The sequence below is a fragment of the Sporolactobacillus shoreicorticis genome (assembly GCF_024125445.1).
In the GTDB taxonomy this organism is placed as follows: domain Bacteria; phylum Bacillota; class Bacilli; order Bacillales; family Sporolactobacillaceae; genus Sporolactobacillus; species Sporolactobacillus shoreicorticis.
Map to the genome: position 1 here is coordinate 1 of NZ_JAMXWM010000019.1, position 57,671 is coordinate 57,671.

At 40.7% G+C, this 57,671-nt stretch carries 57 protein-coding genes and 1 riboswitch (1 of these 58 running past the window's edge); of the genes, 13 read left to right on the plus strand and 44 right to left on the minus strand.

The features are described from left to right. Window positions 1-63: 63 nt before the first annotated feature. Window positions 64-396 (minus strand): hypothetical protein, encoded by a 333-nt coding sequence (locus NIE88_RS14480; protein WP_253063176.1) that lies wholly within the window; start codon window positions 394-396, stop codon window positions 64-66. A 257-nt stretch (window positions 397-653) separates the two neighbouring features. On the opposite strand from NIE88_RS14480, the gene NIE88_RS14485 reads away from it, so the two are divergent. Further along, entirely contained in the window at window positions 654-929 is a 276-nt protein-coding gene (locus tag NIE88_RS14485) for a GNAT family N-acetyltransferase (protein WP_253063177.1), read from the plus strand. A 109-nt stretch (window positions 930-1,038) separates the two neighbouring features. On the opposite strand, the gene NIE88_RS14490 is transcribed toward NIE88_RS14485, so the two are convergent. Both NIE88_RS14490 and NIE88_RS14495 read right to left on the minus strand, forming a co-directional pair. After that, window positions 1,039-1,554 carry a MerR family transcriptional regulator gene (locus NIE88_RS14490; RefSeq protein ID WP_253063178.1) on the minus strand — a complete coding sequence of 172 codons (516 nt, stop codon included), beginning with the start codon at window positions 1,552-1,554 and terminating at the stop codon, window positions 1,039-1,041. A 115-nt stretch (window positions 1,555-1,669) separates the two neighbouring features. After that, window positions 1,670-2,653: a YeiH family protein gene (locus NIE88_RS14495; RefSeq protein ID WP_253063179.1), complete on the minus strand. Its 984-nt coding sequence runs from the start codon at window positions 2,651-2,653 to the stop codon at window positions 1,670-1,672. An 802-nt stretch (window positions 2,654-3,455) separates the two neighbouring features. Here NIE88_RS14495 and NIE88_RS14500 point away from each other — a divergent pair. Further along, the gene (locus NIE88_RS14500) at window positions 3,456-4,346 is read left to right on the plus strand and encodes an SDR family oxidoreductase (RefSeq protein ID WP_253063180.1); all 891 of its coding nucleotides are present in this window, start codon (window positions 3,456-3,458) and stop codon (window positions 4,344-4,346) included. Between the two features lie 68 nt (window positions 4,347-4,414). On the opposite strand, the gene NIE88_RS14505 is transcribed toward NIE88_RS14500, so the two are convergent. Together NIE88_RS14505 and NIE88_RS14515 are read right to left on the minus strand one after the other, a co-directional pair. Beyond that, entirely contained in the window at window positions 4,415-4,708 is a 294-nt protein-coding gene (locus NIE88_RS14505) for a GNAT family N-acetyltransferase (protein ID WP_309247043.1), read from the minus strand. Window positions 4,709-4,717: 9 nt separating this feature from the next. Further along, window positions 4,718-5,008 carry a hypothetical protein gene (locus tag NIE88_RS14515; RefSeq protein ID WP_253063184.1) on the minus strand — a complete coding sequence of 97 codons (291 nt, stop codon included), beginning with the start codon at window positions 5,006-5,008 and terminating at the stop codon, window positions 4,718-4,720. Between the two features lie 247 nt (window positions 5,009-5,255). On the opposite strand from NIE88_RS14515, the gene NIE88_RS14520 reads away from it, so the two are divergent. The 3 genes from NIE88_RS14520 (at window position 5,256) to NIE88_RS14530 (ending at window position 7,521) form a co-directional block, all read left to right on the plus strand. Then, on the plus strand, window positions 5,256-6,425 hold the full coding sequence (locus NIE88_RS14520; protein ID WP_253063186.1) for a glycosyltransferase family 4 protein: 1,170 nt from the start codon (window positions 5,256-5,258) through the stop codon (window positions 6,423-6,425). Between the two features lie 219 nt (window positions 6,426-6,644). Continuing rightward, window positions 6,645-7,082, plus strand: a complete 438-nt coding sequence (locus tag NIE88_RS14525; RefSeq protein WP_253063188.1) for a YrvL family regulatory protein — start codon at window positions 6,645-6,647, stop codon at window positions 7,080-7,082. A gap of 49 nt (window positions 7,083-7,131) precedes the next feature. After that, entirely contained in the window at window positions 7,132-7,521 is a 390-nt protein-coding gene (locus tag NIE88_RS14530) for a VOC family protein (RefSeq protein WP_253063190.1), read from the plus strand. Here NIE88_RS14530 and NIE88_RS14535 read toward each other — a convergent pair. Both NIE88_RS14535 and NIE88_RS14540 read right to left on the minus strand, forming a co-directional pair. Further along, window positions 7,518-8,462 carry an NlpC/P60 family protein gene (locus NIE88_RS14535; protein ID WP_253063192.1) on the minus strand — a complete coding sequence of 315 codons (945 nt, stop codon included), beginning with the start codon at window positions 8,460-8,462 and terminating at the stop codon, window positions 7,518-7,520. The two genes, NIE88_RS14530 and NIE88_RS14535, sit on opposite strands and share 4 nt — an antisense overlap. 225 nt (window positions 8,463-8,687) lie before the next feature. Beyond that, window positions 8,688-8,879, minus strand: a complete 192-nt coding sequence (locus tag NIE88_RS14540) for a YwbE family protein (protein ID WP_253063194.1) — start codon at window positions 8,877-8,879, stop codon at window positions 8,688-8,690. 254 nt (window positions 8,880-9,133) lie between these two features. On the opposite strand from NIE88_RS14540, the gene NIE88_RS14545 reads away from it, so the two are divergent. Continuing rightward, window positions 9,134-10,042 carry a methyl-accepting chemotaxis protein gene (locus NIE88_RS14545; protein ID WP_253063196.1) on the plus strand — a complete coding sequence of 303 codons (909 nt, stop codon included), beginning with the start codon at window positions 9,134-9,136 and terminating at the stop codon, window positions 10,040-10,042. A gap of 163 nt (window positions 10,043-10,205) precedes the next feature. On the opposite strand, the gene NIE88_RS22615 is transcribed toward NIE88_RS14545, so the two are convergent. From NIE88_RS22615 to NIE88_RS14555, 3 genes are all read right to left on the minus strand, one after another. Continuing rightward, window positions 10,206-10,364 (minus strand): hypothetical protein, encoded by a 159-nt coding sequence (locus NIE88_RS22615; protein WP_309247044.1) that lies wholly within the window; start codon window positions 10,362-10,364, stop codon window positions 10,206-10,208. Between the two features lie 55 nt (window positions 10,365-10,419). Beyond that, window positions 10,420-10,524, minus strand: coding sequence for a P1 family peptidase (locus NIE88_RS22620; RefSeq protein ID WP_309247045.1), 105 nt, complete (start codon window positions 10,522-10,524; stop codon window positions 10,420-10,422). 89 nt (window positions 10,525-10,613) lie between these two features. Then, on the minus strand, window positions 10,614-11,813 hold the full coding sequence (locus tag NIE88_RS14555) for a hypothetical protein (RefSeq protein ID WP_253063198.1): 1,200 nt from the start codon (window positions 11,811-11,813) through the stop codon (window positions 10,614-10,616). A gap of 140 nt (window positions 11,814-11,953) precedes the next feature. Between NIE88_RS14555 and NIE88_RS14560 the strand changes: the two genes are divergently transcribed. After that, window positions 11,954-12,427, plus strand: coding sequence for a glutathione peroxidase (locus NIE88_RS14560; protein WP_253063200.1), 474 nt, complete (start codon window positions 11,954-11,956; stop codon window positions 12,425-12,427). Between the two features lie 116 nt (window positions 12,428-12,543). On the opposite strand, the gene htpG is transcribed toward NIE88_RS14560, so the two are convergent. The 3 genes from htpG to NIE88_RS14575 all read right to left on the minus strand — a co-directional run bounded on the left by htpG (window position 12,544) and on the right by NIE88_RS14575 (window position 15,674). Then, window positions 12,544-14,427, minus strand: coding sequence for a molecular chaperone HtpG (gene htpG / locus NIE88_RS14565; protein WP_253063202.1), 1,884 nt, complete (start codon window positions 14,425-14,427; stop codon window positions 12,544-12,546). Window positions 14,428-14,628: 201 nt separating this feature from the next. After that, window positions 14,629-15,351: a VanZ family protein gene (locus tag NIE88_RS14570; protein WP_253063203.1), complete on the minus strand. Its 723-nt coding sequence runs from the start codon at window positions 15,349-15,351 to the stop codon at window positions 14,629-14,631. After that, on the minus strand, window positions 15,312-15,674 hold the full coding sequence (locus NIE88_RS14575; protein ID WP_253063204.1) for a PadR family transcriptional regulator: 363 nt from the start codon (window positions 15,672-15,674) through the stop codon (window positions 15,312-15,314). The genes NIE88_RS14570 and NIE88_RS14575 overlap by 40 nt, the downstream gene beginning before the upstream one ends. A 147-nt stretch (window positions 15,675-15,821) precedes the next feature. On the opposite strand from NIE88_RS14575, the gene NIE88_RS14580 reads away from it, so the two are divergent. Continuing rightward, window positions 15,822-16,475, plus strand: a complete 654-nt coding sequence (locus NIE88_RS14580) for a histidine phosphatase family protein (RefSeq protein WP_253063205.1) — start codon at window positions 15,822-15,824, stop codon at window positions 16,473-16,475. Window positions 16,476-16,561: 86 nt separating this feature from the next. Here the strand turns inward: NIE88_RS14580 and NIE88_RS14585 are convergent, their stop codons facing one another. Continuing rightward, window positions 16,562-17,728, minus strand: coding sequence for an aminotransferase (locus tag NIE88_RS14585; RefSeq protein WP_253063206.1), 1,167 nt, complete (start codon window positions 17,726-17,728; stop codon window positions 16,562-16,564). After that, entirely contained in the window at window positions 17,728-18,228 is a 501-nt protein-coding gene (locus NIE88_RS14590; RefSeq protein WP_253063207.1) for an Lrp/AsnC family transcriptional regulator, read from the minus strand. The genes NIE88_RS14585 and NIE88_RS14590 overlap by 1 nt, the downstream gene beginning before the upstream one ends. 251 nt (window positions 18,229-18,479) lie before the next feature. Here NIE88_RS14590 and gpmA point away from each other — a divergent pair, with 251 nt between their 5' ends. The 3 genes from gpmA to NIE88_RS14605 all read left to right on the plus strand — a co-directional run bounded on the left by gpmA (window position 18,480) and on the right by NIE88_RS14605 (window position 20,980). Beyond that, window positions 18,480-19,184 (plus strand): 2,3-diphosphoglycerate-dependent phosphoglycerate mutase, encoded by a 705-nt coding sequence (gpmA, locus tag NIE88_RS14595; protein WP_253063209.1) that lies wholly within the window; start codon window positions 18,480-18,482, stop codon window positions 19,182-19,184. A 43-nt stretch (window positions 19,185-19,227) separates the two neighbouring features. Next, window positions 19,228-20,577 carry an MATE family efflux transporter gene (locus NIE88_RS14600; protein WP_253063211.1) on the plus strand — a complete coding sequence of 450 codons (1,350 nt, stop codon included), beginning with the start codon at window positions 19,228-19,230 and terminating at the stop codon, window positions 20,575-20,577. A 112-nt stretch (window positions 20,578-20,689) separates the two neighbouring features. Next, a complete protein-coding gene (locus tag NIE88_RS14605) occupies window positions 20,690-20,980 on the plus strand; it encodes a hypothetical protein (RefSeq protein ID WP_253063213.1) in 291 nt (96 codons plus the stop codon). A gap of 75 nt (window positions 20,981-21,055) precedes the next feature. On the opposite strand, the gene NIE88_RS14610 is transcribed toward NIE88_RS14605, so the two are convergent. The 7 genes from NIE88_RS14610 to NIE88_RS14640 form a co-directional block, all read right to left on the minus strand. Then, a complete protein-coding gene (locus NIE88_RS14610; protein ID WP_253063215.1) occupies window positions 21,056-22,339 on the minus strand; it encodes a condensation domain-containing protein in 1,284 nt (427 codons plus the stop codon). A gap of 417 nt (window positions 22,340-22,756) precedes the next feature. Continuing rightward, the gene (locus tag NIE88_RS14615; protein WP_253063217.1) at window positions 22,757-23,275 is read right to left on the minus strand and encodes a YndA family protein; all 519 of its coding nucleotides are present in this window, start codon (window positions 23,273-23,275) and stop codon (window positions 22,757-22,759) included. Window positions 23,276-23,858: 583 nt separating this feature from the next. Then, window positions 23,859-24,584, minus strand: coding sequence for an ABC transporter ATP-binding protein (locus NIE88_RS14620; RefSeq protein ID WP_253063219.1), 726 nt, complete (start codon window positions 24,582-24,584; stop codon window positions 23,859-23,861). After that, window positions 24,577-25,353, minus strand: a complete 777-nt coding sequence (locus NIE88_RS14625; protein WP_253063221.1) for an ABC transporter ATP-binding protein — start codon at window positions 25,351-25,353, stop codon at window positions 24,577-24,579. Before NIE88_RS14625 ends, NIE88_RS14620 begins: the two co-directional genes overlap by 8 nt. Beyond that, window positions 25,350-26,636, minus strand: a complete 1,287-nt coding sequence (locus NIE88_RS14630) for a branched-chain amino acid ABC transporter permease (RefSeq protein WP_290446515.1) — start codon at window positions 26,634-26,636, stop codon at window positions 25,350-25,352. Before NIE88_RS14630 ends, NIE88_RS14625 begins: the two co-directional genes overlap by 4 nt. A gap of 9 nt (window positions 26,637-26,645) precedes the next feature. Then, window positions 26,646-27,638: a branched-chain amino acid ABC transporter permease gene (locus tag NIE88_RS14635; protein ID WP_253063224.1), complete on the minus strand. Its 993-nt coding sequence runs from the start codon at window positions 27,636-27,638 to the stop codon at window positions 26,646-26,648. Window positions 27,639-27,832: 194 nt separating this feature from the next. Further along, a complete protein-coding gene (locus NIE88_RS14640; RefSeq protein WP_253063225.1) occupies window positions 27,833-29,014 on the minus strand; it encodes a branched-chain amino acid ABC transporter substrate-binding protein in 1,182 nt (393 codons plus the stop codon). 638 nt (window positions 29,015-29,652) lie between these two features. Between NIE88_RS14640 and metA the strand changes: the two genes are divergently transcribed. Then, window positions 29,653-30,561 (plus strand): homoserine O-acetyltransferase MetA, encoded by a 909-nt coding sequence (gene metA / locus NIE88_RS14645; protein ID WP_253063226.1) that lies wholly within the window; start codon window positions 29,653-29,655, stop codon window positions 30,559-30,561. A 59-nt stretch (window positions 30,562-30,620) separates the two neighbouring features. Here the strand turns inward: metA and plsX are convergent, their stop codons facing one another. The 14 genes from plsX to NIE88_RS14715 all read right to left on the minus strand — a co-directional run bounded on the left by plsX (window position 30,621) and on the right by NIE88_RS14715 (window position 49,302). Continuing rightward, complete coding sequence (plsX, locus tag NIE88_RS14650) at window positions 30,621-31,634, minus strand: phosphate acyltransferase PlsX (protein WP_253063280.1); 1,014 nt, start codon at window positions 31,632-31,634, stop codon at window positions 30,621-30,623. Between the two features lie 148 nt (window positions 31,635-31,782). Next, window positions 31,783-32,565: a hypothetical protein gene (locus tag NIE88_RS14655; RefSeq protein WP_253063227.1), complete on the minus strand. Its 783-nt coding sequence runs from the start codon at window positions 32,563-32,565 to the stop codon at window positions 31,783-31,785. Continuing rightward, the gene (locus NIE88_RS14660; RefSeq protein WP_253063282.1) at window positions 32,562-32,984 is read right to left on the minus strand and encodes a permease prefix domain 1-containing protein; all 423 of its coding nucleotides are present in this window, start codon (window positions 32,982-32,984) and stop codon (window positions 32,562-32,564) included. The genes NIE88_RS14655 and NIE88_RS14660 overlap by 4 nt, the downstream gene beginning before the upstream one ends. A 3-nt stretch (window positions 32,985-32,987) precedes the next feature. Beyond that, the gene (locus tag NIE88_RS14665; RefSeq protein WP_253063228.1) at window positions 32,988-33,284 is read right to left on the minus strand and encodes a PadR family transcriptional regulator; all 297 of its coding nucleotides are present in this window, start codon (window positions 33,282-33,284) and stop codon (window positions 32,988-32,990) included. Window positions 33,285-33,472: 188 nt separating this feature from the next. Continuing rightward, on the minus strand, window positions 33,473-34,717 hold the full coding sequence (locus NIE88_RS14670; protein WP_253063229.1) for an ABC transporter permease: 1,245 nt from the start codon (window positions 34,715-34,717) through the stop codon (window positions 33,473-33,475). Further along, window positions 34,710-35,609 carry an ABC transporter ATP-binding protein gene (locus NIE88_RS14675; RefSeq protein ID WP_253063230.1) on the minus strand — a complete coding sequence of 300 codons (900 nt, stop codon included), beginning with the start codon at window positions 35,607-35,609 and terminating at the stop codon, window positions 34,710-34,712. The genes NIE88_RS14670 and NIE88_RS14675 overlap by 8 nt, the downstream gene beginning before the upstream one ends. A 556-nt stretch (window positions 35,610-36,165) precedes the next feature. Next, complete coding sequence (locus tag NIE88_RS14680; protein ID WP_253063231.1) at window positions 36,166-37,086, minus strand: branched-chain amino acid transaminase; 921 nt, start codon at window positions 37,084-37,086, stop codon at window positions 36,166-36,168. 203 nt (window positions 37,087-37,289) lie between these two features. Further along, on the minus strand, window positions 37,290-39,140 hold the full coding sequence (locus NIE88_RS14685; RefSeq protein ID WP_253063232.1) for a glycoside hydrolase family 13 protein: 1,851 nt from the start codon (window positions 39,138-39,140) through the stop codon (window positions 37,290-37,292). A 33-nt stretch (window positions 39,141-39,173) separates the two neighbouring features. Beyond that, entirely contained in the window at window positions 39,174-41,585 is a 2,412-nt protein-coding gene (locus tag NIE88_RS14690) for a glycogen/starch/alpha-glucan phosphorylase (RefSeq protein ID WP_253063233.1), read from the minus strand. Between the two features lie 312 nt (window positions 41,586-41,897). Further along, window positions 41,898-43,133, minus strand: a complete 1,236-nt coding sequence (glgD, locus tag NIE88_RS14695) for a glucose-1-phosphate adenylyltransferase subunit GlgD (protein WP_253063234.1) — start codon at window positions 43,131-43,133, stop codon at window positions 41,898-41,900. Next, the gene (locus tag NIE88_RS14700) at window positions 43,120-44,265 is read right to left on the minus strand and encodes a glucose-1-phosphate adenylyltransferase (protein WP_373689443.1); all 1,146 of its coding nucleotides are present in this window, start codon (window positions 44,263-44,265) and stop codon (window positions 43,120-43,122) included. The genes glgD and NIE88_RS14700 overlap by 14 nt, the downstream gene beginning before the upstream one ends. Window positions 44,266-44,642: 377 nt before the next feature. Further along, window positions 44,643-46,070 carry a glycogen synthase GlgA gene (gene glgA / locus NIE88_RS14705; protein WP_253063236.1) on the minus strand — a complete coding sequence of 476 codons (1,428 nt, stop codon included), beginning with the start codon at window positions 46,068-46,070 and terminating at the stop codon, window positions 44,643-44,645. Between the two features lie 41 nt (window positions 46,071-46,111). After that, a complete protein-coding gene (gene glgB, locus NIE88_RS14710) occupies window positions 46,112-48,058 on the minus strand; it encodes a 1,4-alpha-glucan branching protein GlgB (RefSeq protein WP_253063237.1) in 1,947 nt (648 codons plus the stop codon). Window positions 48,059-48,372: 314 nt separating this feature from the next. After that, window positions 48,373-49,302 (minus strand): 5'-3' exonuclease, encoded by a 930-nt coding sequence (locus tag NIE88_RS14715; RefSeq protein ID WP_290446513.1) that lies wholly within the window; start codon window positions 49,300-49,302, stop codon window positions 48,373-48,375. 146 nt (window positions 49,303-49,448) lie between these two features. On the opposite strand from NIE88_RS14715, the gene NIE88_RS14720 reads away from it, so the two are divergent. Further along, window positions 49,449-50,306 carry an alpha/beta fold hydrolase gene (locus NIE88_RS14720; protein WP_253063238.1) on the plus strand — a complete coding sequence of 286 codons (858 nt, stop codon included), beginning with the start codon at window positions 49,449-49,451 and terminating at the stop codon, window positions 50,304-50,306. A gap of 63 nt (window positions 50,307-50,369) precedes the next feature. On the opposite strand, the gene NIE88_RS14725 is transcribed toward NIE88_RS14720, so the two are convergent. From NIE88_RS14725 to NIE88_RS14760, 8 genes are all read right to left on the minus strand, one after another. Beyond that, a complete protein-coding gene (locus NIE88_RS14725; protein WP_253063240.1) occupies window positions 50,370-50,858 on the minus strand; it encodes a QueT transporter family protein in 489 nt (162 codons plus the stop codon). Window positions 50,859-50,866: 8 nt separating this feature from the next. Beyond that, a riboswitch (PreQ1 riboswitch) is annotated at window positions 50,867-50,915 on the minus strand. A gap of 364 nt (window positions 50,916-51,279) precedes the next feature. Further along, the gene (locus NIE88_RS14730; protein ID WP_253063242.1) at window positions 51,280-51,960 is read right to left on the minus strand and encodes a zinc metallopeptidase; all 681 of its coding nucleotides are present in this window, start codon (window positions 51,958-51,960) and stop codon (window positions 51,280-51,282) included. Between the two features lie 178 nt (window positions 51,961-52,138). Then, on the minus strand, window positions 52,139-52,927 hold the full coding sequence (locus NIE88_RS14735) for a sporulation protein YpjB (RefSeq protein WP_253063244.1): 789 nt from the start codon (window positions 52,925-52,927) through the stop codon (window positions 52,139-52,141). 109 nt (window positions 52,928-53,036) lie between these two features. Next, window positions 53,037-53,582 carry a YpiB family protein gene (locus tag NIE88_RS14740; RefSeq protein WP_253063246.1) on the minus strand — a complete coding sequence of 182 codons (546 nt, stop codon included), beginning with the start codon at window positions 53,580-53,582 and terminating at the stop codon, window positions 53,037-53,039. 63 nt (window positions 53,583-53,645) lie between these two features. After that, window positions 53,646-54,902: a tetratricopeptide repeat protein gene (locus tag NIE88_RS14745; RefSeq protein ID WP_253063248.1), complete on the minus strand. Its 1,257-nt coding sequence runs from the start codon at window positions 54,900-54,902 to the stop codon at window positions 53,646-53,648. 195 nt (window positions 54,903-55,097) lie between these two features. Further along, a complete protein-coding gene (gene trpA / locus NIE88_RS14750) occupies window positions 55,098-55,913 on the minus strand; it encodes a tryptophan synthase subunit alpha (protein ID WP_253063250.1) in 816 nt (271 codons plus the stop codon). Next, on the minus strand, window positions 55,910-57,142 hold the full coding sequence (gene trpB, locus NIE88_RS14755; protein ID WP_253063252.1) for a tryptophan synthase subunit beta: 1,233 nt from the start codon (window positions 57,140-57,142) through the stop codon (window positions 55,910-55,912). Before trpB ends, trpA begins: the two co-directional genes overlap by 4 nt. Then, on the minus strand, window positions 57,096-57,671 hold the 3' portion of the coding sequence (locus NIE88_RS14760; protein WP_253063254.1) for a phosphoribosylanthranilate isomerase. 114 nt of this gene lie beyond the right edge of the window; 576 of the gene's 690 nt are visible here — the last part of the coding sequence; its start codon lies off the right edge, out of view; its stop codon occupies window positions 57,096-57,098. The genes trpB and NIE88_RS14760 overlap by 47 nt, the downstream gene beginning before the upstream one ends.

Genomic DNA, 57,671 nt, shown 5'->3' on the forward strand with positions numbered 1-57,671 from the left:
TTTCAAAACACTGAAAAAAACGAACTTAAGGTTACCTTAAGTTCGCATTCAACAATTTAACTGTTATTTGCAGCCGCAATGATCGTCATGACGATCATCATCAAAATCAAAACGAGGTCCGAATGATTTAACAGCAACAACATCGTCCAGACAAATATCAATTGTGGAAATCTTATGTTTTCCGCATTCGAACAGTGTCAGCACATTTTTAGACACTCCTGCGAAGAAGCCTTCTACCGGACAGGAGCTCTTCAAAAACACCTTAATAAAATCATTTTTAGAGACACCCTCCAGCAAATCACTACCGTCGCATCCTTTATCGTATTGATTGCCATAGCTGTTGCCACCATAACCGCAACTGGACTGCTGTCCATATACAAAATTGTTCCAACCCATCAATAACTCCTCCTTGATTGTTTATTGAGCTTACATAAATAGCGTATGACATGTCGCTCTGTTGGCTATGGACAGAGTATCTGGTTCATCAGTACATTTTTCGAATCAATCGATTGTAAAAAATCAATTCCTTGTATCGGTTTCACTTGATAAAACGTTTACATTTGTGTTTAAATAAAAGTGAAGATTATTTTGATTAATTTGAAGTAAAATGGCTGGTGAGCGATCACAATAGAAATAGAATCGAGGTTTGACTTATGGAATTAAAAAAAGGAAGCAATCGCTTTTATATTATTGATGGCAATAATGAAATTGGTGAAGTAACCTTTACGGAAGATCAGCCCTCTGTTCTGAGTATTAACCATACTTATGTTGACCCCAAATATAGAGGTCAGCATATTGCACAGAAGCTGATTCAAGCCGTTGTTGACTTGGCGATCTCTGAGCAAAAACAAGTTTCGCCGATTTGCTCATATGCTAAAGTCTCGTTTGAACGAAATCAAGAGTATCAAAGAATTCAATACAGATCTTAACAAAGAGTAATAGTGAAAATCAATCCGGGCCTTGTACTCGTGTAAATTAAATCATGATTTGACAAAAGGACAGATATGCACGAAATAATTGCACATCTGTCCTTTTCAATTAATAACCGAATAACTTAGCTACCAGTCCTTTTTTATGTCTCTTTGTTTCACTAGCTTCCCTCAATCGCATCATCAGTTGTTTATCTCGAAGCTCTATCCTGCGCTCAAACTCCGTACCAAAATTTTCTATAACTCGATCAGCTGCTTGTTTTGCTGCAGATGCGGCAACTTCTTCAATCATTGCATGAATCTCATCAGACGCTAAGCTGACCTCATCACGTCCCGCAACCAGATCATGGGCAACATTAGCAGGAAGCTGTGACAAATCGGTTTTATTGCAAATCGTTTGAGCCGCATCATCAATCGTAAGCCCATTTTTCACCTGTTCAAGCAATTGCCTTATTTTATCGAGGTCTTCGCGAAAATAAATTCTTTGATTACTTTTATTTCTCGTGAACGTATAATCATATTTCTCCAGTGCCATCGTCAAATGTCTGAGTTTGTTTTTAGTAATTTCCAATTTCTCAGAGGCAAGCTTTGTAAAATACCCGATTGTGTCTTCGTCTGCACGCATCGAAATCCCTCCGAATTCTTGTAAGTATAAGCTGTTATACATACCTTACACATTCATCAGGAGTATTCCTACTTAATAAACAATTTTCACTCAAATACTTATCGACGGCTTCTGCTTATAGAAGCCAATATTGGACAAAAATCGAGACCGCAGCAAGTACAAACCAGCAAATCAGGCCGAGCAATATTGGGCGAATTCCATTTTTCAGCAGTTTCACCAAGTTTGTATTTAAACCAATACAGACCATGGCCATAACGATCATGTATTTACCTACATTGACAAGCACATGCAGTAATACCTGCGGAAGTGGAAGAAACGTGCTGATCACCGAAGCAATAGCAAACCAAATAACAAACCATGGGAAAATTTTCACAATTTGATAGGTAGCTGTTTGTCCTTTGCCATTCCGCGCAAAAATAAAGGCGAGTACCAGTGTTACGGGTATAATCATCAGTGTGCGTGTCAGTTTAACAATGACCGCAAGATTTCCAGCACCATGACTGAATGTGTAACCGGCGGCAACAACTGATGAAGTATCATTGATCGCCGTACCTGCCCAAAGACCGAATTGATGATCACTCATTCCAAACAAATGACCAAGAAATGGAAATAAGAACGCAGCCATTACATTAAATAAAAAGATCGTCGAAATCGACTGGGCTACCTCTTCATCCTTTGCGTGAATAACCGGCGCAGTTGCAGCAATCGCAGAACCGCCGCATATTGCTGTTCCGACGCCAATCAATGTCGTTGTTCTACTCTCCGTTTTTAATAATTTTCCGGCAAAATAGGCCGTTAAAAAGGCCGCTGTTAAAGTAAAAATCATTAAGAGCAGTGTTTGTCCGCCGGCCCTGATAATATTGAAGAGATTCAAACCAAAGCCCATCAAAATAATTGAATATTGAAGAACTTTTTTGCCTGTAAATGCAACCCCCGCGTTAAATAAGATCGGTTTTTTCCAAAATGAAAGAATGATTCCGATCAAAATACCCAGTACCGGACTCCCGATGATCGGCAGATAAAGTCCAGCCAGCCAAGCTGGGAGAGCAAGAATTGCTGCAAGAACAATCCCCGGTATTTTTGCCATAATTGAATTCAAAACAGTTCCTCCTCATATTTCTTTTTTACGGGATAGGGTTTATGTAGAAAACCGTCGTCTTACACAATGAGCAGACGTTCGGCCGCGTCATGTTATTAGTTTACATAATTATATTTCTGTTTTCACTCTGCGGCCCTTATCCATCTAAGTAAGAAAACAATTTATCATTGTACATTTTTCTATGTGATCTGTAAACTTTTTAAATCACGTTTCAATTACTTACTTTAGTTCACTAATTACAAAAATTACAAACGTCATTTTCAATTGTTCTGAATTACAGAAGAAGCTAGGAAACAAAACCGTTTATTAATTAACCGATTATTGGAGCTAGAATAATCAGTAAAGCTACACTAATAATCAAGACGCGTGTCAAATTCTCTGGTAGCCTGTGGCGCTGTCTCCCTCGAAAAAATCCATTGAATTGAAGTTTATTTCGATATAGGACAAAAAGAAACATTAAGGTTGCTAAGAATACGAGCAGATATGCTCTGCCGCCAACTGATAAATGCATGAAGTGGTAAATTGAGATAATACCGCATGAGATCAGTGAATCGAAAACAATAATGAGCAGAAAAACACGAAGTAACTCCAATGGACCTCTTATCATCTACCTCATCCTTTTATCACTTAATTATTTTCAATAAAAATTTATCTGCGATGTGTTTCATTTCAGATAATGATTTATGTTCGTCCAAAAGCTAAATTAAGTATACTTTGAATGACACAAAGATGCAGTTGTAAATAAAACGGATGATTTAGCACATCCTATGAATGAGAAAAACAAGCAAAAGAGGGATGATTTATGGTTCAAACAGTTGTTGAAGATCCCACGAAAGAATACACATCAAGCACTTATCCTAAACAGGAACAGCCTGCTCCAGGATTGCAGTCGCGGATGACTCCGGTGCCGGACTGCGGAGAGAAAACCTACAGGGGATCCGGAAGACTTCAAGGGAGAAAAGCTCTGATCACAGGTGGAGATTCCGGAATTGCCCGAGCTGCTGCAATTGCCTATGCGCGGGAAGGCGCAGATGTTGCAATCAATTATCTGCCCTATGAGCAATCAGATGCTGAGGACGTTAAAAGGCTGATTGAGGATGCTGGGAAAAAAGCCGTGCTGATTCCCGGTGACATAACCAGCGAAGCGTTCTGCAAGCAAATGGTTGAGAAAACAGTCCACGAACTTGGCGGCTTGGACACGCTCGCCCTTGTTGCCGGTATGCAGCAGGCGTATAAAAGTATTGCCGAAATCCCTACAGATATTTTACGCAAATCGTTCGAAACAAATGTCTTCTCACTTTATTGGATCGTTAAAGCCGCGTTACCCCATCTTCCAAAAGGCTCTTCAATTATCACCACAAGTTCTGTTCAGGCATACAATCCAAGTCCGGAGCTTCTGAGTTATTCGCCGACAAAAAGTGCGATTGCCGCATTTACCAAGGGTCTCGCGAAGCAATTGATTTCAAAAGGGATCCGCGTTAATTCAATCGCGCCAGGACCGATATGGACGCCGCTTCAAGTATGCGGGGGACAAATTCAAAGCGACATTCCAAAGTTCGGTCAATCTTCTTTATATAAACGTGCCGGACAGCCTGCAGAACTTGCCGGAGTCTATGTCCTGCTGGCATCCGATGAATCCAGCTATGTAACCGGACAAATTTACGGCGTTACAGGCGGATTGCCAATCGCTTAATTTTCTTTCAAGCCTGCAAAAAGCTTGACGGAGCAGCCTGCTTATATTAACCGGCTGCTTTTTATTTATCATTGTGGCTCAATTTGATAACGCATCATCCGTTTCCATTTTGAACGTCTCACCGTTTCGTGAAAACCTGCCTGTTCAAAAACCGATGGAATACCTTTCCAAAGAAAAGCGTCGGGAACTTTTTCATCATAAGGAACTTCAGGATAGGCTTCTATATGTGTCGCTCCTTTCTGACTGCAGTAGTGAATCACAGCTTGAATTAATTCTGAAGACAGCCCTTTTCTGCGATACGGCTTGGCAATGAAAAAGCAGCTGATCGACCATACCGGTTGATCGTCTACTCGTTTGAATATGCGAGACCGCTACAGTCTTTTATATTCTTCTCTGGGAGCCGCCGCACACCATCCAGCTGGCTGACTGTCAATGTAAAGCAAAACACCAACAGGTTGACCATTTTCAACAAGCTGGCGCATCGCCTGCTTGTTTTTCTCCCCTTTCTGCGCCTCAAACTGTGCTTTCTTCAAGCGCCAGTACATGCACCAGCATCCGCCGCATGCTCCCCGCTCGCCGAATAACAGAGCAAAATCATCCCAGTGTTCGCGATCCAGCATATAAGCTTCTATTTTTCTTGTCCTATTTTCATAGATAAGCATGGGGATTCAACCTCCCTAATGATTTTTAATAACGACTAGTTAAAATGATTTTCTTTTTACTATAGCTCAATAGGATAAAACCATTATGGATTCGTTGTATTTTTTACATTTCTTTTGAACCAGATTTACGACATACAGAACAAACTTAATGATCTCTTATTAAACTAGAAGGTGATCATAAACTTCTTCTCGTGAAGCCAAGAGATCCTTATTCATTGACTGACCGATTTAAGGGGGAGATTCATCGATGAAAATTGCTCTTTTTACAGATACCTTTACACCGCAGATTAACGGTGTTGCGAAAACCTTGAATCATCTGACAAAATATTTTGATCGTAAGCAGATAAGCTATACCGTATTTGCACCGTTGAATGTAAAAGACGAAAATAAAAGTAACCATGTACAGAAGCTAAAAAGTATCCCGTTTGCCGTTTATCCCGAATGCCGCCTCGCCGTACCAAATCTTCATCTTGTTAAGAAAACGCTGCTGCATTTCCAGCCGGATCTCATTCATGTAGCGACTCCGTTCACGATGGGATTGCTTGGAAAATATTATGCAAGAAAGCTTAAAATTCCACTTGTAGGCTCCTATCACACGGATTTCGATGCCTATTTAATCTACTACAAAATGGAATTTCTCTCTCCACTATTATGGAATTATCTCCGCTGGTTTCACAATTCACTGCAAAAAACGTTTGTTCCGTCTCATGAAACACTCCAACAGTTGCAGAAAAAACATTTTGAACACTTAAGTATCTGGAGCAGGGGTGTTGACTGTACCTTGTTTCGTCCTGATTGTTATTCAGGCACCATTCGAAACAAATACTCAATTACCGCAAAGCATTTGCTCTGCTTTGCAGGACGGCTGGCGCCCGAAAAAGATATTGATACGCTGCAATCAATTATAGACATCGTAAACACTAAAATCGGAAACCAAGTCCAATGGCTGATTGCCGGTGACGGTCCGCTCGCAAAGGACCTGAAATCTCGGGCAGCCAAGAATGTCCTATTTACCGGTTATTTAACACCTGATGAATTAGCGGCGGTTTATGCCGCTTCTGATTTAATGGTTTTTCCTTCATCAACTGAAACCTTCGGCAATGTTGTCTTGGAATCAATGGCATGCGGAACACCTGTGATCGGCGCAAATGCCGGCGGGGTGAAAAACATTATCACTGATGATCAGAACGGTAAACTGTGTACTCCTAAATCTGCTTGTGAATTTGCTGATGCGCTTATTCCTTTGCTTGAGGATCCGGTCACACGTCACAAAATGAGCCAATGCGCTATAGAACATGCCCGGTCACAAAGCTGGGATCACATTTTTGCTCAGCTTCTCAGCGAATACGCTGAGCTGTTTGAGCACAGATCTGCCAACCTGTTGCGAGTAGGCAAGTCAAACATGATGAACGATTGAGCAACGAACAAACCACGAGAACATCGGCTCATTCTTGATGCCTCACAAGGTTCAACATATTCCACTCCATTCTATCCATTTTTTTAGAAATTAGCCCTCCCTCCTGCTTAAACTTTAACAGCAAATGATTGAGTCAAGCACATTATGTTTTTTCTATGCTATACTTTTAAAATACATAAGCATTTTTCTGAGAAATGATCCAATAATGGAGTGACTTAAATGAAAGATGATGAAAAACGCCTGCCTATCGGCATTAAAATAGTGATTGGCATACTCATTGCATCAATTATCATTGGAGCGCTGCTGATTTCTTTTGGTGCGATCTTTTTCGGCTTTATCGGTATGTTTAACTTGCTGGGCATCTACTACGATAATTTTAATTCCCTTTTTGCCTTTACTATTTTTTATTGCGCATTAAGCCTGTTCAGCGATATACCTTTTAAAGGATCTATTTTCATGATCAATCACTATAAAGCGCATCTTAAGCAGACCAAATGGGTCATTCTTTTCCTTATTGCTCTGTCAATCAACTTCATTCTCATTTCATTTCTTGATGATCAGATGGCTGGTATTTTTATCAGTTCTCGGACAAAGATTGTTGTCTCAGCATTTCTGGCAGCACTTGACCTTGTTGTTGATTCTGAAAAGATTTGCTAGAACAAACTTAGCCGTTCCATGGGATTGTACAAATCAAAGGAGGCGAGTTATGAAGTTTAAAACACCGCAAATTAATCTTTACGTTGAGAACTTGGATGTATCGAAAGCTTTTTATGAAAAACTTGGATTCACTTTAACTTTTACTGCAACAATCGAAGATCAAGCAGTTCATCACGAATTACAGATGGACGGGTTTACCTTAGGTATTGCTACGAAAGACTCTGCCAGAGAAGTTCATGGACTGATTCCCGGTGCTAATTCCGGCTGTGAACTGGTCGTTTGGACGGAAAATACAGATTCAGCAATTCATTACTTATTAAAGAATGGGGCTCAGTTATTATCTGAACCACATGACTTTTTAGGCCATTTGCGATCTGGATGGATCAGAGATCCGGATGGCAATCCGATTCAGGTTGTGTGTAAAAAGAAGAAACTCTAATTATTGCCCATAGCTTCGTACTGAAGATACAGCTTTTGACCGGGAAAAATTCTGATGGTTTCCTTTTGATTTATTTTCTGAAATTTTGTTAAAAAAATCCCGTGACGAGCGAGTATCGACCAAAATGCATCAGCGTTTCTGCTTTTTATGCGTTCATCTGATTGATCTTCCATAGCCTTATTATTCATCGCTGAATCCTTCTCTGAAAAAGGAAATTTTGGCGTGTCATGCGGAGCCTTATACCGCAACTTTTGACCAGGTATGATCAAATCGCTTGATAATTGATTAAGTGCCTTCAATTCTGAAATCGGCACAGAAACATGCTGGCTGATTTCCGATAACGTATCTCCTGTTTTGACCGTATAGATGGTATCATTCATTGACTTGGCATGAGAACGTTCAAGCAGATTCCCAAGGGACTGTTCACTTTTTTTCGCTGATAAATCAAGACTTGTGTTATCAGCTTTTGCATGGACATAAGTCTTTACACTGCCAAACGCTTTGCGTTGCAGCCTGCGTCCAGTTACAAATCTTGGTTCCCAATAACTTGCCGGGCCTGCACCAAATATCTGAGTCTCTCGAACTCCTGTCTTCTTGTTCTCAGAGCTGATCATCCATCCTCCACCAACATAGATGCCTACGTGGGAAATTCCTTCGCCGGATGTATTGAAGAAAACTAAATCCCCCGGCTTCAGATTGCTTTTACTGACCCGTGTGCCAAATCTCGCTTGCTGTACCGAGCTGTGCGGTAAGTCAATCCCCAGCTTTCCAAACACCTTTTTCGTGAATCCCGAGCAATCATTTTGCCCCCATTGATATGGTCTATTCAATTCCTTCTTGGCAAGAACAACCGAATCCTCAGCAAAGGCGATCTGACTAGTCAACGTTCCGGACAGAACGACACCGCTGGCAAGCGCAATAGGTATGATCGGTTTTTTCATAAGCTGTACCTCCCAGATGATTGACATCCCAATTGCTATGGGACACGCACTCGTGCAAAATCTTACCGGTCTGAGAAATTGCTCTCTCTATAAATAAGATGACAAATCCGATCTTCTTATTACAAGAAGAGAGATATGTCGTGTGGAAGTAAACTTTCTAAATATAGGACAGGATTGTTTTTTTGCGGGGAACGAAACAACCATGCAGAAAGGTTTTCCAAGCACTTATCTGATCTCTTTAACCCGACCGACAATTCCATTTTCCAGCATAACCTTAATGCCGTGATGATGAACCGCCGAATTTGTCAAAATCCGTTTAACCACTCCTTTAGTCAGCTTACCCGTCCTTTGATCCTGCTTCTGCACAACCATCACCGTTGCCCCAATATGAATATCCGCGCGTTTTGTGCCATCCATTTAAATCATCCCTTAAAAACCTGATTTTCTGTGGTGTTTCTACTTACATTATAAATGATACCTGGACTATTTAAAAAAATTTCTACTTGGACATAAACGCACTGAAATAGCAAGTAATTTCGCTCAAGAATAAAACGAATGAGCCAAAAATAATATCATTTCTAAACATAGTGTGACAAATAGCACTAATTTGCGTCAATTAGTTAAAACAGTGCTATAATTCCTTCATCAGTTTAACAAGGGAGCATTTCATTATGTCACAGATACAAGAAAATTTTAATCTCAGTCTTCTGAGTACAGCAATTGATAAGAATTTGGCTTTAATCAGTTTCAATACAAAACATAAAGTAATTTATGTAAACTCTAATTTTGCACATACACTCAATTACAAACAGGATGAGATGATTGGTATGGATCACTCATCATTGTGTTTTCCTTCCTTTACTGACAGTCCGGAGTATATGATCTTTTGGAAAAGTTTATTGGACGGAAAAAGTTATCAAGATAAGATTGAGCGCAAGAATAAACAAGGTGAGTCTGTATGGCTTGAAGCCACCTATATGCCCATCTATGATGCAGCGAAGCAAAAGGTTATCGGCGTTTTGAAAGTCGCAACAGATATAACACAGCGAGAAAAACAGATAAGAAAATTCACGCAAGAGCTCAGTGAAATGGCGGCTGAATTAAATGCTCAGTCTACCGATGGAAACAGTAAAAATCATGATTTATTAAATGAGATTGACAGAATTGAAACGTATTCAAACGCAAATACCGAAAAATTGGCAGTACTTCAAACACAGGCAAAACAAATCCGCGGAATTGTCGATGTTATTAAGCAGATATCCGATCAAACGAACATTTTAGCAATTAACGCCGCTATTGAAGGTTCGCATGCCGGTGATACCGGACGGGGATTTGTCGTTGTCGCAAAGGAATTGCAGAAACTTTCAGACCAAGTAAAACAATCGATTAAACAAGTTGAAGAACAGGCTTCTTCGATTATTTCCAGTGTTGATGAAATGACACAAGGAACAGAAATGGTGCAAAAGAATGTTCATGAGAGCCGTGAAAATGTTGCGTCGGCAGTTCAATCCTTTAAAGATATTGCCAATGCTGCTAATGCATTAGATAAGCATTCCAATCAATACCAGCAGATTCTCTAAATGAGTGCCTGTTTTGATCTGTAATGAATAAACAAATATACTGGAGGCTGGCGTTGCATTGGTGCCAGCCATTTTTTTTACTGCTTTGATAACGAATTCACTCATGATACCAATTTAACAATATTTTCCAATATTGTATACTTACAACTTTTGACTGAATGCGCTAGTCGGTTCCTGCACCGACTGCTCCCTCTGTAAAGCCAGTTTCGGCCGCGTTGATTGCCTTACAAACATGTTTTTCTTTGACCGCCGTCCCGACACTAAAGGTATTCGTAAATACAATCGGCGTTTCGAATGATCCAAGCTCGTTTACTTGGATCAGCCCTACACTCTTTTTCCAAAACCATTGATCACGTGTGCCGCCGCCAGAAGCTTGTTCAAAAACAGATTGTCCTGCTGAGGCAAATTGCGGTCATTCCTGTCTTGACTTTGTCCGAACTAATCGTTGTATGGCCGACCGTGACACCGAAAACATCGGTGATTAAGCCTCACTCATTTCATCATAAAGCGGTTTGCTTAGTCCCATGGCCTACATCTCCTTGTCAAGAATCCATTCACTGGCACTGTGCATTTATTCAAAGTCGGGCATGTTGACTAAAAAAATGTAATTGCCTCGAACGGCAATGTCTCCTTTATAGCATCGAAACCGGCCGCTGTTCGCGTCAATGATGCGCACAAATTCTTGGTAGTTTGCACCGTCCTCATTCTCAGACCAATACCGTGTATAAATTGCTGATCCGATTTGGATGATGAAAGATTCATGAGCGACTGCGGCAAATTGACAGCTCTGCCTGCTTGGAAAAAGTTGAACAATTTCAGCATTTTCTTCTGTTTCATCAAATTTTTCTTGGTAAACTAAGCAGTTTTCCACATCCCCATTTAACCGGTCCCAATCTTTTCTTAAAGTAAAAGTCCGTATTTGTGCTGGTTCAAAATCCCTTTTGTCTGCTGAAAAAATCGACACCGTATCGTCACCAAAATTGTGAACACGATAAAAAATATGTGTCTCATTCATTCCGACATATCTTGTATTTCCCGACCATTCGGATTGATGCAGTATTTTAAATGGAAGCTGTTGGCCCGTTTTTACTGCTTCAACAAATTTTTCCAAAGTAATGATGTTGATGCTTTCACGATACCCATGATTGAAAAAATCCTCTTTTTTAATTCCCTTATTGAATGCATCTTCGAGTTCATAGTCATCCATATAGGCTTCCTCAAAAAGAAGATGGATTTTATTTTCTACATGAAACGGAACCAGATAATCGCGAAACCCGAGTCGCAGCTTAGCATCATTCACCGGATATTCTCTTTGATATTTAAGATCAAGCAAAGAACAGCTTTGATAGTCACCACAAATCTCTTTATGTACATCAAAATTTTCATCATCCGGTTCAAGATCCTCAGTGAGCAACGCATAGTGCCCATCAAGAATCGTCACATTTACTTCTCTTTGCATGCAGATTAATTGTTTTACAGCACCGTTCGTTACATTAAGCGAATAAATCGACGTCTTATTTGGTTCGGAAACATCCGTTAATAACCGATCGCCATCAAGCAGGTATGAATAGCCGTACGTACCAACATTGCACGGAACACCAACTGTATTCAGTGGTCTTTCGAATTCTGTCCTTGTGTTAAAGATAGAAAAGAATCGCATCGTACCTGAAGCTTCTTGCCTTAATCGAGTCAGGATGTATTGATCATCATTCACCGATGTTACTTCAACCAATAACTCTTGATCGTCTCTCAAATCAATGAATCTTTTCAAACGGTTTTCCCCTTTGCCTAAGTACTTCTATTAAAAAGTCTATCACAATTTTTTATACTCTGACGCAAGTTCTTTGCAGATTGCGCAGGAACGGCCTAGACTATAGATAACCCTGACAAACTTAGAAAGAAGGATAGCTCATGACCCTCTATGATTATTCGTTCTCGAAGCTCACAGGAAGTAAGACAATACCTTTGTCTGATTATCGAAATCAAGTGCTTCTCATCGTCAATACTGCAAGTAAATGCGGCTTCACACCTCAATATGAGGGTTTGGAAAAACTGTACGAGACGTATAAGGATCAAGGTTTTACGGTACTTGGTTTTCCCAGTGACAGCTTTTTCAATCAAGAATTTGCCGACAATGAAAAAACCGCCGAATTCTGCAAACTGAATTACGGTGTTACGTTCCCTCTCTTTCAAAAGTCAAAAATGAAAGGAAAAGAAATGAACCCGCTCTTTCATGATTTGTTAGAAGAATCAGGTGAGAAAAAGATTACTTGGAACTTCAATAAATTTCTAATTGGTCGTGACGGTAGCGTGATGCACTATTATGGCTCACGAACAAAACCGGAAGCGATTGAAAACGAGATTCAGTTATTGCTGAAAAAGTGAACGTCCTCTGTATATCTGAATGAATAATTAATAAATCAGCAGAATGACCTTGAATTTAGAAAAAAACTGCTTATCTCCATTTATTCGGAGAGATAAGCAGTTTTTGCTAAGGTCAATCAGCCCATCAATTCGCAAATATTATTCGAGAATGCAACCGGATCTTGAACTGGAAGACCTTCGATTAGAAGTGCTTGATTATAAAGCAGATTGGTATAAAGATCAACCTTAGGCTGATCATTCAAATCGTAAGCAGTTTTAAGTGCTTTAAACACATTGTGGTTTGTGTTAATTTCAAGAATTTTGTCTGCCTTGACGTTTTCATTGTTCGGCATCTGATTCAGCACTTTTTCCATCTCAATCGACACTTCACCTTCGGTTGCAAAGCATACCGGGTAGGATTTGAGACGTTTGGAAGCGCGCACGCCTTTGACCTTGTCGAAAAGCACATCTTTCATTTTATCAAACAGACCTTTGTTTGCCTTTTCTTCGGCTTCATCTTGCTTCTTGTCCTTCTCGTCTTCAATACCAAGGTCACTGCTCGATACCGACTTGAATTCTTTTTCCTTATATTTCTGAAGCATTTTGATCGCGAATTCATCAATGTCCTCAGTAAAATAGATTATTTCATAGCCTTTATCGGCAACGAGTTCGGTTTGCGGCAGTTTATCGATCTTGTCGTTCGTCTCGCCGACAGCATAATAGATGTATTTCTGTTCTTCAGGCATGCGCGAAACGTACTCATCCAGAGTAACCATTTTCTTTTCTTTCGATGAATAGAACATCAAAAGGTCCTGAAGATCGTCCTTATGCTGACCGTAATTCGAGTAAACGCCATATTTCAATTGGCGTCCAAAGGCCTTGTAGAACGTTTCATATTTCTCGCGATCTTCTTTAAACAGTTTTTCAAGCTCTTTTCTGATCTTGTGATTAATATTCTTGGCGATCAGTTTCAGCTGCTTGTCCTGTTGGAGAATTTCACGTGAAATGTTCAGCGACAGATCTTCGGAATCCACCATCCCTTTGACAAAGCTGAAATAATCCGGGAGAAGATCGGCGCATTTTTCCATAATCATGACGCCGTTCGAATACAGTTCCAGCCCTTTCTCATATTCCTTCGAATAGTAATCAAACGGAATACTTTCCGGAATATACAGAATCGCGTGATAGCGGATCATGCCATCGGCTTGTATATTGATATAACGAAGCGGTTTGTCAAAACCATAATGCTTCTCCATATAGAAGTTTTCGTAATCTTCATCCTTCAGCTCCGATTTATTCTTGCGCCAAATAGGCACCATGCTGTTAATGGTCTGAATTTCCTTAACCTCTTCAAACTCTTTCTCGTTGTCCTTTTTCGGCCGGCTTTCGGTCACTTCCATCTTAATTGGGTAGCGAATGAAATCGGAATACTTTTTGATGATCTGCCGCAAGCGATATTCTTCGAGATATTCGCTGTACTTCTCATCCTCGGTGTCTTCTTTCAATTTTAAAATGATATCCGTGCCTACGGAATCTTTTTCGACCGGAGTAATGGTGTATCCGTCCGCGCCCTCGGATTCCCACTTGTACGCTTGATCACTGTCCAACGCTTTACTGATCACAGTCACCTTATCGGCAACCATGAATGAAGAATAGAATCCAACACCAAATTGACCAATAATATCATGATCGTCTTTGGACTCGTTTTCCGTTTTAAATTTCAAAGAACCGCTTTGTGCAATGGTTCCGAGATTATCTTCAAGCTCTTCCTCAGTCATACCGATTCCGGTATCAGAGATTGTCAGTGTTCGATTCTCCTTATCGGGAGTGATTTGAATATAGTAACTGTCTTTGTCAAAATTTACTTTGTCATCGGTAAGCGCGCGATAGTAAATTTTGTCCATCGCATCGCTTGAGTTCGAGATGATCTCTCTTAGAAATATTTCCTTCTGTGAATAGATCGAGTGGATCATCATATCCAGCAATTTTTTGGATTCTGCCTTAAACTCTTTCGTGGCCATTAGTAATCCCCTTTCTCGTGCATCTCTATACGAATTGGTTGTTTACGTAACGATTAGCACTCATCAATAAGGAGTGCTAATACTATTTTTATAGCTCATACAGCGTTATTTGTCAAATGAATGAAGGTAAAAATAGAATTAAAAAGCATCCCGTTGCTGAGAAGTTTAACTGATTACACGATGAAAAAAGGTGACTCCATTTTATGCATGCATTCTAAACCATTTCCTGTTTAATCCTTTTAATGACACAAAAAAAGCATAGCCAGTAACCGATCCAATCATATACAAGATAATTTCATCAATATCCATTATTCCATATCGAAAGAAAAATTGCAGAATTTCAATCGCTGCACCTACGATCAATGTTATTTTAATCACTTGAAGTAAACTTCTATACCGTTTGAATACAATAGGCAGAAAAATTCCAAGCGGAACAAATAATATAGAATTACTCAATAGAAGTTCTGCTGCTTGAAACATAGATATGTACTCGCTATTCAGGTAAGATGAAATCGTTTTAAAAGGAATAAAATTAGTCGTTGAATAGAAAAAATAATTGTTTGGGGCCCATACAAATGAGTTATAAAATTGATTGTGAAGCAGCCGATCAATAATTTTGCGTACAATAACTATCCATAAAATGGTGGAAACATAGAAAACAAACATGACTCGGACGAAAACCAGAAATGATTTCTTGTATGGGGAGAACGAATGATTCAACCCTTTTTTTAATTCATTCCCCCTTCCAAAACACCGAATTGCCGTATCGACAGCTTCTTTTTCAGAAAGCCCTTTGCCCATATACTCTTCTTTGAGCAGTTGCAGATGCTGACCCATTTCTTCCTGGAGATCCTTCTTCTCCGTTTCATCACAATCCAGTTCACTTATAATCTCGCTGATATAAACCGCAAACTTTTTATCCATGCTGTCCCCTCCGTACACACTTTGATTAATCGACTGACTTGGTGCCATTCTTTCAATTTAGCATTTAGCGCTTTTTTCCCGTGATCCGTCAATGTGTAATATTTGCGTCTTCCGCCTTCATCCGAGTCACCCCAATACGAGTGAATCCATTCTTTTCGTTCAAGTCGTTTCAATGCTGGGTACAGGGTACCCTCGCTCATTTCATAAAGATCCCGACTGGATGCTTTCAGTTGCTTCACCATTTCATAACCATATGTGTCTTTCTTTCCAATTAATGAAAGGATAAGTATATCAATACTGCCTCTCATAATCTCTTTATCCATGAGATCACCTCTTTTATTAATTATAGTTTCTTTATACATCGTTATGCAAGGTATTATATGATATTATTTTGTTAATCGTTTACATCATGATTTGACCGTGATACGATGATGGCAATGATGGCATACTAAAAATGATTGGGTGAAAAAATGAAAACATTCTATATCGTTCGCCACGGAGAAACACTATTAAATTTATTGAATCGATCGCAAGGTTGGGCGGATTCACCTTTGACCAAAAAGGGCATCCGGCAGGCGGTTAATTTGGGAGAAAAAGTGCGGCAACAGGCCATTACTTTCGACGCTGCTTTTTCGAGTGATACCGGCAGAGCACGTCAAACTGCTCAAGTCATTCTCGATCATTCGGGAAATGGTGAAACACCAATTAAAGAACTTTTTGATTTAAGAGAAGCATCATTTGGCCTTTTTGAAGGCGCGGATAACGATGAGATGTGGGAAGAAGGCGGAAAAGCCGTCGGCGAACCGGACATGAGCCGCAAATCACCAATTGATCAGAAAATTAAAGCACTTACGGGGATTAAAAAACTGGATACGATTGATTATGCCGAAGATTTTCACGATCTGAAAAGGCGTATTCTCGCACTTAAGCATACAATGATGCAGACTGAGGCTGCAAATATCCTTGTTGTTACCCACTCTCTCTATATTTGCTGCATGCTGTATGTACTGATTGGCGAAGACTTAACGATTGGCAAGGTACCCAATTGTAGTGTAACAAAAATGACTTATAACTCCAATAAGAATTTTAAACTGGAATACATCGGCAGAACCCAAGAATTATAACTGTGGTATAAAACAGTCAATTCATGTATTGACTATTCCATCTTAAAAGCCGTTCCCGACTCATCATCGGAAACGGCTTTTTTCTTTTATAGTTTTTCAACAAATCGACACATCCGCTTCATCGCTTCCTGGAGCTGACTCATCGATGTGGCGTAGGAGCAGCGCACATGTCCTTCACCACTGTCACCGAACGCGTTGCCGGGAACCACGACGACACGTTCTTCTTGAAGTAAGCGCGTTGCAAATGTTTCAGAGTTCATACCGGTTGCCTCAATACTTGGAAACGTATAAAACGCTCCCTCAGGTTTGTGACACGGCAGCCCAATCTCGTTCAGTGATTGCACCATGTAATTGCGCCTTTGCCGATAACTTTTGCGCATATCAGCCATATCCGCCCGCCCATTGCGCAATCCTTCCAGTCCTGCATGCTGCGCCATTGTTGAGGCACACATAATCGCATATTGATGAATTTTCAGCATGCCTTGCGAGATCTCCTGCGGCGCGCAAACAAAGCCCAAGCGCCATCCGGTCATCGCCAAATCCTTTGAAAATCCGCTCACTAAAATTGTCCGTTCCTTCATTCCTTCAAGTGCGGCAAAGCTTGTATATAAATCATCGTAAACAAGTTCCGCATAGATCTCATCGGAAAGAATCAGTAAATCATGTTTCTTTGCAACATCCGCAATACGTTCCATTTCAATCTTGCTGAGCATCGACCCGGTCGGATTATTCGGTGAACAGATCATGATTGCTTTCGTCCGGTCAGTCACTGCAGCTTCAAACTGTTCCGGTTGTACTTTGAAATCATTTTCTTTTTCTGTTTCAACGATGACCGGGACACCTCCTGCCAGTGTCACAAGCGGTGCATAGGATACAAAGCATGGCTCAACGACAAGCACTTCATCCCCAGGATCGAGAATGGCGCGCAGTGCGATATCAATCGCCTCACTCGCCCCGACAGTGACGGTGATTTCATGTTCCGGATTGTAGGACACACAGTAATAGTCATCCACATATTTCGCAATTGCCTCACGTAATTCAATCATTCCTGCGTTGGCCGTATACGACGTATAACCGTCTTCCAACGACAGAATCGCGGCTTCGCGGACATTCCAGGGGGTGACAAAATCCGGTTCGCCGACACCAAGTGAAATAACATCAGTCATGCCTGTTGTCGCGTCAAAAAATTTCCGAATCCCTGAGGGCTTTAATGTTCGGACATTCTTTGCTAAATAAGAAGTTTTAATCGCCATCATGGAGACACCACAATTCGTTTATCCCGATCATCTGAATCGTACACAGTTCCATCATGTTTGAACTTTTTCAAAACAAAATGGGTTGTCGTAGAGATCACTCCGTCGATCGTAGACAATTTCTGAGTGACAAAGTGTGCCACTTCATTGACGGATTGTCCCTCGACCTGTACCGAGAGATCATAGGTCCCGGACATAAGATAAACCGATTTAACTTCCCTGTGACGGTAGATACGCTCGGCAACATCGTCGAAACCCACATCGCGTTTCGGAGTTACTTTAACATCAATCATTGCTGTAACGTCTTGATGTCCGTCAATTTTCGTCCAATCGACAAGCGAAACATAACGGACAATGACCTTTTCATTCTCAAGTTTTTTTACTATTTGATGAATCTGATCCACACTTAAATTCATCATCTTTGAAAGTTCATCATTTGTAAGCCGTGCATCCTTTTCCAGTATTTCTGCGACTTCAATTTCTGTTGCTGTAAGTTTCACCTTATCAATCCTCTCTGAACCTTCTCGCATTGCTGACTTACAGACATTATATAACGGTACAAGATCTCTAACCACTCTTTTCAAGTAAAAAATCAAAACCGTTGATTCACTTTTTACAACTCAAATATGTGCCACTGACTGTCTTCAAGTAACAATTGGAAAAATAGTTTCAATACAGTATACTAAAAGGTAATAATGTTTTCATCGATATTAATGGTTAATGAGTGCGCATATGGAGGGGAGGTATCGTGATGAAACTAGTGGTTGTGCGGCATGGAGAAAGCGCATTTAATGAATCTAATCTTTTTTCTGGATGGGAAGATGTAGAACTCACAAAAAAAGGAATTGAAGAAGCAAAACGTGCGGGTGCAAGACTTGCTCAGCAGCAGATTGTATTCGATCATGCATTTACATCAGTGTTGAAACGATCCATTCAATCGCTGAATTATATTCTGCAAGAAATGAATCAGGATTGGCTGCCGGTACAGAAAACATGGAGATTAAATGAACGGAGCTATGGGGCTCTGCAAAGGCTGAACAAAGCGGAAACAGCAGAAAGACAAGGAAAAGAGCTGGTCAACCGTTGGAGGAAAAGCTATGATGCACTTCCGCCGATGCTTGACTTGTCTGATCCGAGACATCCGATTCACGATCCGCGTTATCGCGATGTTGACCCGCGATTGCTCCCGGGAGGAGAGAGTTTAAAAACAACATTAGATCGAGTCCTTCCCTGCTGGGCGGACCAAATTGCCCCCTTGTTAACAGAAGGAAAAAATATTCTTGTCGTCAGTCATCGCAATACATTGCGTGCTCTAGTTAAGTTTCTTGAAAATATATCCGATGATGCAATTATTCATGTTGATGTTCCTACCGGCATTCCGGTTGTCTATGAATTTGATCAGAACTTGAACATCGTATCAAAAAAAGAACTGACTGGACAGACAACGATACAATAAGAGAATCATTTTAGAAGATAAGGACGAAGGTTGTGTCATTGATTTGGATGCAGTATTAAGGAAGAAAATCCTCAAGGTGCTTACTTTAGCGCTTCCCGCTATGATCGAGAGTCTGCTGCAGACCGTCGTCGGTTTTGTCGACACACTATTTGTTGCACGACTGGGATTAGTCGAAGTAACCGCAGTCGGTGTTGCTAATACACTGCTTGCTGTCTATATTGCGGTATTTATGGCGATCGGAATCGGAACTTCGTCAATTATTGCAAAACATATCGGTGCTGGCGACGCGGACAGAGCGCGAGAAGCGGCTCGGCAATCAACGTGGATTACGCTGGTTGCCGGTCTTCTTTTTGGTGCAATTACTCTATGCTTTGCCGAACCGCTTCTCCGTATGATGGGTGCCAGTGGTGAGGTGCTTAGTCAAGGAGTGCTTTATTTTCGGATTGTCGGGACACCTGCCTTCGTCATTTCATTAATGATCAATTTTGGAAACATTTTGCGCGCATCCGGAAATACCGTTTCCCCAATGATGATTAGTTTTTGGATGAATTTAATTCATATTGTGCTTGATTATGTGCTGATCTATGGCATCATTCAATTTACCGGATTTGGAGTTGGCGGAGCTGCCTCAGCAACCGTACTTACAAGAATTATCGGTAGTTTCATGCTTCATGCAGCAATTCGCCATTCACCAGTCCGTTTCTCAATAAGAAGACAAACGAACAATCGTGATACGCGCCTCACATGGGAAATTATCCGATTATCCATTCCTGCCACCGGAGAACGGCTGATCATGCGACTTGGTCAAGTTGTTTATCTCGGTTTGATTGTCCATATGGGAACCGAGATTTATGCAGCTAATGCGATTGCGGAAAATATTGAAATATTCGCATATCTTCCCGGTTTAGGTTTGAATGTTGCAGCAACCGTGCTTGTGGGAAATGCTCTTGGTGCAAAAAGATATCAGGAAGCTTATTCTTATGGTTTGCTTGCTGCAGTGATTTCAACTGTAATTATGAGTATTACAGGAGTTCTGCTCTTCTTTATGACTCCCCTTTTTGCAGTATGGTTTACAGATCAGGTAAGCACTGCGGACATGATAACGCTCGCGATGAGGATCGATGCCTTCTTTATGCCCTCACTTGCAATCGGTTTAGTGCTTGCGGGAGCCCTTCAAGGCGCAGGAGACACAAAAACACCAATGTATAGTACGGCAATTGGTATGTGGGGCATTCGTGTTGTTTTTATCTATTTGCTCGGCGTACGTGGAGCAATGGGAATTGCGGGAATTTGGATTGCTCAAGGAATAGACCTCACGGTTAAAGCTACCTTTCTCTACCTTTGCTATCGAAGATTGTTTCGGAATTTATTAAAAAAGAGATTTAACCCATGACCATTTTCCTGTTTTAAAATAATTTAACAAAAAGTCGGATCAATAGTCACTTTTCTATAGTTTATAAACGACTATAATAAGAAGGATAATAGTTGATTCGAGGTAAATTCGAATGCAAATTCCTCAAATTCGGACAGTCATAACGACCAGCCATTCGATGAAAAATACATACAATCAGCTCTCTGCTTTAGAGCAGGAAAAAAGAGCAATGCAATATCATGCTGATCAGATCTACTTTCATTATAATTCAGAATCTAAAGATAATCTCTCTCAAATCGAGATAACGATCACCGGACTTGATCATCAAATTCGGCAGATACGAAATCAACAGGCTGCTCCCTTCTCAGATCAAGTAACGGTAAGCCGTGCGGCATACCGACTTTATACAAATTCGGTAAATTAATTAATGCGATGTGATTCATTGTACAGGCAACAAAAAAAGGAAAACCCTCTCCGTTTTCCTTTTTTTGTTGCCTAATTAATACTGATGCGGCAAAAATTCGATTAAACGATTTACAAATTCATCAAGAAATTTTCTGTCCTGCTCTGTTCCGTGGAAATTCGTACAAAAAGTTATTTTTTTTCTAAAAGTGGTTACTGCAATTTGAAAATAAGGGGCATATTTGATCGAACCAGATATAGAGACATCACGTACGACATGATCAGCAAAAGTCAGCTTGTTTTCGTCAATGATACCTATATTAGTCATGCCATTAACAGGAATACTGTATATACTTGGAAAAATTCGTTTTGCCTCCGATAGAGAATGTGTCTGATAGGCCTCTTCCAAATCCCAGTAAACGCGAAGGGGCTCAAGGCTGCTTTTTTCTGCATCCATAACCTTCTTTACGCTAAGCAACGCGTGATCAAAAGTTGTTCCTACATGACTTGGTACAACACATGTAATATTTGACGTTAAATTGCAAAAACCGGGTCGCGCTTCAGGAGATAAATAGGTGCGCAAATTTACCGGACAATCCAACACAATCGGATCAGCTCGCACAACGTTGGAAAGCGCACAGACATAAGCTGCAAACAACGCGTCGTTTATGGTAGCTCCTTTGCTTTTTGCGTCATTTTTTATCGAGTCAAATTGTGCTGCACTCGTCTCATGAGTAATAATAAACGGTTGATTCTCGTCTCCGCTCAATGGAAGATGATCCTTTTCACTCTGCACATAATTCGTAAGCCGAGCGTTCTTAATTTGCTCTAATTGCTGTTCATCCATTGCGTCAAAAATCTGAGAAATGCTTCGCGCTGTCGGATCAAGCAGATGCGGAGTTTCTAATGATGATTCGCCACTTGCAATACGCGAATAACAGTCACTCAACAGATATAAATAATCCTTGAATCCTCCACCGTCGCAAATCATATGATTTAAGACAATCGCAAGTGAATCTTGATTATCTTTTCTGATTACAGCGATTCGTAACTGTGGCCCAACTTTTTCATTCAGTTTAATTGTTAAATTTTTTTGAATGGCCGATTGACGATTATCAGCCTCGTCCATATATACCATATTCTGTGCTTTCCAGCCTGCTTCTTCCCAATATGCTTGATCATTTTTTTCAACAAAGCGACATGAAAGAAGCGGTAATGACACTTGTGTCGCCTGAACTGCTTGGATCAGAACATTTTCATTTATTATGCTGTCAAAATGAATGACGGCGTGCAAATAGTGATCGTTCTTCTTTTTTTCCCCAGAAACAAAGTGCTTGATATCCGCACTTTCAGCCGAATATATCTTTTGTTGCGTAGCCATTCATGATCATCCTTTCTTTCACTTCACCTTTATGTATGCTCTTCGCTCCGCGTACGTACTGCAAGAAGGACATATTTTAATTCGATTACCATGATCATCAATATATTCTCTCATCCCTGAGACATGTTGATGGCAGAGTGCGCACTTATTACTTGATAACAATCTGCTCAAAGGGTGAAGCAATGATCTTTGCAACCAGTTCATAAATAAATCCCACCTTTTGACTAATAGATGTTACATATATTATACGTGTTGCTTGATCGTCTGATCAAATATTAGACACTATAACAATCAATATAAAAAATCAACCGGATCAGTTAAAAACTGATCCAGTTGAAAAACTTACCATTCATAAACTTATTATAAATTGAATTTCATCATCGTTAAGCATTAGACTTTTAACAATTTAGAATATTGTTAATCATCTAGTTCTACGGTTCCTTGTTCACTATAACCTGAATAACCAAAACGAACATAAAGTTCAGCCTTATGATTAGCACCGTCAACTTCTGGCTGAACATAATACGACAAGTCTTCATTCCCTATACCTGTTGTGCCAACAACCCAATCATCCTTAGACGGATTTGGTGATCCCCCATCAGCCTCATAGACTTCAATACGATAATCATTATTTGAACCAAGACCAGTTGTTTTTATTCGAAAATTTCCACCTCCAGATTTCACTATACTTGTATTTCTAAAAGAATTATGATCAAAATGAAAAGTTGTATTTAAATATAATTGATCCCAACCTGAACTTAATGGTGAAACAGTGTTAACGAACTTGTCACTTTTTAAGTTCGGATATAGATTGGGAGTTAATAAAGATGGTTTGCTTGATTCTGCACTCGCACTATTAATTAATAATGCAAAGCAAATTAAAAGAACCCCCACAACCAGTATCAATGTTTTTCTGACCTTTTTAACAATCAACAATTAAATTCCCCCTTGATATATTTAATTGTTATCTATATTCTATGTAATTTAGAATATTACCTCTTTTTTCGGATTTATAATAATTATATTATTCAAATTTTATTTTCTGAATTTAGAAACATATGAATGTCAGTTTAATACAAACAGATAAATAATTATTAACGATTAAGGATAGCTCGACGAATGAAACTGTGGATATTGCCATAGATCCCCTGCACAAAACTAAAACAAAACGTAGTTCGAACATCAAACTAACCGAAGACTCCTTGATTCACTCGGATCAAGAATTTCACTGTATAAATCTTACTGTTTCAAAAGCTAATAAAGAATATAAGCTATAAGTTCAGACAATCCATGGGGCGCTGAGAAAGGAAATTAAACAATACATCTTTCACTATGACAACTACAGATCTCAGTGGAATTTAAAAAAGATGATTTCTGTTTAATACAAAAATCATCTTTTTGATGTAGCATAAATCTTTTTTTAGTAATTCTTGACAAGGGTACAACTTAATTTTAACGTAATTGTTTATTTAATTTACAAATTACATGAGCAATATTAATTAAATCTATAAAAGTTAAATCACGCAAGATAGGCTTCGCGCACCTGCTCATTCTTCATCAGTTCCCCACCCTTGCCGTTAAGCACAATTTGACCGGTTTGGATAACATAACCCCTGTCGGCAATTTGTAGCGCTTGATATGCGTTCTGTTCAACAAGCAGGATAGTCATTCCCTCTTTATTCATTTCTTTAATGATATCAAAGATTTGTTCGACGATAATTGGAGCAAGCCCCATTGATGGTTCATCAAGCATCAACAGCTTTGGTTTCATCATCAATGCGCGTCCAATCGCAAGCATCTGCTGTTCGCCGCCACTCATTGTTCCGCCTTTTTGGTTCAGACGTTCCTTTAGACGTGGAAAATAGGTGAATACACGCTCTATTCGTTCAGCAATCACATTTTTATCCTTGACTGAAAACGCGCCAATTTGTAAATTTTCTCGTACGGAAAGCCGCGGGAAAATACGTCTTCCTTCGGGAACCTGAGCAATACCAAGCAATGCCGTTTGATGAGCTTGATTTTTCGTTATTTCCTTACCCTCAAAAATAATCGAGCCTTTCTTAGGTCGTACTTGACCGCTTATAGATTTTAAAGTTGTTGATTTTCCTGCTCCGTTGCTTCCGATTAAGGTAACTATTTCGCCTTTATCAATAAATAAATCAATGCCGTCCAGTGCTTGAATCTGGCTGTAAAAACTGTCGATTTTATTGACTTCAAGGAAATGATTTGCAGTTGTGTCAGTCATTTGCAACCGCCCCCTTACCGAGATATGCTTCAATAACCCTCGTGTTGTTTCTGATCTCGTCAGGTTTCCCAGAAGCAATCAGTTCACCATGATCCAGAACATAAATAAAATCGGATATCTTCATAACCAGCTTCATGTCATGTTCAATAAGGATAATCGTTACATTAAGCTTGGACCGCAAATCGTAAATCAAATTTGTCAAGCGTTCGGTTTCTTTTGGATTCATTCCGGCCGCCGGCTCATCCAAAAGCAGAATCTTTGGTTTTGCAGCCATAGCGCGGCCAATTTCCAATCGGCGCTGTGCGCCATAGGCGAGGTTGCCGGCATTCTCATTAACATAATCCTCTAATCCAACATATTTCAAGATATCGTACGCATCAACTTTAGCTGCCTCTTCCATTTTCCGAATATGCGGTAATTGAAGCAGCGTGCCTACCCAATGTGCTTTTAGATTTTGATGCATACCTACCATCACATTTTCCAATACCGTCATATCATTAAATAAACGGATATTCTGGAAAGTACGCGTAATTCCAAAATGTGAAACCTGATGCGGCTTCAGACCAATCAGCGATTTCCCATTGAGTAGAATATCACCTGACGTTGGCTTGTAAACAGCCGTAATCATGTTAAAAAATGTTGTTTTACCCGCACCATTCGGCCCGATAACAGCAGTTATTGAATTTTTTTCAACGTTCATATTAATATTGGAAGTTGCTGTCAAACCTCCGAACTGTTTGGTAAGATTTTTCACTTCCAAAATGTTCATGATTTGGCACCTCCAGATGTTGCTTTTTCGCGAGCACGTGCGGCTTCGGCGGACTCCTTTTTCAGCAGTTCAACGTCCACCTTCCTGTTTTTATGCGGAATCAGCCCCTGTGTGCGATACAAAGCAAAGATGATGAGCAGAAGCCCGAAAATAAGCAGCTGCATTTTTTCTGGTGAAAGTGCGGGCGGAATCGAAATACCGTAATTTGAACTCATTGTTGATAACCAGTTCGAAATATTTGTCAGCACTTGAGTTCTTAGGATGATTACAACTGCCGCACCAAGAATGACACCAGGAACACTTCCCATGCCTCCGAGAATAACCATAACCAGAACCATTGTTGACTCTAGATATGTAAAACTGGTAGCATCAACAAACATTTGCTTCGCTGCAAAGATAACACCCATCATACCTGAAAAGGAAGCGCCGATTGCAAAAGCGGCAAGTTTTGTTTTCACAAGTGGAATTCCCATCGCTTGGGCAGCAATTTCATTATCGCGAACAGCTTTCCATGATCTGCCCAGCTTTGAATTTTCTAACTTGCGAACGACGTAGATAACCACCAGAAAAATACCGAAGGCAATATAGTAAAATTGGCTGGAACTCCCGATACTGATTCCAAAGAAGTTAGGAGGAGCAATCGACGCTATTCCCATCGAACCATTTGTAATATTGATTGGGTGATCCATATTGTTAAGCAGAATTCTAATAATTTCCCCAAAGCCTAGCGTAACAATAGCAAGATAGTCGCCGCGAACACGCAATACGGGTACACCAAGAAGAATACCGAAAATTGCCGCAACGATCGCACCAACAATGATAAACAGCCAAAACGTATCCCCGGGAAGCGGATAATGACCAAATGGCATGAATTTTGATGCCTGGCCACTGGCAAATATCGCATAGGAATAGGCACCGACTGCAAAAAAGGCGATGAATCCCAAGTCAAGCAGTCCGGCAAAACCGACGACGATGTTCAATCCTAATGCCATTGCGCAATAAATACCGACGAGCGTCCCGACTTCCATGTAGGTTTGGTAAGAATCACTGTGGCTTGCGATAAACGGAACAATAGCAGCCAGAATGACAATGCCTGTGATCCATTTCGCTCTTAGATTGACATTAAGATAATATAAAATCAAGATCGAGAAAAGCAACAGCAAGAACGCAATCGTTGAATCAGGAAGAAGAAAAAGCCCCGCTCCTGTTAATACGACGTACGCAACAAACAAGATAATTTGATTCTTTTTGCTTTGCGCTAATTTTTCAAACAATGCACTCAAAGTTGTCACCTACACTTTCTCTACGACGGCTTTGCCAAACAAGCCTTCCGGTTTAAAGATCAGGACCAGAATCAATATAATGAAAGCAAACACGTCTTTGTATTCGGCACCCATTGCACCATGGGTAATAACTGAGAGATTCGCCGCGGCAAACATTTCGAGCAGCCCAAGCATAACACCGCCGAACATAGCCCCGCGGATATTTCCAATGCCCCCTAGAACAGCGGCCGTAAATGCTTTAATCCCCAAAATAAAACCGATGTAAGGATCGATTGTTCCATATTGAATCATAAACAGCACACCAGTGGCCCCGCCAAGAGCAGAACCAATAAAGAATGTGACAGAGATGACACGATTGACGTTGATCGTCATCAATGAAGCAGTGTCGCGATCCTGAGCAACGGCACGCATCGCCATGCCCCATTTTGTTTTGTTTACGAACAGATCAAGTGAGACAAGCATAACGACTGTGACAATCAAAACAAGCAAAAACGAGGCTTGAAATGTCGCATTATTAAAAAACGGAATCACGCTGTGAACATCTACATTGAACTTATGATTGAACATGGACGGAGCTGTAACAATATAGTTTCCCGTTTTTAACTCCGCAATAAACCGCACCGCATCCTCAAGTACAAATGAAATACCGATGGACGTAATGAGTGCAATCAGCTTCGGCGCATTCTTCCGCCGTAAAGGACGATAGGCAACACGTTCAATGCCGACACCGAGCATCCCTGTTGCGATAGCCGCGATAACAATCACAATCAGAAAAACGATTAAAGCTGGCATTGCTGATAAGAAGCCCATGCCCATCAATAAAAAGAGAACAATGGCACCGATGAAAGCACCTGTCATAAATACATCGCCATGAGCGAAGTTAATCAATTCCAGAATCCCGTAAACCATTGTATAGCCTATAGCGACGACCGCATACACAACACCCAGCGTGAGACCATCAATGAGTACTTGGGGTAAGTTCTGAAGAATATGTGCGAGCATTATCTCACCACTTTCCTTACGAGTTGTTAATATGGATGTATTTTTTTATGCGTGAAGGCATTCTCTGACTTGTATTATGTGATTTTTTTCTAAAAAATCCTAAAAGGGTACAGCCCTGTAGCTCTATACCCTTTTAGTCCACATCAGTTATTCATAAATGTCATTAAGACACTCAAGTTTTAAAGAGCAGGCTATTATTGGCTGATTTCAGCTTTTTGTACTGGCGGATATTTCGCTTGTTCAAAGTTGTAGATATACACCTTTGCGAATTTATTGTCACCTTTATCATCAAAGCTTACTTTCGTTGTTACGCCGTCATAGTCTTGGACCGCACGAATCGCTTTCTCTACTTGTTCACGAGACGGTTTTTTTCCGTCATTGTCATTAATGGCGTTCATAAGTCCTTTAAGAATGACACCGGCAGCATCATAGCCATATGCTGAATAAGATTCAACATTTTTATCGAATTTATCTTTATATTTTTTAGCAAATTCCTGACCCTTTTCCGTTTTCGTAACATCTCCGGCAACAGAGGTCAGGTATACGCCTTTAACTGCATCTCCGGCAATCTGTACGGTTGAGGAAGAGTCAAGACCGTCGCCACCCATGATCGGACCATTAAATCCTTTTTGACGTGCTTGTTTGATAATTAATCCGCCTTCAGCATAGACACCGCCAAAGTAGATCAGATCGGGTTTCTTTGTCATAGCCTGGCTAAGTACGCCATTGAAGTCTTTTTCACCTACAGTGATGCCTTCATAGCCGACAATTTCAGCGCCAAGCTTCTTCGCCTGCTTTCTGAATTGATCCGCAAGACCTGAGCCGTATGCTGTTTTATCTTGAATAACAAAGATTTTCTTAGCCTTCAATGTTTTAACTGCGTAGTTCGCACCTGCCGGACCCTGAAAATCGTCACGCGCACAAATACGATTGACCGTTTTCAATCCACGATCTGTAACATCTGTCGCGGTCGTCGCCGGAGAAACCATTGGCAAATTATTTTTTTCATAAACTTCGGAAGAAGGGATCGCAACACCTGAATTTAAGTGACCGACAAGGGCGAGTACATCTTTGTCGGATGCAAGAATCTGAGCATTCGCAACGCCTTTTTTTGGATCACCTTGATCATCCACATAATTCAGCTTAATCGTAAAACCTTTCTTAGCGAATGCTGCTTTTTGGTCATCAATTGCTAATTCAGCACCAAGGCGAATTGCATCGCCAAGCGTTGCGCTACCGCCGGAGAGTGGGGACTGACTTCCGATTTCAATGACAGTCTTACCATTTGAACCACCTGATTTTGAAGAGCAACCGCCGATAACTCCTAGCAATAATACGACTACAGCCAATAATGGTATAATTTTCTTAAAGTTCATTTTAACCCTCCTTTTTATACAAACGGAACAACTCTAAAAACTCAGAAAGTTTTATGTAGGACTCACCCCCGCAATTTATTTCTATTGTTTCTCTCTTTTTAATGCGGCTCTTTAAAAACCATAATAATTTATTATGAGACTATAGTCATTATCTATGTCATAATATCTAACAAAGTATTTGAATAGTCGCTTTTATCTCAAAACTAAAATATGCAATGAGACTGGCAGGTTAAGCGATTACACTAAAAATTATCAAATACTGAAAATTCGTTGATTAAGAAACACCCGTTTTTTAATAAACAGAACACAGAAAATGCCTATAAAAAAATGTTTCATTAACCCAGTTTATGGACCTTAAACAAATTTAAACGAAAAAAACAAAACTTAATTTAAGGCGATTATAATATCTTTTTTTCTATCATTTATGATAATATAATGAAATCGATGCTCCAGCCTGCATACGTGCAAAATTCAAGTCCGGCCTGACTATTTTCCCTTACTTCTATTATTTTGTGCCCAATAGACACAGGCTTTATTTTTATTTTCTTTAACAACAGATTTTCTCGAACAAACTAGAAGCATCATTTAAAAAAGTTTATAATGATAATGCCAAGTATACCATGAGGAGAACTGATGTTATGCCGATTAAAATACCTAAATTGCTTCCTGCTCGGGAGATTTTGGAAAACGAAAATATTTTCGTTATGGATGAGGATCGGGCAATTACCCAAGACATCCGGCCTCTTAATATATTAATTTTGAATTTAATGCCGGAAAAAGAAATGGAAGAGACTCAACTGCTTCGCCATCTTAGCAACACGCCGCTTCAGGTTAATATCTCCTTTATGAAAACGGCCACTCATCAATCGAAAAATACAAGTCATCTTCACCTTGAACAGTTTTACACTGTTTTTAATGAAGTGGAGAATAAAAAATTCGACGGAATGATCATTACCGGTGCACCTGTGGAACGTCTGCCTTTTGCTGAAGTGGACTATTGGAATGAACTGAAAGAAATTATGCAATGGTCGAAAAGTCATGTTACGTCAACTTTGCATATTTGCTGGGGTGCTCAAGCAGCATTGTTTTATCACTTTGGCATTGATAAAGTTCCTTATCCGGAAAAGCTGTCGGGTGTGTTCAGCCATTCCCTTTATGAGTCTAGAGAAAAATTGCTGCGTGGGTTCGATGATGTGTTTTTCGCACCCCATTCGCGGTACACGGATATTGATCGCTCTGAACTTGCAAAACACCCGGAAGTCCATGTACTTGCAGGTTCGGAAGAGGCAGGTCCGTTTGTGATGATGGTAAACAAAGGAAAGCAGATCATGATCACCGGCCACCTTGAATACGACACGGGAACGTTGGCGAAAGAATATCGTCGTGATTTAAATAAAAACATGAATCCAGGTTTACCAAAACACTACTTTCCTAATGATAATTCTGAAAAACAGCCGATAAATAATTGGCGTTCTCATGCACATCTATTATTTTCAAACTGGCTGAACTACTACGTCTACCAGGAAACACCTTATCAATGGGGCTGATGAAGAGAACTCAAAAGGCTCGGGCATAAGCCCGAGCCTTTTGAGTTCTAGCCGATTTTTTAAACTTTACTGTTCAGCCAGTCATACTGTTTATCGTGGAAAGTGTGTTCTATTGTACCGACAACATCTTCTTTAATCAAAAGCTGTGCTTGCTTAATCGCTGTATAAACAGCCTCGCTCTTAGCTGCGCCATGCACTTTAATAATCGGAGCTGCTAAACCGAAGAGAAGAGCGCCTCCGTACGCAGATGTATCCATGTGCTGCTTTACCGATTTCAATTTTCCATACATAAGACCGGTAAGAACTTTGGTATATAATGAACCGCCCAGTGTTTCCTTAAGCAGTTTCATCAACGACATAGCTGTGCCTTCAATACTCTTGAGCACCATGTTGCCTGAAAATCCATCCGCAACGATCACATCTGCAGGACCTTCAAGCAACTCACGCGACTCAACATTGCCAATAAAGTTTATCGGTGCATTGCTCAATAATTTGTATGCTTCTTTGACCAGTTCATTGCCCTTGCCCGGCTCCTCGCCAATGTTCAGCAAGCCAATTCTTGGATTGGGTCGATGCATTACTTTCTCAGCGTAGATGGCTCCCATAATCGCATACTGCAGCATGTTTTCAGGCTTTGTTTCTGCATTTGCACCAACGTCGAGAAACAAAAATCCTTTATTTTGATGAATGGTTGGCAAAGTCGGTGCAAGTGCCGGACGGTCGATTCCCTTAATACGGCCAACACCAAACAGACCGGAAGCCATCAGTGCTCCGGTATTTCCGGCAGAAATCGCTGCATCGCATCGTTTTTCCCGAACTTCTTGAACAGCCAAAACCATTGACGCTTGTTTTTTTCGGCGAACGGCTTGAACCGGGGCATCCGTACCTTCAATTTTCTCAGTAGTATGAAGAATCTTGATACGATCCTGCCCGCCTATCAGATCGACCAGTTTATCCTGATCACCTACAAGTGTAATCTGAAGTTCAGGAAATTCATTCAGTGCCTTTAATGTTCCTTCAACGATTGTTCCCGGTGCATGATCTCCACCCATAGCATCAATTGCTAACCTCATCATTTATTCTCTCCTTTATCTATAACAAAACTTTCCAAGCCAAACCATACATTGAAAGTTTCTCAATTCATCTTTATGCGTGATTGATTCTCGACTCACTGTATCACTTAATACGTATTCTGTCCAAACTATGTTTCAAAAAAAGTATTTATGTTTCAAAATGGTTTGCTTTTTCCGGGCAGCTTACGAAATAATATACAGAAAGAGGCCACCAAGCAATAGCAAATGCGGGATAGACCGCCCATATTTGATTTGGCGATATGAGTGCATTGAGAATTGAAAAATAGGCAATTGTCACTAACGCGCCAAAAACTCCATATCGAAACGGCATTTTAGCTAAGTAAATACTGAATGGCCACCAAAGTACAGCGAAAATCGGATGAATGGCCCAAAAAATTTCAGGTGTTGTCATCAAATTCAGCACAGAAAAAAAGAGAATGATCCATCCTGCACTCATAATACTGAACACGCGCGTTTTTTTCCAAAAGGTCATACTCATTGGCCACCAGACAAGTCCAAAAATGATAAAAATACTCCAAAAAAATCTTGGTTCAAAGTATAGATTAAGTATTAAATAAAAAACAATGACAAAAAGGCTGATGATATAGGATGTGGCTCTTGTCCAGGCAGCCCTGCCCAAACCAACAATAATTGGAAATACGACAGACAGTGGAATGATGAAGACAAACCAGAGATACTGAGGCATTTCAATTAAATTCTGGATCACACAAGCGGCAAAAAACAGTACGGAAATGATCAAAGCAGCAACCGTTTTATTTTCAATCAAAAGCCAGATCAGCGGGCAAAAAAGCACAGCCAGCGGATAAATAACCCAAAATTGTCCAACACCGGTGAAGATATTGACGAGTAACAAGAAAACACCTGTCATAATGCACCCATAGGCAATAAATTCTTGTAAGTCTTTTCTCATGACCTGTTCTCCAGTTTCTTGCGATGCAGATGGTAAAACATCGAAAGCGGCCACCAAGCAATACCAAATGAAGGGTATATGAACCAAATGACATGCGGTGTGTAATAAAAATTCACAAAAACAACCAAAGCAACAATGAGACAGCTTCCCCATAAAGAAAAACCAAAATTCAAACGTGCTAATTCTTGTTTGCGATCCTTCGGTGTTTGAGGTAAATCCATTTCGCGTTTTATTTCTTCAATATCACCAAACTCAACAATGACTTTATTGATCGCATCTTCCTCTGTCTTGCCTTCTTCGATTAAATCCGATACTTTTTCTTCTAAGTCGCGTATGATTTCTTCTTTAACCTTTTCCGTTTCTCCTCCTTCCGGCATGCCTTCAAATAATTTATTTGTAAATACAGTCAAACGCTTCATCAATCAATCTCCCTCCATAAATAAATTAACAATTTCTTTAACCTCACGCCATTCATCAACCATTTCACGGAAATATGCCTTCCCCAGCGTTGTAATGCGATAATATTTCCTTTTTCCGCCATGAGACCGTTCTCCGTAATAGGATTCAATCAATTGCTTCTTCTCGAGTCTTTGAAATACGGCGTAGAGCGTAGCTTCCTTAATTTCAAATCTTCCGTCCGTTTTCTTACTGATTCTCTTAGATAATTCGTATCCGTATGAATCCTCATCCTTGAGTAAACGAAGAATAATGGAATCCACATGTCCCCTTAGAATATCACTCCGAATAGTATCACCTCATATCCATTATCGATTACTCTACCTGATATAGCAATCATAGCACCGATTACTCTATCTGTCAAAGTAATTCCAGTAAGAAAACCATAGCACGCCAAATAAAAAGATCGAAAGCATAAGCTTCCGATCCTTCGTAACTAACCTTGTACCGTTTATTTGGAGAGCTGAATGGCCTGTTTGATTTTTTTAATAAAGGAACCATTTGTGTAGGTGAGCACCGAACCCCGGTAAAAACGTAAGCTGAGCATAAAGAGCACAAAAATGGTTGCGATAAGAATCAGCAATGAAAAGAATCCTTGCCACAGGCTCATGTCTGTTGCACCGATTCGCATAGGCATAATCATTGATGCTGTAAAAGGGACAAAAGAGAAAATTTTGATCAGCAGCGTGTCCGGGTTGCTCATTCCGCTGATCGCAATAAAGAAACCAATCATAAGTACCATCGTAACCGGCATAACCGCTTGGCCGACGTCTTGTACCTTATTAACAAGTGAGCCGAGCACTGCTCCCATAAGTGTGTAAAGAATGCATGCAAAGAAGAAAAAGAGAACTGCGAAAACAATATAGCCAGCAGTGAGCGATGAAAATAAATCACTTAGCAGATACCAGTACTTTCCAGACTGAAAACTACGGGCCATGATCAGAGCCGATCCGATTAAAACAATGAATTGAGTCATTGCAAGAGCAAGTACACCGCAAACTCGGGAAAGTAAATGCACAATTGGCGACGTGCTGGAGATAATGATTTCCATAATCCTTGAATCTTTTTCAGCAGCAATTTCAGATGAAATAATCGACAGATAGGAAAGAACAAATAAATAGATAATCAACGCGACCGCATATGAAACAAAGGTCGCAGTTGTTTTTTGCTGACTGCTCTTTCCCGTATCTGCATCAGGAGCAATCACTTTTTGATTAAATAACACATTTTGATTCATGACGCGTTGCGCCTGATCCGCCGTCAATTTAAGTTGCTGTATGGTAAACAACTGGCTGGCGGCCCGGACCTGTTCCTCAAGCATTTGCTGCGTATTCAGTTCAAGCGGTTTCTTTGTTCGAAGTTCAGCATCTAAACGACCGTCCGACTTTAAAGATAAAAGAAGCAACGCATCTATTTTGCCCGTCAATACTTGGTGTTCTTCTTGTTTTACACTGCGCTCTGCCGGCTTGAAGGTGATTTTTTTATTATCTCTGAAATAGGCTATTGCGCTGTTCTCTGTCTGATCTGAGACTGTAATCGTCATTGGTTTTTCATTCGAAGAAAACCAACCGCTTATTGTTGGCCACATAAAAAAAGCAGTGACCCCTAGAAGCATAATGAATGTCGTAATATAAAAAGATTTAGCCTTCAGTTTACTCATGTATGATTGTTCAAACAAAAGCAGAAATTTAGGCATGTCCGCTCGCCACCTTTCGTTTAAAGAGCTCTTCAAGCGACAAGTAGTCTAAGCTAAAGCGCTCGATGAATCCATCTTTGGTAAGCGTCTGAAAGATCGGCCGCGCGTCATCTTCAGCAGATAAAAGCAGCCGATACATGTCCTTGTCTTTCAAAACGGAAATGACTCCCGGAAGTTTCAAAAGCTCTGTTTCAGCAAACGGTCCGCGAACGGTTAGATTGATTTTGCCGTACTGTTTCTTTAAATCAACGATTGCACCTGTAAACAACGACTTTCCATTTTTCAGCAGGCAGATGTGATCGCACAGTTCTTCCACATGATCCATCCTGTGGCTGGAAAAGATGATCACGGTTCCCTGATTCTTGAGTGAAACAATAGCATCTTTAAGTAAGCCGGCGTTAACTGGATCGAGTCCGCTAAAAGGTTCATCTAAAATAAGCAAATGCGGCTTGTGGATCAAGCTGGTAATCAATTGCACCTTTTGTTGATTTCCTTTTGAAAGCGTTTCAGTCAGTGCCCTTCGTTTATCAGACAAACGGAAGCGTTCCAGCCAATCATCGATCTGCGCCTTCAACACAGCTTTCGAACAACCCCGCAGTCGCCCGAAAAACATCAGTTGTTCTTCTACAGGCATCTTTGGGTATAAGCCGCGCTCTTCCGGGAGATAGCCGATCATATCGCGGTCCAATGTATGAACTGAAGCATCAGCCCACTTGATGATGCCGGATGAAGGGGCAAGCAAATTCAAAATCATGCGAAACGTCGTTGTCTTTCCTGCACCGTTTTGACCAATCAATCCAAAAATTTCACCTTGCTCTGCAACAAAATTAAGATCGTCGACAGCAAGAAAATCTTGAAATCGTTTCGTCAAATGTTCAATGGTTAGCGTCATCGTTTCCCTCGCTTTACTCGATATATTTTCCGATTACCTCACTTGCTTCCCATAACTAATTGTACCAAGAGCAGTCCAGACAGCGCAAATCTCGATCCATTTCGCTTGATCACGATATAATCAACGGGGCTTGTTTCAGGCACCTGATGCTTTCAGTTCTCCATACTCACTTGCTAGATATTTTTTTTAATTCTTATTGCCTTGGAAAAGCAATTTGCTCTTACTCGTAACAAACGATTTCCACCGTTCTTTTGGACATACCGGCGTGGTGTGAACCATTGCTGTCATGACTGTTCATGGAACGCGAGATGTATGTTCACGGTGCTCTACCCGGTTCAGCAAACGCGAAGATGGCAGGCATGGTCATATTATTCTAACTATCGGTCTAATCAAGTTTTTCATTATCCTCAAAGATGCTGTTTTCGCCAATAAAAAATCATAATAAAAAGAGAGGTTTTGATTGAAACCTTAAAATCGGACTGTTTATGTCCCATTTTTAAGATTCCTTTCATTCCCTCTCTTGTTCTACTAATATCCATCAATCGAAATGATTAAATTATTTATCGTAAACAGGTGTGCATGATTCTACATATTTTGGATTCTTGCCAACAGTTAATCCAAAAAACAACTGCTTGATTTGTTTGCATACTTCGCCTTCATGACCCGTTCCGATCATACGATGATCAACTTCAACAATCGGAGTAACTTCCATTGCAGTTCCGCTGAAGAACACTTCATCCGCAACGTACAATTCAGATCTTGAAATGCTCCGTTCGACAACTTCGAGTCCCATTTCTTCTTTTGCAAGTTTCATAACGAGTTCACGAGTGATGCCCTCAAGAATATTATCGGAAGTCGGCGGGGTAATAAGTTTGCCTTTTCGGAACATAAAAATATTTTCACCGGAGCCTTCACATACATGATCGCCATCAGTGAGGAAAATAGCCTCGTCAAAACCGGCACGCTTCGTTTCCAGTGCGGCCAGCGCCGAGTTCATATAGGCTGCAGTTGCTTTCGTACGCGGCGGAAGTTGATTGTTAGAAATTCTCTTCCATGATGTGACTCCGACACTCAGTTCCGACTTGCCAGCATATTTATTCAGCGGCTGCGTGTAGATGACAACCTTAACATCTTTTACATCCAAAGTCGGTCCGATATCAAGCGCGTCATTATAGACGATTGGACGCACATATGTAGTTGTCCGACAATTATTCGCTTTCAGAAGTTCAACCGTACCTTTGATCAGATCATCAACGGAAAGATCAAAATCCAAGTTGACCGTCTTAGCAGATTCTTTCAGTCTTTCATAATGTTCTTTAAGTTTAAAGCCGTAAAGCTGTTGTGCATCGTCATCCCAATAGGCACGAATGCCTTCAAAGACACCCAAACCATAATTAAATGCTTTGCTGCGAACACTGATCTTCACATCGTCCTCTTTTACAATCTTACCTTGATAATATGCATAAACCTCTGACAATGTAAACTCCTCCTTGTGTTTCTGATAGTAACAGAAATTCCAGCCGATTTTCCATCGTCTGCCGCAGCTTCATAATATCCCTGCCTATAAACTTCTGCCTTTTTTTGTGTACGTATATAATAACATAAATCTTCCAAAATATTTTCTAAAAATGAAATATTTTATAGAAAACTTGCCGATTGGCAAGCACCCCATAGTCATCCTTAATTTGTTTGATCAATACGAAATGATTGAGCTTCTATTTTTTTTTCTGTTTGAAGCATTCCCTTGAGACAGTGACGAATCAGGTCGCCTCTCGTCTCATCAATCAGATGATCAAGATCCAAAGTTATTGATTCTAAAGTAGGATTCAATAGGAAAAGTGTATATCGATCTTTTGATTGAATGCGCAAACAGCCAAAGACCAATCCAATTGAGAAAGAGTAGAAATTCCCGATTTGAAGATTTTCATCGGTACGCCGTGCCTTAATTGCCTCACGAAACATGGTCAGAATCTTCTGGTTCTCTCTTCCCCAAGGGTAAAAACGACGATTATCCGGATCTTTGCCTCCAGTAACACCGGCCTCGTCACCATAGTAAATACAAGGAACACCCGGCAGCACCATCAGCAACCAAATGGCAAGTCTCATTTTCTTTTCATTTTCACTTAACATCGTAAAAATACGCTCTGTATCGTGAGTGCCCATATTATTCATATTAGCAAATAGCGTATCCCTTGGATAATTGGACTTGATGGTAAAGCTCGCTCGGGCCGCTTGCTGTGCATTTATTTTTCCATTAATCAAGTCAATAATCAATGTGCGGAACGGATAGTTCATAACACCATGTAGCATACCTCCGTCAAGATAGTGCCGTCTCTTTCCGTAAGAAATTTTATTTGATGCGTCTTCCCACACCTCGCCAATTAACACCTTGTCGTTCTCATTTTGATCATGCCGATCAACTGCTTTACGGATACCTGCGATAAATGTGTCACTCAATTCATCAGCTACATCCAGCCGCCATCCCCCGATTCCGGCAGCAGTCCATGTATCAACGACACTATTTTCAGAACCGAAAATAAAATCTTTATAAGTTTGCTTCTCTTTGTTTACTGTCGGCAGATCAGCTATATCCCACCAACACTCATAGTGATCATGATCACCATGGAACGTGAACCAATCATGATACTTGGATGACAGATCCTGGTAGGCTCCGCCGTCGCCATAGTGACTGAAACGGTTGAAATATTTGCTGTCCGCACCGACATGATTAAACACACCGTCGAGAATGATGTGAATACCCATACGCCGTGCTCTAGCAATTAGTTTATCAAAAATTTTTCGATCTCCAAACATCGGATCAATCCGAAAATAGTCAGCTGTATCATATTTATGATTGCTGCTCGCCTCAAAAATGGGACTGAGATAGAGAATCGAGACACCAAGTTTCTTCAAATCATTTAATTTATCTATAATACCGTTCAAATTTCCGCCATAGAAGTCCCAACGAACAATATCACCGTTCTTATCTCGGATGTAATAGGGCAAATCCTCCGTTGTTGCATAAATAAATGTATTTTTTTTGGGATGCAATATACGACGATACCAATCGCCATTAAAGAATCGATCGACAAAAATATGATAGATGACACCGTGAACATACCAATCCGGTGCAGGATCACGATGGTCAAAACAGGTAATTTGGTATTGCTCAATTTGTGCAGGATCAGTAATGGCGCGTCCTTCCCCACCATAATTATCAACTGCTTTACCATAAAAAACAGACTTTTCCTGCTGATTCTCCAAATAAGAAATTCGAAAATGATAGAAATAGAGTCCAGCTTTTCCTTCGGTCATAAATTTCAAATAGTATAATGAATCGTTTTCAGAGGATCTGGCCATATGCTGTTCTTGAGTTTGCTCGCCATCTTTTTGAATCATTAAATCGACCTTGGTAATCGTGCTCCCTGCTGCCCGAATTGAAAAATAAATCATGCTGCCGATTTTGACCGCACCAAACGGTCTCCTAAACGACTCGGACCATGAGTTAAAATATACATCTGGAACCCCCATAAACAACTCCTTCTTCCTCGTTCTTTACGCGATTTAAAGAGGATGGACCTTTGACGATACATCCCAAATCTGGCTCGCATATTGCTGCACTGTATAATCAGACGAGAAGATACCGGCACCGGCAATATTAATGAGCGCCATTCTCTGCCATTTGAGCGTATCACGATAAAGATGATCGATTCGTTCTTGTACAGCCGCATAGGAATCAAAATCTCTTAAAACGAAGTATTCATCACCATACTGAACCAATGAATCAAAGATTGAATGTCCTTCTGCCTCCGCGCCTGGTATTGTTCCGTCAATGAGTGCATCAAGTATACGGTGAAGGACAGGATTGCGTTCGTAGTAATTGCGCGAATGGTAGGAGCCGTCTCGATAATATTGATAGACTTCATTCTCGCGCAATCCGAAAATCATGATATTTTGATCGCCAACACGATCCCTGATTTCAACATTTGCACCATCAAGTGTAGCCAGTGTAATCGCTCCGTTAAGCATAAGCTTCATATTGCTCGTTCCCGAAGCTTCCTTTGATGCTAGTGAAATCTGCTCACTTACATCTGCTGCAGGTATTATTTTTTCAGCTAAAGAGACTCCATAATTCTCAACAAAAACAATTTTTAATTTGTTCTCAAGCTCTCGATCCTGATTGATAAGATCAGCAACCGAATTAATGAGCTTGATGATTTGTTTAGCATACGTATAACTTGGCGCTGCTTTAGCACCAAAAATAAAAACTCGCGGCTGAATATCGGCCTGCGGATCATCCTTGATTTTAAAATATAAACTTAAAATATGCAGCAAATTAAGCAGCTGCCTCTTATATGCATGTAATCTCTTAATTTGAACATCAAAAATTGCATCCGTATTAATCTCCAGATTCATTGTCTGCTTAATATATTCGGCAAACCGTTCTTTATTCAACTGCTTAATTTGTGCCAATTCATGCAAGGTATCCTTATCATCACGAAACGCCTTTAACATATTCAATTCAGTAGGCGTCGTTTCCCATTCGTTACCGATTTTTCGCTGGATCAGATCTCTGAGCGGTTCATTTGCAAGCATTAACCAGCGCCGCTGCGCGATCCCATTGGTCTTGTTGTTAAACTTCGATGGATAGATTAAAAAGAAATCATGAAGCACTTTCTCTTTAAGAATGGTTGTGTGCAGCTGAGCCACACCGTTAACGCTGTGACTCCCGATGATCGCCAAATGAGCCATCTTGACATTTCCGCCTTCAACGATACGTGTTCTTTCAACAAGAGCAGATTCAAACAAAGTGCTCATTTTCATCGTAAATCGGCGATCAATTTCGCAAATAATCTGATCAATGCGGGGCAACAATGAACGTATCATGTCGATCGGCCATTTTTCCAGAGCTTCGGACATAATGGTATGATTCGTGTAGCTCATCACATTAACGGTCACATTCCAGGCGTGATCCCAATCCATATGTTCTTCATCAAGCAAAAGGCGCATCAGCTCAGGAACACAGAGAGCAGGATGCGTATCATTTATATGAATCGCTACTTTTTCTGCAAGGTGATTCATGTGCAGATGCATTTTCTTATAATGACGAAGGATGCTCTGTATGCCTGCAGAAACAAAAAAGTATTCTTGCTTTAGTCGAAGTAAACGCCCCTCATAATTCGAATCATCCGGATACAGTACCTCCGAAATGCTTTCAATCTGATTCCGTTGGTGAATATATGACCAATAATCAGTGATATCATCCTTTGGAGGAATCTCTGCCGACCAAAGACGCAATGTATTAACCGTACTGTTATCATATCCGATCACCGCACTGTCATAAGGAACCGCCAAAACATCTTGAGTGTCTGAATAATGCGGTTCAAGAACACCTGCTGCATTTTGTTCGAGCCATACTTTGCCGTAAAAACGTACCGTTACCGCGGCATGCATTTTTCGTGTTTCCCAAACATTTCCGTTCTGAAGCCAATTTTCCGGTAGTTCAACTTGATAACCATTAACAAATTTTTGCTTAAATAAACCATATTTAAAACGAATGCCATTACCATGGGCAGGAATTTCACTCGTCGCCATTGAATCGATGAAACAGGCTGCTAATCGGCCAAGTCCTCCATTACCCAGCCCGGGATCAGGCTCAATGGTAATAAGCTGTTCGAGATCAATTCCGAAATCCTGCAATCCGTTTCGGACGGTATCCAGAATACCTAAATTAAGTAAATTGCTTTTCAGCATACGTCCAAGGAGAAATTCCATCGAAAAGTAATAAGCCTGCTTCTTCTGTTTTTCAATGTATTGCTGATTCGTACGGCTCCAATTTTTTGATGAATACGAACGAAGCAAATTGCCTAATGTAAAAAACTGTTCTGTTGATTCAGATTCCGAAATGTCCATTGAATAAACTTCAGTCAGCATTTTCTTAAAATCCTCTTTAAACTTTCGTTTTGATAGATCCATATTTTCACCATCCTTCGTTCATCGTTATAAGACTTGCTCCATTAAAAAAGCAATCAAAAACAGCCGTGAATTTGCCTGAACAAGCAGCGATGATTACGAAACAACGAATCGTTTCAATGGCACATGCAGCTGCTTATTCTGTCCGGCTGTTTCAGAATGCAACGATCTTTGATGACTGACGGACGCGGCTTTTATTTCTGCTATTAACCGATCATTCCCGAAAACAGCAGACTTTAAAAGCCGCCTTAGCAAAATTCGGTTAGAAATTGTATTTTTCAGAGTTTCCGACGAAGAAGATTTCTTACAGACCTTTTATTTGTGTGTGAAAAGCGTATCAACATCCTGTTTATTTACTCTGTTTTCCTGACTTTTCATCTGTGCCATTTCCGAAGTCACTCCTTCGGAAATTCTGCTGATTACTGAATTTTTTTCAATCACAATGGGTTTATTCTTCGTTCCAATTAATTTTGTATTCGGCTCAATTCGAACTTGTTTATCTAGGATGACATAGTGCAGTTCTGCTCCGCTGCCTATTGAACTGCCTTGCATAATAATTGAGCTGTTGACAACAGTATTCTTTTCAATCGTCACATTGCGGAAGATCACCGAATGTGCAACTTCTCCATGAATAATGCAGCCATTAGCAACCAATGAATCTTCGACATCTGAGGATCGGGAATAGAAGGTTGGCGCTTCGTTTTTCACCTTTGTATGAATACTTTGACTTCCCTTGAGCAAAGCTGTCATATTTCGCTCCTCAAGCATATCCATATTAGCCTGATAATAGGCTTCTACTGAATTTATATTTCTTAAATAGCCGGTGTATTCAAAGCCGTTGGAAGGCAGATTCACAATTGCTTGATGAAGAACATCGTTTAAATTGCAGTGCTCGTTCTCAGCCACTGCATTGCGAATCAACTTTGTTACTAATTCTGTTTTTAAAATATAGATATCCATATTAATAAATAATTGACCCTTACTTTCACTCATACCGCATGATTTAAGACCGCGCACGTGACCATCTTCGTCTATTGTCAAGCATGATGCATTTTTATCCTCATTATCCTGAACAGAAGTTGATTTATAGACTACCGTTATTTCCGCACCTTGTTCAATATGATGACGCAATACTGCTTTGACATCAATATTGCAGAGCATTCGTGTTCCCATAATAACCGTATATTCAGATTCAGATTTATCGAAGAAGGCTATATTATTAAAATAATTGTAGATGTCTCCCTCATGGTTGACTCCGTTGCGGTTTCCATCTGTACCCGGATCGGAAAAGAAAAACAATCCACCATGTATACTGTCCAATCCCCATTCTTTTCCGCTGCGAACATGATCGTAAATTGAACGCAAATTGTCATGTGTAAAGACACCGATGGTCTCAACTCCGGCTGTGGTCAAATTCGTTAACGGCAAATCAATCAGCCTGTATCTGCTGCAAAAAGGCAAACTGGCAATCGGGCGGTAAAGCGTCAATGGATAGGTAGCCAGCCTTGATTCTGTCAAATTGAGAATTCCGCACATTTTATTCCGTCTCATCATTCAGCCCCCCTACAATTTCATTGTAACCAACAACTTCAATTGATTGGTCTCCGATGACCTGAGCGTTATTTGCAAATACAGCGTGCTCGCCAACGATCGCATGATCAATGGTCACATTTTTTCCGATCACTGTGTTTGCCATAACAATAGAGTCCTTAATGACCGTGTTTGCACCTATTTTCACATTTTGTGAAATAATTGAATGATTAATCTCGCCACTGATGTAGCAGCCGTCAACGATCAATGATTCTTTAACCTTTGCTCCGGATGCAAGATAATGCGGAGGAGCAACCGGATTCTTTGAATAGATACGCCAGCTTTTATCGCGAATGTTTAACTCATGGTCAGGGTTAATGAATGCCATGTTCGCTTCCCAGAGGCTTTCAATCGTACCAACGTCCTTCCAATAGCCACCGAATGAATAAGCAAATACATTCTCTCCATTGGCAAGAAAGGTAGGAATAACGTTTTTCCCAAAATCGTCCATATTCTGACCCGTTGCGTGACTTTCTACCAAATAACGACGTAGAACTTCCCAAGTAAAAATATAAATACCCATTGATGCCAAATTGCTTTTAGGCATTGCTGGCTTTTCTTCAAAATCAATAATTCGATCTGTATTATCCGTATTCATTATTCCAAATCGCGACGCATCAGTAAGGGGTACATGAACAACAGCTACGGTTGCCGATGCTTTCTTCCGTTTATGAAAGTTGAGCATGTGTTCATAATCCATTTTGTAAATATGGTCTCCAGACAGAATCAATAAATAAGTCGGATTATGGCTGTCGATATAACCAATGTTTTGATAAATCGCATGAGCAGTTCCTTGGAACCATTTTTCACCGTCGAGACTGGAATGCGGCTGTAAAATGGTCACACCGCCTTCCTTATGATCAAGTCCCCAATGTGAGCCGTTGCCAATATGACTGTTTAGTTCGAGCGGCTGATACTGGGTTACAACACCAACGGTTCGAATACCTGAATTAGAACAATTGCTCAAAGAAAAATCGATAATACGATATTTACCTCCAAAAGGGACTGCCGGTTTTGCAATTGTTCGTGTGAGCTTTCCCAAGCGGGATCCTTGGCCACCTGCCAAAATCATTGCAATCATTTCATTTTTCATCATTCTGGGAAAAGAATGGTGAGACCACCCTCTTCCACACACCCCCTTCGCTCACTGTAAGTTCATTTAAATACATCATATGAAAGGTAACGTAAAAACATCGTAAAAAACACATTCAGAAAATAACTTTTGGGGTAAAAATAGGAAGATCGGCGCAAATGATGCAACCGCTTACATACGTATTTTTAACAATAAGCACAAAAAGAAGAATTATGGAAACATTCCCAATGAACTCCTGCAATTTACCCTTTATGATCCAAATAATTGCCTGAGGTCAATGGAATTTTATCTCCATAACTATTATATAACAGATTTAAGGATTTGAGTGCTAATTTGTTGATAAAGTTCTGAATTTTTACAGGATCTAAAAATTACCTTCATTTGGTGAGGTTTTGATACAACTGAACATATTCCTTTGCCGATTGCGACCATCCAAAATCTAATTTCATCGCTCGATTTGCTAATTGGTGAAATTTCGATTGCTGATCTTTAAAAAGTCGAACAGCACGTTCAACTGTATACAACATGTCATGCGCATTGTAATTCGTAAAACTAAAACCGTTTCCTTCACCAGTGAACTCATTATATGAAAGAACAGTATCCTTCAGGCCGCCTGTCTCTCTGACGATGGGCAAACTACCGTAACGCATAGCAAGAAGTTGACCAATGCCGCATGGTTCAAAGTTTGATGGCATCAAAAACAGATCAGATCCGGCATAAATTTTACGTGCAAGTCCGTCATCGAAAAAGATGTTTGAAGAGAGTCTGTTCGGGTACTGTTCGGCCAACCATCGAAATGCGTCCTCATCCTCTCGATCTCCAGTGCCCAGCAAGACAAATTGAACATTAAGCCGCATCATTTCATGAAACACACGAAGTACCAGGTCAATTCCTTTTTGTCCGGTCAGCCGCGTGATCATCGCAATCATAGGTATCTCAGTATCAACATTGAGATTGAGCTGCTTCTGAAGTTCTGTTTTGTTCGCTCGCTTTCCATCAGAATCTCTGTAATTTGCAAATAAGTGTTGATCCGTTTCCGGATTATAACGCTCATGATCAATGCCATTAATGATCCCGCGAAGCTTGCCGCTCCTCCAGCGAAGAAAGCCATCGAGTTTTTCCCCATAATAAGGCATTTGAATTTCTTGTGCGTACGTACGGCTGACTGTTGTCAGAAAATCTGAATAAGCCAATCCTGCTTTCATGTAGCTTACTTGATCGTAAAACTCAAGTCCGTCTTTATGAAAATACGAAAAATCAAGATTGAGAAGGTCACTTAATACCGATTTTGAAAATACGCCCTGATAACGCAGATTATGAATGGTAAACACGGTGCGAATGTCTTTGTAGAATAATTGATTTCTAAAATGAGCGTCTAACAAGACGCTTACCGAACCGGTTTGCCAATCATGGCAGTGAATCACATCCGGTTTATCAAATAAATGCGGAAGAATTTCCAAAACCGCGCGTGAAAAAAAAGCGAATCGCTCTGCATCATCATCATACCCATAACAGCCTGAGCGTCCAAAATAATACTCATTATCTAAAAAGTAATAATGAATCCCAGATTGTTCAAGGTGAAAAATTCCACAATATTGATTTCTCCAGCCAACCGGAATAAAAATATACTTCATGTAAGTCATTTGTTTCAAGTAAGCAGAATTAAGATCTTGATATTTAGGAAGAACAATACTAACGTGTACATCTTCTTTCTTCAACGCTATTGGCAATGCTCCGACTACATCTCCCAATCCACCGGTCTTAATAAATGGGACACATTCAGATGCGGCAAACAGCACATTCATCTCTCTCTCTCCCTTTTCACTGATGATCATCTTTCTTTTTCTCATATTTGATCATAAGCAGTCATTGTTTTTCTTTTCTTTGTCTCCTTCATCAGAATGCTCATTCCTAACGGCGGAATGGTCAGTTTTAGGTGATGCGCCTGATTATGAAACGGTTCGTCTACCGATTCAATGGATTCGCGATTACATTGCCCCGATCCGCCGAAAGCTTCCGAATCACTATTAAACAATTCAAGATAGTTACCGTTCGCTGGTACGCCAAGTTTAAAATTTTGATAAACATTCGGTGTGAAATTACATATAACGAGGCAATAATCGCCCTTTCGTTTTCCTTTTCTGATAAAACTGATCACGCTTTGATCAGCATTGTCGGCATCAATCCACTCAAATCCTTCCTGTTCATGGTCCAGTCGCCACAAACACGACGTTTTCTGATAGAAATGATTCAACGCAACCGCGTAATTATGGAAAGCATGATGCATTGGAAAATCAAACAAATTCCAATCCAACTGCTCCAAATCCTTCCATTCGTCAAATTGAGCGAATTCACTGCCCATAAATAATAATTTCTTCCCCGGATGGGTCATGAAATAACCATACAAAACGCGCAGGTTGGCAAAGCGCTGCCATTCATCGCCTGGCATTTTGTTCAGCAACGACCGCTTTCCATAGACCAGTTCATCATGTGAGAATGAAAGAATAAAATTTTCCGAGTAGGCATAAAGCATTGAAAAAGTAATTAAATTGTGATGATCTCGCCGTTCAAAGGGATTGAACCTCATATATTGCAAAATGTCATGAACCCAGCCCATATTCCATTTGAAATTAAAACCAAGTCCGCCTTTGTCGGTCGGTCCTGTCACCATCGGATAATCTGTAGCTTCCTCGGCAATCATCAATGCGGAAGGAAATTTAGCATATACAGCCTCATTTAGCTTTTTAATAAAATCAATGGCTTCTAAATTTTCATAACCGCCATATTTATTTTTTAATTCAAAGGGTAGATCATTATTATGGTTCAAATGAATCATTGACGACACGGCATCAATGCGAAATCCTTCGACATGATAGACATCCATCCAAAAACGTGCGTTGGATATTAAAAAGCTGACAACCTCATTTTTACTGAAATCAAAGTTATACGTCCCCCACTGAGGTCGGTCCGCAAGCTTAGGGTCGCACGGTTCATAAAGCGGTGTGCCGTCAAATTTTCCAAGACCATGTGAATCACGGCAAAAATGTGCGGGCGTCCAATCAAGAATGACGCCTATCCCTCGGCGGTGGCATGTGTCGACAAAATACTTAAAATCGTCCGGGCTTCCGAAACGACTCGTCGGTGCAAAGTAGCCAGTAATCTGGTATCCCCAAGAACGGTCATAGGGATGTTCCATAATCGGCATCAGTTCAATATGTGTAAAACCGTTTTCAAAAACATAATTAACGAGCTCATCAGCAAGTTCTCTATAGGTCATCAGTCGATCATTTTCCGCTTTTTTCCATGAACCGAGATGACATTCATAAATTGCCATTGGCCGATGGTAATCATCAATTTTCTCCCTCTGCCTCATCCATTTGGCATCATGCCACTCGTACCGATCGAGACGGCACGTCAGAGATGCCGTGTTCGGTCTTGTCTCAGCGTAGAATGCATAGGGATCTGCCTTCAAAACAATTGCTCCTGAAGGTGTTTCAATCGCGTATTTATAACGTTCCGCAACCCCAATGCCTTGAATAAAGGTTGTCCAAACTCCCGACTGTTTCACTGGATTCATCTTGTGTTTGCCCGCTTCCCAATCATTAAAGTCGCCGACAATAGAAACCGCACAGGCGTTTGGGGCCCACACTGTGAACCGAAAACCACCAGTGTCGCCAATTTGTGTATAATGAGCACCGAATACTTTGTAACCCTCGTGCAAAGTTCCCTCATGGAAGAGGTACAGATCAACATCATTGGGAGATAACTGCGGCTCATTTTCAATTGTTAACATTGACCCACGTCCTTTTTGTATTTTTATGGATTGAACGATTCTCTCAAGTTCATTTATCGTATTTTTTTCATTTGCCAGAGCTATTGAAACCACTAATTTTTTTAATGTTTATAGTAACATTCAACGGAAATCGTTAAATTCCTTCATCAATAGACGACTATTTTTGTCGAAATAGAGAAAATAGTAAAAATTATTTATGCTAAAAAAAGCAAAATCAGTTCTGATTTCCCTTTTTTAAATGATAATTAATTTTAAGATCTGTCCACTGATCAAATACGAGATCAAACTCATTTCATCATCCATGCGTTTATTATTTACAGAGACGAATCATGAGCTAAAAACTCATTGTCTAATCCCTTTCGTTGCCATCGCTGCGTTACAAGATCATATTTTACTAACCGCATTCCAACCTGATCAACTTTCTCAACAAACGCATCAGTGATTCCCGCATAACTGGCATTCTCCAAATCCAAGGAAACCGGCGCATGGCAATTAATTTCTGCTAATTGGTGTGACAGATGAAGCATATCTAAATCCACGCTGATTTTTTTCCGCTGACCACTTGGCAGCATGTCCAGATGATCGATTATTGCTTCAATACTTCCAAATTGTTTAATCAACTTAATGGCCGTTTTTTCACCGATACCGTGAACACCCGGATAACCATCGCTTGAATCACCCATTAACGCTTTTACTTCAATGAATTGACGAGGGGTAACACCGTAATGATCATAGAAGATTTTTTCATTAAAACTGCGATAATTGCCATATCCTTTTTGAAGAATAGCTACATGAATGCGCCGATCCAGCAGCTGTAACAGATCTCTGTCTCCTGTAACAATAAAGACATCGATTTCTTCCTGGGCTTTCTTAGCAAGTGTGCCAATACAGTCATCTGCTTCAAATCCGGACACACCGATATTCGGAACACCGAATGCATCAATCATTTTCTTCGCAAGATCAAATTGTGGAACCATTTCTACAGGCGGAGCTGCTCGGTTTGCTTTGTATCCGTCGAACAATTCATTGCGAAAGGTCTTTGATCCCATATCCCAACAAACAGCCAGATGCGTTGGTTTTCTGCTTTGGATAGCAATCAGGAGATGACGCAAGAATCCCTGAACGCCATTAGTTGGGATTCCTTGATCATTGAACATAAACTGACCGGTGGGTGCCGTTGCGTAGAATGCTCGAAAAAGCAATGCCATTCCGTCAACAAGTAATAACTGCGGTTGATTTGCCAAAAAAAATGCCTCTCTTCATTTAAACTTACTTCATTATATCATGAACAAATTTCAAAACTGGAACAAATAAACGGTTTTAAAAATCTGCCATTTGCGATAAGCTAGAAAAAGTGATCTCCGGACGGATCAGTAATTGGAGGTTTTTTATGAAAGTTATCCATGTTCTTTCACTTTTTATTGCCATTGCATTAATCACCGTTATCTTTTCTTGCTTTTTCAGCAAAGCAAGCATTCATCAATTGAAAAGCGTTGATTCATCGATGAAAACAGCCGCAGCTCAGACCAATAAACAGCAAATTCCCACCGTATTCATTCACGGATGGAAAGGTTCGGAACGCTCATTTCGCACGATGTTTCAGCGCTTACAGGCGAATTATGACGGACCCGAACGGGCGATTGTAATCACTGTCGAGCCGAACGGTGTCACTAAATCAAGCGGCAAAATGAAGAATCAAAAAATCCCTTTAATTCAGGTCATTTTTGCGAGCAACCACGAATCTATGGAACAGCAGGCCGACTGGCTGAAGAATGTCTTTTTTGTTCTGAAACGCGATTATGGGATTAAGCAAGTAAATGTTGTTTCTCATTCAATGGGGGGAAAGGCTTTTACTTGTTATCTTGAACAAATAAACGTACCGTCTGACTATCCTTCAATAAAGAAATATGTAGCAATCGCTGCCCCGTTTGATTGGATCAATGGACCGCTTAATGACAAGGACTACACCATTGAACAACTTCAGCAGAACAGCTATTTGTTTCAGCATCGCAGCCGCCTGCCGAAAAATTTAAATGTATTGGCAATCGCCGGAGAAATGCGAAATCCAATAGAGGGTGATGGAGTCGTTTCACAACAGAGCGCTTTTTTCGGCCGTTATTTTTTTAACCATGCTCATTATCAGGAAAAAACAGTGTATGGATCGAACGCACAGCACAGTATGCTCCATGAAAATCCCCAAGTTGATCGAATGATCGCAGAATTTTTATGGACTATTCATCCGAAATAAAAAACAGCCATACTTCGGCGGATTAATCGCAAAAGAAAAAAGCGCTCAAAATCGAGCGCTTTTTTAAATCAGTTTTTCAAATGGGATTCTGCGACTGATCGCGTACATAATCGGAGCACCAATTAACATGACAGCACACTCGCCAATTGCGACTGTAAGCCATGTCCACAGGAACGGCCAGTGAAATACGATGGCCAGTTCCCATGCGATAAAGCACATTGTTACAGTAAATATAGCTGTATTGACCAGCATCCGCACCCAAATATTTGCAACATACTTGGAAACAATGATCGTTATTAAAAGTGCTAATACAGACTGTCCCGTGCCAAAGATCAAGTCATAGGGAAGAAGCGGCGAAAAAAATAAATTACCGATGAATACGCCGCAAATAATTCCCCAAAAGTACTTCTTGTTAAATACGACAAGATGATTCAGCATCTCAGCAATTCTGAATTGAATAGCAGAGAAACTGATCGGCTGCAGAAAAAAAGTAAGCACGATATACAATGCTGCTAGAATCGCATTGATCGCCAACATTCTAATGGTCTTCATACAAAGACTCCTCCTTAGTTTTTTGATAAACGTGGGATGGTTTCGAACCACGTGAGCATTCGCTCAAACTACTCTATTGTAATATAAAACAAGTGTTTGTCAATTTTATTTTTTTGTCATAAGAAAAACCGGGCAAAAAAACGCCCGGTCCTTAATCTCCAGCCATGTTTGATTGATTTGTGTCTTACGGTTCTGAATCGTCGCTTCGGTTACTCACTTGCCGCGGGCGCACCGCAAACCTCCTCAGACAGGCAAGAATCTGCGGGGTCTTGCTGGTACGCTAATCCCGCAGGCGTCTCGCACCTGCACGTTTGTTCCACGACCTTTTGCTTTACTGTAAAATCATAAACTTCCTTAACTTGTAAAAAACGCTGTCTGCGCTCAGACAGCGTTTTTTGATTTATTGAGCTACTTCGTGTACTTACTCTTCGCGATTGGACATTGTGATCATCAGGATAAAACGAATGAGTTCCATCACAGATACCAACGCTGCAGCAACGTAAGTCATGGCCGCTGCTGATAACACTTTCTTCGCTTGTTTTTGTTCGCTCTCCTGAACAATACCCAATGAAACAATCTGTTTCAGAGCCCTCCCAGATGCATCGAACTCAACCGGAAGCGTGACTAACTGAAAGAGAACTGCGGCAGCAAAAAATAAAACGCCGAGCGAAGCAAGCTGCATCATACCAAGGAATACTCCAGCCAGGATAAGAATATAGGACAGATTTGATCCTAAGTTAGCAACAGGTACAAGCGCACTGCGAACCCGCATAAATGTGTAGTCCTTGGCATCCTGAATCGCATGCCCCACTTCATGAGCAGAAACAGCTGTTCCTGCTATCGAAGCACCATGGTAAATATCGGTTGATAAATTAACCGACTTATCACGCGGATCATAATGATCAGTTAAAGACCCGGAAACCTCCCTAACCGTTACATCATAAAGACCATTTGCATCTAAAATACGTCTCGCTGTCTCGGCACCAGTCATACCTGTTGAATTGCCGATCTCAGAATACCGTGAGTACGTCGAACGGACACGCATCTGCGCCCAGATAGGGATCAGCATTAACACGCCTAAATAAATCAGGTATTGAATCATGCTCATTCCTCCAAAACTGATCATTTGTAAATGTTCCGAACCGAAGCAACGCCCTTCTAAAGCATACGCAATCAACTGTTTAACGCATTCGTCAAGTCGTTCTTCTTCTCAGTGAACAAACATCTATATAGTCAATTTTAGTCAAACTTTGATTGTTTGTCAAAACATAGATCTTTTGTTACCTTATGTGTTCCCTGCGCAAACGCTCGCCAACATAACGTCGCCAGGACGTATAAGCCAGGACACAAACAATAATTCCGCCAATAACTGTGGCAAGCCCCACCATACTTTCCTCATTGTTTTTCAAAGATTGATCGAATACATCATTCAATTCGTGCTCAATCATCGTTAATTGCTGAATTCTTACGTTCGTTTTTAAGCTCTTGTCTCGCTGATCAGCAAGTGTGTTTATTTGCTTATTGACCAAACTGACCGCATCAGATTGTCCGTCAATAACCATTGCCGGATAAACAACCGCATATTTATCAAGAAATTCATTGAGATAATATTGAAAACGTTGATGATCCTTTTTCTTAACTGCGGATTTCATTTTAGATACAGATGCTACAACTTCAGAATGCAAATTTTTCCATAATGGTTTCCCATTTGGTGCAAGAGCATCGAAGCTTAACCGCAGCGAAACGGCAGCATCAGTGACTTCGCGCTGATCTTCACCTGAATTGGCCATCAATATCTTTAATTTAGCTATAGCCGTGTTAATAACACGTTGATCTTTATCAGAATAGTTTTGTGGTGAGCGGTCCCATTCCTTACTAAGTTCATTGAGCAAGCTGAAAGCTGCAGTATCTTGATTTGCATCGGTATATTGAAAGACACGATCAGATAAATTGATCAATTCTTCCGTATGATCTTTGGCAGCCTGTATATCTTTTTCTGCTCGTCCCTGTACAGGAAATCCGATAAAAAGAATGAAGGAAATAAATATGGCAAACAGCTTCGCATTCATTGCTTGTCCTCCTTTTAACTCCTAGTAGTGACTATATGAGTCATAGGACAAGAGTAGACCGCTGAAGTCGTTTGCCATCAAAATTTTCATTTTACAGTTTATTATTCATTTATTTTTGCTGTCTCCGCAATTGATTTAATTGCTTGGACAATAAGTAAAATTGATCCTGATCTCCGTGGTCAAGCGCCTCATTAATCGCCTTATTTAATCGATCAGCAATAAAATTCCGTTCAGCTTCAACAGTCGCGTAATCCGCCATTGTTCCATACTTTTCATGTACATCTACTATGTTGTTCGGGTTTTCTTCCAGAACAGAAAAATAGATTGGTGAGCGGCGTACCATTTCAATGTCCAGTTCCAAGTACACGTCTTCCTCTTGATTCATGCGCAGATCATGAAATGCTTTTTCAGGATCATTGGTTTCAACAGTTGTTTTAACATAACGAAATATAGGACGATCATCATCAGCGCATGCAATCGTGATCGAGCGGTTAACACGCGCCACTTCATCAACAATATGGATCACACCAAGCAATTTATCGTTGCTCATCAGATAATGGAGCAGCCAAATGATTTCCCGGTTGGCAAGCAAATGACGATCTAAAATCCATCGAAAAAACGTTTTTTTCTGTCCATTCGATACTGTCTGTTCCATTCTGTCGTACCCTCCTGTTCCGCTTTCACACTTATCATTCTTTATAATGGTTATATTCGCCGTTCAGCCTTGTTCATCCTGCCTGATTCGCTCAACAAATGAAGCAAGATCTTGATTTTCCGGACTCAATTGTGATGCTTTTTCTAACAAAATCAAACCCTCTTGCTGCTCTCCGGTTTCTCTTAAGAATTCGCCATACTCCTGCAGAAATTCGGGATTGTTTGAAAAAGCTGTGCAGCATCTTCTGTATAGGCCAGCTGCCTTTTTTAAATCATCGGTTTGATTATATGCAGTGGCCAGAAACCAAATGAGTGTCGGATCATCGCTTTCAACAGATGAAAGCAAATCGATCACCGCATCATAATCTTCTTTCTGAACATTTAATTCTGCCAAATGTGTTAATGCATTCATGTTTTCCGAATTCTGTTCAAGACACTTTTTGAAGTATTCCGCTGCTTTATCTTTATCATGCAATTTAGTGGCTAATATTCCTGCAGATTCATACATTCTTTCATTATATTCATCCTGTACAAGGCCCGCCTCAATAGCTTCCATTGCTTTATCCAGCTGCCCCTCATGCTCATAGGCTTCTGCAAGTACAGAGTACAGCGTGCTATAGCCCGGATCCATCATTTTTAAGGCTTCCAGCGCTTTTATAGCCTTGCGATGCTTATGAATCTGCATCGCTGTAACTGCTAAACCGAATAAACCGTCAAGTGTTTTTTCCTTCTTTAATCCAAGTTCGTACTCCTGTATGGACGCTTCAAAATTACCGCTTAGACTAAGTGCTTCCGCAAGTTTCAAATGAACATTCTGATCTGCAAGCTCCTTATTTTCCTTTACTTCGATGAAGCAATCCACTGCTTTGCCCGCCTCGCCAATTGATAAGTAAAGTTCACCAAGCGCAAAAATCAGAATCGGCTGATGCGGCGAAATCTTAAGCGCACCGAGAAGTTTATTTTCCGCAACTTCATCGAGCCCTTCAAGTTGATAAAGATCTGCTAACATAACCTGTGCACTCAAATAGTTTTCGTCTAACGAATGTATTCGCTGTAAATATTGAATCGCCTGTGATTCCTCATTTTTATCAATTAAAAGTCCTGAAAGCTGCAGAATAAGTTCGCTATCGTTTGGATAACGCTTCAGCAACGTTTCATACATTTCCTGAGCATCATCTAAAAAACCATATTGCTGATAAACAGATGCTGCACCGAATTGTGTCTGGTCATCTCCACTTAGAACAAGATCATGAAGCAGCCTGATTCCCTCTTCAGTTTGTCCACTGTCTAATAGTGCAGTCGCTGTCTCTAAAGTACGCATCTTTTCATTCCTCCCTAAAAAACCGAACAATGACCCTTTAGCCATCATAATCAACTTTCAGGCTGACTTCAAGAAGGATCAACTGTGATTGTACATTTTCATTAAAAGACGAGCAAAGGAAAGGGGGTTGGTTGGAGGAAAATAAAAAAGTCTTGACGCCATTAGGCAATCAAGACCGGAATACTTCATTAAAAATTAATTTACTGGCGCCATCAGTTTTTCACAAATCTGCCGGCGGATCTGATCAACGGCACCGGAACGAGTCGCTGGATCATTTAATTGTTTCGTACACTGCCCAATTAACGAAACAATTGCACTTCCGACGATGAAACCATCAGCATTATTTTCAAGTTTCTCCACCTGCTCAAAAGACGAAATGCCGAATCCTACAGCAATCGGTATTTGACACACCTTTTTCACACGTCTCAGAAATGGAAAGACATCCGGATGGAATTTCTTTCTTACACCGGTAACGCCGAGTGATGATACGCAGTAAATGAAGCCTTGCGCCTCTCGGCAAATCATGCTCAACCTGTGCTTCGAGGTTGTCGGCGCAACAAGGGAGATCAGACTCATATCCTTCTTAAGGCATGAGTCTGCGAGCAATCGGCTCTCCTCATAAGGAAGGTCGGGCACAAGAAGCCCGTCAACGCCAACAGTTTTTGCTTGTTGAAAAAAGACGTCGACACCGAACTGCAAAAGTACATTCGCATAAGTGAAAATAATAACCGGTATCTTTAAGCCCTGTCGGCGCATTGTCTTAACAAGTGTCATTGCATCAAGCAGGGTTTCCCCGTGACTGAGTGCGCGTTTTGAGGCTTGTTGAATTACTGGCCCGTCAGCCAAAGGGTCAGAATAAGGAATTCCAAGTTCAAGCGCGTTCGCTCCGACTGATTGGAGCATGAGCGCAATTTGGATCGTTGATTCATTGTCAGGATCTCCGGCGGTAATAAATGGAATAAACAGCATGCCCTTATCTTTGGTTATATATTCACGCATTCTGTCTGTCATCGGTGATCACCGCCGTTTTTTTCATCCATCACATGCAAAATTGTATGCACATCCTTGTCTCCACGGCCAGAAAGGCATACAAGTATGTTTTGATCAGGTTTCATTGCCTTTGCCTTTTTCATTGCCAGAGCAAGCCCGTGTGCGCTTTCCAGCGCCGGAAGAATACCTTCGAGTTTCGATAATTTAATCAGCGCGTCAACCGCCTCATCGTCTGTAATCGCCTCATAGGTTACGCGTCGTGATTGACATAAATAGGCATGCTCAGGTCCAATTCCCGGGTAGTCCAGTCCCGCTGAAATAGAATACGGCTCGGTAATCTGCCCGTTTCGATCCTGAAGAAGATACGTTTTCATGCCGTGAACAATGCCGATACTTCCTTTAGTCAATGTAGCGGCATGGGCGTCGGTATCAATTCCTATGCCTCCTGCTTCCGCACCAAATAACTGAACGGGATCATTGATAAAAGCGGTGAATAATCCCATCGCATTGCTTCCTCCGCCGACACAGGCAAAAGCAGCATCAGGCAGCCTCCCAAGTTTATCAATCATCTGCGTCCGTGCTTCATCACCGATTATTCTCTGAAAATCACGGACAATCATCGGATAAGGATGCGGTCCGACGACCGACCCGTCAATGTAGGCCGTATCCTCAACATTTGCCGCCCAATAACGAAGCACTTCATTGACCGCATCCTTTAATGTTCCATTTCCTGAATGAACGGGAACAACTTCTGCACCCAGCAGTTTCATCCGAAATACATTTAGTGACTGGCGCTTCACATCGACAGCCCCCATAAACACCTTGCATGGCATGCCTAAATACGCGGCCACTGTAGCAGAAGCCACTCCATGCTGCCCGGCACCGGTTTCTGCGATGATCTTCTTTTTCCCCATTCTGCGTGCCAGCAAAGCCTGACCGACGGCATTATTGATTTTATGAGCGCCGGTGTGATTCAAATCTTCTCGTTTCAAAAAAATGCGAGCACCACCGATTTGATTGCTCAACCGTTTACAAAAGGTTACCGGTGTCGGTCTTCCGGAGTATTCATGTAAAATTCGCTGGTAATCGTTTAAGAACAACGGATCATCCATTGCTTCTTTAAAGCCTTGTTCAAGTTCCAACACAGCGTGCATCAATGTCTCCGGAACGTACCGTCCGCCAAATATTCCATATCGCCCGTTTTTATCTGTACTGTACTTTTTCTCCAACTGAGGCTGCTTTATCACCATTACCACACACCTTCTCTTCAATTTTTCGTATTAATCTCCGGTCTTTATGATGCGCTCGCTCAATACCTGACGCCAGATCAATCCCAATTGGACGAAAGCGCAATAGTTTAGAAATGTTTTCTGCGGTAATTCCTCCGGCGACAAAACATGGGACATGCTGACGAACTGCCTCACGCATATATTCCGGTACGCTTGACCAATCAAACGAGATACCGGTACCGCCAATCTGTCCCTTTACTTTCGTATCAATGACAAACCCTTCGACACGATTCCGATAGCACCGCATCTTGCAAAGTGTCATTTTATCGTGATGCATTGCCTTCCATATCGGCAGGCTTATTGCCCGTTTGATTGAAGCAACCTGCTCAGGCGATTCCTGCCCGTGAAGCTGGATCAGGTTCAGCGGAACTTCTTGCAGTACCGAATTTATCTTCTCAAGGGAGTCATCGGCAAAAACGCCAACTAATTTCTTGTCAATTATTGGCCCCAACCGTTTCACCCAGTCCGCAACCTGCTTTGGTTTTACCGT

What these genes read in the sequence shown, in the direction of transcription:
- NIE88_RS14690 (WP_253063233.1), bottom strand. Translation starts at nt 41,585, where the DNA reads ATGGATCTATCAAAACGAAAGTTTAAAGAGGATTTTAAGAAAATGCTG.
- NIE88_RS14515 (WP_253063184.1), bottom strand. Translation starts at nt 5,008, where the DNA reads ATGCTTATCTATGAAAATAGGACAAGAAAAATAGAAGCTTATATGCTG.
- NIE88_RS14540 (WP_253063194.1), bottom strand. Translation starts at nt 8,879, where the DNA reads ATGGATGGCACAAAACGCGCGGATATTCATATTGGGGCAACGGTGATG.
- NIE88_RS14520 (WP_253063186.1), top strand. Translation starts at nt 5,256, where the DNA reads ATGAAAATTGCTCTTTTTACAGATACCTTTACACCGCAGATTAACGGT.
- NIE88_RS14660 (WP_253063282.1), bottom strand. Translation starts at nt 32,984, where the DNA reads ATGAAGCGTTTGACTGTATTTACAAATAAATTATTTGAAGGCATGCCG.
- metA (WP_253063226.1), top strand. Translation starts at nt 29,653, where the DNA reads ATGCCGATTAAAATACCTAAATTGCTTCCTGCTCGGGAGATTTTGGAA.
- NIE88_RS14605 (WP_253063213.1), top strand. Translation starts at nt 20,690, where the DNA reads ATGCAAATTCCTCAAATTCGGACAGTCATAACGACCAGCCATTCGATG.
- NIE88_RS14535 (WP_253063192.1), bottom strand. Translation starts at nt 8,462, where the DNA reads ATGAAAAAACCGATCATACCTATTGCGCTTGCCAGCGGTGTCGTTCTG.
- NIE88_RS14560 (WP_253063200.1), top strand. Translation starts at nt 11,954, where the DNA reads ATGACCCTCTATGATTATTCGTTCTCGAAGCTCACAGGAAGTAAGACA.
- glgD (WP_253063234.1), bottom strand. Translation starts at nt 43,133, where the DNA reads ATGAGACGGAATAAAATGTGCGGAATTCTCAATTTGACAGAATCAAGG.
- trpB (WP_253063252.1), bottom strand. Translation starts at nt 57,142, where the DNA reads ATGGTGATAAAGCAGCCTCAGTTGGAGAAAAAGTACAGTACAGATAAA.
- NIE88_RS14485 (WP_253063177.1), top strand. Translation starts at nt 654, where the DNA reads ATGGAATTAAAAAAAGGAAGCAATCGCTTTTATATTATTGATGGCAAT.
- NIE88_RS14740 (WP_253063246.1), bottom strand. Translation starts at nt 53,582, where the DNA reads ATGGAACAGACAGTATCGAATGGACAGAAAAAAACGTTTTTTCGATGG.
- NIE88_RS14625 (WP_253063221.1), bottom strand. Translation starts at nt 25,353, where the DNA reads ATGAACATTTTGGAAGTGAAAAATCTTACCAAACAGTTCGGAGGTTTG.
- NIE88_RS14635 (WP_253063224.1), bottom strand. Translation starts at nt 27,638, where the DNA reads ATGCTCGCACATATTCTTCAGAACTTACCCCAAGTACTCATTGATGGT.
- NIE88_RS14735 (WP_253063244.1), bottom strand. Translation starts at nt 52,927, where the DNA reads ATGAATGCGAAGCTGTTTGCCATATTTATTTCCTTCATTCTTTTTATC.
- htpG (WP_253063202.1), bottom strand. Translation starts at nt 14,427, where the DNA reads ATGGCCACGAAAGAGTTTAAGGCAGAATCCAAAAAATTGCTGGATATG.
- NIE88_RS14570 (WP_253063203.1), bottom strand. Translation starts at nt 15,351, where the DNA reads ATGGATAAAAAGTTTGCGGTTTATATCAGCGAGATTATAAGTGAACTG.
- plsX (WP_253063280.1), bottom strand. Translation starts at nt 31,634, where the DNA reads ATGAGGTTAGCAATTGATGCTATGGGTGGAGATCATGCACCGGGAACA.
- NIE88_RS14490 (WP_253063178.1), bottom strand. Translation starts at nt 1,554, where the DNA reads ATGCGTGCAGACGAAGACACAATCGGGTATTTTACAAAGCTTGCCTCT.
- NIE88_RS14720 (WP_253063238.1), top strand. Translation starts at nt 49,449, where the DNA reads ATGAAAGTTATCCATGTTCTTTCACTTTTTATTGCCATTGCATTAATC.
- NIE88_RS14585 (WP_253063206.1), bottom strand. Translation starts at nt 17,728, where the DNA reads ATGGCGATTAAAACTTCTTATTTAGCAAAGAATGTCCGAACATTAAAG.
- glgA (WP_253063236.1), bottom strand. Translation starts at nt 46,070, where the DNA reads ATGAATGTGCTGTTTGCCGCATCTGAATGTGTCCCATTTATTAAGACC.
- NIE88_RS14700 (WP_373689443.1), bottom strand. Translation starts at nt 44,265, where the DNA reads ATGAAAAATGAAATGATTGCAATGATTTTGGCAGGTGGCCAAGGATCC.
- gpmA (WP_253063209.1), top strand. Translation starts at nt 18,480, where the DNA reads ATGAAACTAGTGGTTGTGCGGCATGGAGAAAGCGCATTTAATGAATCT.
- NIE88_RS14685 (WP_253063232.1), bottom strand. Translation starts at nt 39,140, where the DNA reads ATGGGGGTTCCAGATGTATATTTTAACTCATGGTCCGAGTCGTTTAGG.
- NIE88_RS14500 (WP_253063180.1), top strand. Translation starts at nt 3,456, where the DNA reads ATGGTTCAAACAGTTGTTGAAGATCCCACGAAAGAATACACATCAAGC.
- NIE88_RS14580 (WP_253063205.1), top strand. Translation starts at nt 15,822, where the DNA reads ATGAAAACATTCTATATCGTTCGCCACGGAGAAACACTATTAAATTTA.
- NIE88_RS14640 (WP_253063225.1), bottom strand. Translation starts at nt 29,014, where the DNA reads ATGAACTTTAAGAAAATTATACCATTATTGGCTGTAGTCGTATTATTG.
- NIE88_RS14575 (WP_253063204.1), bottom strand. Translation starts at nt 15,674, where the DNA reads ATGGATAAAGAGATTATGAGAGGCAGTATTGATATACTTATCCTTTCA.
- NIE88_RS14675 (WP_253063230.1), bottom strand. Translation starts at nt 35,609, where the DNA reads ATGACGCTAACCATTGAACATTTGACGAAACGATTTCAAGATTTTCTT.
- NIE88_RS14655 (WP_253063227.1), bottom strand. Translation starts at nt 32,565, where the DNA reads ATGAGAAAAGACTTACAAGAATTTATTGCCTATGGGTGCATTATGACA.
- NIE88_RS14525 (WP_253063188.1), top strand. Translation starts at nt 6,645, where the DNA reads ATGAAAGATGATGAAAAACGCCTGCCTATCGGCATTAAAATAGTGATT.
- NIE88_RS14480 (WP_253063176.1), bottom strand. Translation starts at nt 396, where the DNA reads ATGGGTTGGAACAATTTTGTATATGGACAGCAGTCCAGTTGCGGTTAT.
- NIE88_RS14745 (WP_253063248.1), bottom strand. Translation starts at nt 54,902, where the DNA reads ATGCGTACTTTAGAGACAGCGACTGCACTATTAGACAGTGGACAAACT.
- NIE88_RS14670 (WP_253063229.1), bottom strand. Translation starts at nt 34,717, where the DNA reads ATGCCTAAATTTCTGCTTTTGTTTGAACAATCATACATGAGTAAACTG.
- NIE88_RS14610 (WP_253063215.1), bottom strand. Translation starts at nt 22,339, where the DNA reads ATGGCTACGCAACAAAAGATATATTCGGCTGAAAGTGCGGATATCAAG.
- NIE88_RS14730 (WP_253063242.1), bottom strand. Translation starts at nt 51,960, where the DNA reads ATGATTCAATACCTGATTTATTTAGGCGTGTTAATGCTGATCCCTATC.
- glgB (WP_253063237.1), bottom strand. Translation starts at nt 48,058, where the DNA reads ATGTTAACAATTGAAAATGAGCCGCAGTTATCTCCCAATGATGTTGAT.
- NIE88_RS14725 (WP_253063240.1), bottom strand. Translation starts at nt 50,858, where the DNA reads ATGAAGACCATTAGAATGTTGGCGATCAATGCGATTCTAGCAGCATTG.
- NIE88_RS14530 (WP_253063190.1), top strand. Translation starts at nt 7,132, where the DNA reads ATGAAGTTTAAAACACCGCAAATTAATCTTTACGTTGAGAACTTGGAT.
- NIE88_RS14620 (WP_253063219.1), bottom strand. Translation starts at nt 24,584, where the DNA reads ATGACTGACACAACTGCAAATCATTTCCTTGAAGTCAATAAAATCGAC.
- trpA (WP_253063250.1), bottom strand. Translation starts at nt 55,913, where the DNA reads ATGACAGACAGAATGCGTGAATATATAACCAAAGATAAGGGCATGCTG.
- NIE88_RS14545 (WP_253063196.1), top strand. Translation starts at nt 9,134, where the DNA reads ATGTCACAGATACAAGAAAATTTTAATCTCAGTCTTCTGAGTACAGCA.